58 protein-coding genes and 3 tRNA genes (2 of these 61 running past the window's edge) are annotated in these 57,671 nt (G+C 32.9%); 51 read left to right on the top strand and 10 right to left on the bottom strand.

All coding sequences use genetic code 11. From position 1 onward, the window contains the following. The 15 genes in view from ftsY to miaA are tightly spaced (at most 45 nt apart) and all read left to right on the top strand, a layout consistent with a single transcriptional unit that may run on beyond the window. Positions 1-184, top strand: the 3' portion of a protein-coding gene (ftsY, locus tag K345_RS0107625) for a signal recognition particle-docking protein FtsY (protein WP_037571587.1). It extends 701 nt beyond the left edge of the window; 184 of the gene's 885 nt are visible here — the last part of the coding sequence; its start codon lies off the left edge, out of view; the stop codon is at positions 182-184. Further along, entirely contained in the window at positions 181-1,164 is a 984-nt protein-coding gene (locus K345_RS0107620; RefSeq protein ID WP_156888343.1) for a hypothetical protein, read from the top strand. The genes ftsY and K345_RS0107620 overlap by 4 nt, the downstream gene beginning before the upstream one ends. Beyond that, positions 1,148-2,449, top strand: a complete 1,302-nt coding sequence (locus K345_RS0107615; RefSeq protein WP_028973653.1) for an ABC transporter permease — start codon at positions 1,148-1,150, stop codon at positions 2,447-2,449. Before K345_RS0107620 ends, K345_RS0107615 begins: the two co-directional genes overlap by 17 nt. Then, entirely contained in the window at positions 2,442-3,116 is a 675-nt protein-coding gene (locus K345_RS0107610; protein ID WP_028973652.1) for an ABC transporter ATP-binding protein, read from the top strand. Before K345_RS0107615 ends, K345_RS0107610 begins: the two co-directional genes overlap by 8 nt. Then, positions 3,113-4,420 (top strand): ABC transporter permease, encoded by a 1,308-nt coding sequence (locus K345_RS0107605; protein WP_028973651.1) that lies wholly within the window; start codon positions 3,113-3,115, stop codon positions 4,418-4,420. The genes K345_RS0107610 and K345_RS0107605 overlap by 4 nt, the downstream gene beginning before the upstream one ends. Before the next feature lie 11 nt (positions 4,421-4,431). After that, positions 4,432-5,367, top strand: a complete 936-nt coding sequence (locus K345_RS0107600) for a class I SAM-dependent methyltransferase (RefSeq protein WP_028973650.1) — start codon at positions 4,432-4,434, stop codon at positions 5,365-5,367. Further along, on the top strand, positions 5,367-5,828 hold the full coding sequence (locus K345_RS0107595) for a UvrB/UvrC motif-containing protein (RefSeq protein WP_028973649.1): 462 nt from the start codon (positions 5,367-5,369) through the stop codon (positions 5,826-5,828). Before K345_RS0107600 ends, K345_RS0107595 begins: the two co-directional genes overlap by 1 nt. After that, positions 5,822-6,865 (top strand): hypothetical protein, encoded by a 1,044-nt coding sequence (locus tag K345_RS0107590; RefSeq protein ID WP_028973648.1) that lies wholly within the window; start codon positions 5,822-5,824, stop codon positions 6,863-6,865. The genes K345_RS0107595 and K345_RS0107590 overlap by 7 nt, the downstream gene beginning before the upstream one ends. 8 nt (positions 6,866-6,873) lie before the next feature. Further along, the gene (locus K345_RS20190) at positions 6,874-9,366 is read left to right on the top strand and encodes an ATP-dependent Clp protease ATP-binding subunit (RefSeq protein WP_037571585.1); all 2,493 of its coding nucleotides are present in this window, start codon (positions 6,874-6,876) and stop codon (positions 9,364-9,366) included. After that, on the top strand, positions 9,363-12,185 hold the full coding sequence (locus K345_RS0107575) for a tetratricopeptide repeat protein (RefSeq protein WP_028973647.1): 2,823 nt from the start codon (positions 9,363-9,365) through the stop codon (positions 12,183-12,185). Before K345_RS20190 ends, K345_RS0107575 begins: the two co-directional genes overlap by 4 nt. Before the next feature lie 27 nt (positions 12,186-12,212). Beyond that, a complete protein-coding gene (gene murC / locus K345_RS0107570) occupies positions 12,213-13,661 on the top strand; it encodes a UDP-N-acetylmuramate--L-alanine ligase (RefSeq protein ID WP_028973646.1) in 1,449 nt (482 codons plus the stop codon). Between the two features lie 5 nt (positions 13,662-13,666). Further along, entirely contained in the window at positions 13,667-14,521 is an 855-nt protein-coding gene (locus K345_RS0107565; RefSeq protein ID WP_245584617.1) for a YicC/YloC family endoribonuclease, read from the top strand. Further along, positions 14,496-15,059 carry a (d)CMP kinase gene (gene cmk / locus K345_RS0107560; protein ID WP_028973644.1) on the top strand — a complete coding sequence of 188 codons (564 nt, stop codon included), beginning with the start codon at positions 14,496-14,498 and terminating at the stop codon, positions 15,057-15,059. The genes K345_RS0107565 and cmk overlap by 26 nt, the downstream gene beginning before the upstream one ends. Before the next feature lie 45 nt (positions 15,060-15,104). Continuing rightward, positions 15,105-15,296, top strand: coding sequence for a hypothetical protein (locus K345_RS0107555; RefSeq protein WP_028973643.1), 192 nt, complete (start codon positions 15,105-15,107; stop codon positions 15,294-15,296). After that, positions 15,274-16,239 carry a tRNA (adenosine(37)-N6)-dimethylallyltransferase MiaA gene (miaA, locus tag K345_RS20185; protein ID WP_083963683.1) on the top strand — a complete coding sequence of 322 codons (966 nt, stop codon included), beginning with the start codon at positions 15,274-15,276 and terminating at the stop codon, positions 16,237-16,239. Before K345_RS0107555 ends, miaA begins: the two co-directional genes overlap by 23 nt. Before the next feature lie 166 nt (positions 16,240-16,405). On the opposite strand, the gene K345_RS0107545 is transcribed toward miaA, so the two are convergent. Further along, positions 16,406-17,236, bottom strand: a complete 831-nt coding sequence (locus K345_RS0107545) for a PHP domain-containing protein (protein ID WP_028973642.1) — start codon at positions 17,234-17,236, stop codon at positions 16,406-16,408. A 102-nt stretch (positions 17,237-17,338) separates the two neighbouring features. Here K345_RS0107545 and K345_RS0107540 point away from each other — a divergent pair, with 102 nt between their 5' ends. From K345_RS0107540 to yfcE, 9 genes are all read left to right on the top strand, one after another. Beyond that, positions 17,339-18,337, top strand: coding sequence for a tetratricopeptide repeat protein (locus K345_RS0107540; RefSeq protein WP_028973641.1), 999 nt, complete (start codon positions 17,339-17,341; stop codon positions 18,335-18,337). Beyond that, a complete protein-coding gene (locus tag K345_RS0107535; protein ID WP_028973640.1) occupies positions 18,337-18,987 on the top strand; it encodes a Crp/Fnr family transcriptional regulator in 651 nt (216 codons plus the stop codon). Before K345_RS0107540 ends, K345_RS0107535 begins: the two co-directional genes overlap by 1 nt. Before the next feature lie 74 nt (positions 18,988-19,061). Then, positions 19,062-20,855 (top strand): DNA topoisomerase IV subunit B, encoded by a 1,794-nt coding sequence (locus K345_RS0107530; protein ID WP_028973639.1) that lies wholly within the window; start codon positions 19,062-19,064, stop codon positions 20,853-20,855. Then, a complete protein-coding gene (locus K345_RS0107525) occupies positions 20,856-22,769 on the top strand; it encodes a DNA topoisomerase IV subunit A (RefSeq protein ID WP_028973638.1) in 1,914 nt (637 codons plus the stop codon). Next, a complete protein-coding gene (locus tag K345_RS0107520; protein WP_169714781.1) occupies positions 22,769-23,974 on the top strand; it encodes a hypothetical protein in 1,206 nt (401 codons plus the stop codon). Before K345_RS0107525 ends, K345_RS0107520 begins: the two co-directional genes overlap by 1 nt. Before the next feature lie 66 nt (positions 23,975-24,040). Beyond that, a complete protein-coding gene (locus K345_RS0107515; RefSeq protein ID WP_028973636.1) occupies positions 24,041-26,488 on the top strand; it encodes a glycogen/starch/alpha-glucan phosphorylase in 2,448 nt (815 codons plus the stop codon). Positions 26,489-26,571: 83 nt separating this feature from the next. After that, complete coding sequence (locus K345_RS0107510; RefSeq protein WP_028973635.1) at positions 26,572-27,837, top strand: NRAMP family divalent metal transporter; 1,266 nt, start codon at positions 26,572-26,574, stop codon at positions 27,835-27,837. A 71-nt stretch (positions 27,838-27,908) separates the two neighbouring features. Then, positions 27,909-28,259, top strand: coding sequence for an arsenate reductase family protein (locus tag K345_RS0107505; RefSeq protein WP_028973634.1), 351 nt, complete (start codon positions 27,909-27,911; stop codon positions 28,257-28,259). Next, a complete protein-coding gene (gene yfcE / locus K345_RS0107500) occupies positions 28,256-28,810 on the top strand; it encodes a phosphodiesterase (protein WP_037571581.1) in 555 nt (184 codons plus the stop codon). Before K345_RS0107505 ends, yfcE begins: the two co-directional genes overlap by 4 nt. On the opposite strand, the gene K345_RS0107495 is transcribed toward yfcE, so the two are convergent. From K345_RS0107495 to K345_RS0107485, 3 genes are read right to left on the bottom strand one after another with little or no spacing between them, the layout of a single operon-like run. After that, positions 28,807-29,136, bottom strand: a complete 330-nt coding sequence (locus K345_RS0107495; protein ID WP_028973632.1) for a ferredoxin-thioredoxin reductase catalytic domain-containing protein — start codon at positions 29,134-29,136, stop codon at positions 28,807-28,809. The genes yfcE and K345_RS0107495 overlap by 4 nt on opposite strands. Next, on the bottom strand, positions 29,114-29,434 hold the full coding sequence (locus tag K345_RS20180; protein WP_053228136.1) for a glutaredoxin family protein: 321 nt from the start codon (positions 29,432-29,434) through the stop codon (positions 29,114-29,116). Before K345_RS20180 ends, K345_RS0107495 begins: the two co-directional genes overlap by 23 nt. 3 nt (positions 29,435-29,437) lie before the next feature. Further along, positions 29,438-29,806 (bottom strand): CoA-binding protein, encoded by a 369-nt coding sequence (locus tag K345_RS0107485; RefSeq protein WP_028973631.1) that lies wholly within the window; start codon positions 29,804-29,806, stop codon positions 29,438-29,440. Positions 29,807-29,895: 89 nt separating this feature from the next. On the opposite strand from K345_RS0107485, the gene K345_RS0107480 reads away from it, so the two are divergent. From K345_RS0107480 to udk, 10 genes are read left to right on the top strand one after another with little or no spacing between them, the layout of a single operon-like run. After that, on the top strand, positions 29,896-31,128 hold the full coding sequence (locus tag K345_RS0107480) for a methyl-accepting chemotaxis protein (RefSeq protein WP_028973630.1): 1,233 nt from the start codon (positions 29,896-29,898) through the stop codon (positions 31,126-31,128). After that, entirely contained in the window at positions 31,112-33,526 is a 2,415-nt protein-coding gene (locus tag K345_RS20175) for a chemotaxis protein CheA (protein ID WP_053228135.1), read from the top strand. Before K345_RS0107480 ends, K345_RS20175 begins: the two co-directional genes overlap by 17 nt. Then, entirely contained in the window at positions 33,526-34,377 is an 852-nt protein-coding gene (locus tag K345_RS0107470; RefSeq protein WP_053228134.1) for a CheR family methyltransferase, read from the top strand. Before K345_RS20175 ends, K345_RS0107470 begins: the two co-directional genes overlap by 1 nt. Beyond that, positions 34,378-35,427, top strand: coding sequence for a protein-glutamate methylesterase/protein-glutamine glutaminase (locus K345_RS0107465; protein ID WP_028973628.1), 1,050 nt, complete (start codon positions 34,378-34,380; stop codon positions 35,425-35,427). Continuing rightward, entirely contained in the window at positions 35,424-35,903 is a 480-nt protein-coding gene (locus K345_RS0107460) for a chemotaxis protein CheD (protein WP_028973627.1), read from the top strand. The genes K345_RS0107465 and K345_RS0107460 overlap by 4 nt, the downstream gene beginning before the upstream one ends. 18 nt (positions 35,904-35,921) lie before the next feature. Beyond that, positions 35,922-36,287, top strand: a complete 366-nt coding sequence (locus K345_RS0107455; RefSeq protein ID WP_028973626.1) for a response regulator — start codon at positions 35,922-35,924, stop codon at positions 36,285-36,287. A gap of 3 nt (positions 36,288-36,290) precedes the next feature. Further along, positions 36,291-36,734 (top strand): chemotaxis protein CheX, encoded by a 444-nt coding sequence (locus K345_RS0107450; protein WP_028973625.1) that lies wholly within the window; start codon positions 36,291-36,293, stop codon positions 36,732-36,734. After that, on the top strand, positions 36,731-37,132 hold the full coding sequence (locus K345_RS0107445; RefSeq protein WP_028973624.1) for a response regulator: 402 nt from the start codon (positions 36,731-36,733) through the stop codon (positions 37,130-37,132). Before K345_RS0107450 ends, K345_RS0107445 begins: the two co-directional genes overlap by 4 nt. A 2-nt stretch (positions 37,133-37,134) precedes the next feature. Further along, positions 37,135-37,944 carry a hypothetical protein gene (locus K345_RS0107440; protein ID WP_028973623.1) on the top strand — a complete coding sequence of 270 codons (810 nt, stop codon included), beginning with the start codon at positions 37,135-37,137 and terminating at the stop codon, positions 37,942-37,944. After that, positions 37,934-38,539, top strand: coding sequence for a uridine kinase (gene udk, locus K345_RS0107435; protein ID WP_028973622.1), 606 nt, complete (start codon positions 37,934-37,936; stop codon positions 38,537-38,539). The genes K345_RS0107440 and udk overlap by 11 nt, the downstream gene beginning before the upstream one ends. Here the strand turns inward: udk and K345_RS0107430 are convergent, their stop codons facing one another. Continuing rightward, the gene (locus tag K345_RS0107430) at positions 38,540-39,247 is read right to left on the bottom strand and encodes a ZIP family metal transporter (protein ID WP_028973621.1); all 708 of its coding nucleotides are present in this window, start codon (positions 39,245-39,247) and stop codon (positions 38,540-38,542) included. 245 nt (positions 39,248-39,492) lie between these two features. Between K345_RS0107430 and K345_RS0107425 the strand changes: the two genes are divergently transcribed. From K345_RS0107425 to K345_RS0107390, 8 genes are all read left to right on the top strand, one after another. Then, complete coding sequence (locus K345_RS0107425; protein ID WP_028973620.1) at positions 39,493-40,476, top strand: AAA family ATPase; 984 nt, start codon at positions 39,493-39,495, stop codon at positions 40,474-40,476. Then, a complete protein-coding gene (locus K345_RS0107420) occupies positions 40,473-41,309 on the top strand; it encodes a DUF58 domain-containing protein (protein WP_028973619.1) in 837 nt (278 codons plus the stop codon). Before K345_RS0107425 ends, K345_RS0107420 begins: the two co-directional genes overlap by 4 nt. Continuing rightward, positions 41,302-42,027: a hypothetical protein gene (locus K345_RS0107415; protein ID WP_028973618.1), complete on the top strand. Its 726-nt coding sequence runs from the start codon at positions 41,302-41,304 to the stop codon at positions 42,025-42,027. The genes K345_RS0107420 and K345_RS0107415 overlap by 8 nt, the downstream gene beginning before the upstream one ends. Then, positions 42,024-42,998, top strand: coding sequence for a vWA domain-containing protein (locus K345_RS0107410; RefSeq protein ID WP_028973617.1), 975 nt, complete (start codon positions 42,024-42,026; stop codon positions 42,996-42,998). Before K345_RS0107415 ends, K345_RS0107410 begins: the two co-directional genes overlap by 4 nt. A 29-nt stretch (positions 42,999-43,027) precedes the next feature. After that, positions 43,028-43,906 (top strand): vWA domain-containing protein, encoded by an 879-nt coding sequence (locus K345_RS0107405; protein WP_169714780.1) that lies wholly within the window; start codon positions 43,028-43,030, stop codon positions 43,904-43,906. After that, entirely contained in the window at positions 43,903-44,631 is a 729-nt protein-coding gene (locus K345_RS0107400; RefSeq protein WP_028973615.1) for a DUF4175 family protein, read from the top strand. The genes K345_RS0107405 and K345_RS0107400 overlap by 4 nt, the downstream gene beginning before the upstream one ends. Positions 44,632-44,813: 182 nt before the next feature. Continuing rightward, positions 44,814-46,283: a BatD family protein gene (locus K345_RS0107395; RefSeq protein WP_245584609.1), complete on the top strand. Its 1,470-nt coding sequence runs from the start codon at positions 44,814-44,816 to the stop codon at positions 46,281-46,283. 5 nt (positions 46,284-46,288) lie between these two features. Continuing rightward, entirely contained in the window at positions 46,289-46,975 is a 687-nt protein-coding gene (locus K345_RS0107390; RefSeq protein WP_028973613.1) for a hypothetical protein, read from the top strand. Here K345_RS0107390 and K345_RS0107385 read toward each other — a convergent pair whose 3' ends face one another. Together K345_RS0107385 and K345_RS0107380 are read right to left on the bottom strand one after the other, a co-directional pair. After that, entirely contained in the window at positions 46,976-47,836 is an 861-nt protein-coding gene (locus tag K345_RS0107385) for a hypothetical protein (protein WP_028973612.1), read from the bottom strand. Between the two features lies 1 nt (position 47,837). Further along, positions 47,838-48,944: a hypothetical protein gene (locus K345_RS0107380; protein ID WP_028973611.1), complete on the bottom strand. Its 1,107-nt coding sequence runs from the start codon at positions 48,942-48,944 to the stop codon at positions 47,838-47,840. Between the two features lie 113 nt (positions 48,945-49,057). Between K345_RS0107380 and K345_RS0107375 the strand changes: the two genes are divergently transcribed. From K345_RS0107375 to K345_RS0107340, 8 genes are all read left to right on the top strand, one after another. Continuing rightward, the gene (locus tag K345_RS0107375) at positions 49,058-51,460 is read left to right on the top strand and encodes a chemotaxis protein CheA (RefSeq protein ID WP_028973610.1); all 2,403 of its coding nucleotides are present in this window, start codon (positions 49,058-49,060) and stop codon (positions 51,458-51,460) included. A gap of 15 nt (positions 51,461-51,475) precedes the next feature. Then, positions 51,476-52,822, top strand: coding sequence for a CheR family methyltransferase (locus tag K345_RS0107370; protein WP_037571578.1), 1,347 nt, complete (start codon positions 51,476-51,478; stop codon positions 52,820-52,822). Positions 52,823-52,854: 32 nt separating this feature from the next. Further along, positions 52,855-53,319, top strand: coding sequence for a chemotaxis protein CheX (locus K345_RS0107365; RefSeq protein WP_028973608.1), 465 nt, complete (start codon positions 52,855-52,857; stop codon positions 53,317-53,319). 12 nt (positions 53,320-53,331) lie between these two features. Beyond that, complete coding sequence (locus K345_RS0107360; RefSeq protein ID WP_028973607.1) at positions 53,332-53,772, top strand: response regulator; 441 nt, start codon at positions 53,332-53,334, stop codon at positions 53,770-53,772. A gap of 47 nt (positions 53,773-53,819) precedes the next feature. Further along, positions 53,820-53,893, top strand: a tRNA-Val gene (locus K345_RS0107355). 7 nt (positions 53,894-53,900) lie between these two features. After that, positions 53,901-53,974 (top strand) — tRNA-Asp (locus K345_RS0107350). Between the two features lie 72 nt (positions 53,975-54,046). After that, a complete protein-coding gene (locus K345_RS20170) occupies positions 54,047-54,760 on the top strand; it encodes a M23 family metallopeptidase (RefSeq protein WP_037571576.1) in 714 nt (237 codons plus the stop codon). A 67-nt stretch (positions 54,761-54,827) separates the two neighbouring features. Then, the gene (locus tag K345_RS0107340; RefSeq protein WP_083963682.1) at positions 54,828-55,814 is read left to right on the top strand and encodes a sigma-70 family RNA polymerase sigma factor; all 987 of its coding nucleotides are present in this window, start codon (positions 54,828-54,830) and stop codon (positions 55,812-55,814) included. 216 nt (positions 55,815-56,030) lie between these two features. Here K345_RS0107340 and K345_RS0107335 read toward each other — a convergent pair whose 3' ends face one another. Further along, a complete protein-coding gene (locus K345_RS0107335; RefSeq protein ID WP_028973605.1) occupies positions 56,031-56,309 on the bottom strand; it encodes a hypothetical protein in 279 nt (92 codons plus the stop codon). A gap of 70 nt (positions 56,310-56,379) precedes the next feature. Between K345_RS0107335 and K345_RS20165 the strand changes: the two genes are divergently transcribed. Beyond that, complete coding sequence (locus K345_RS20165) at positions 56,380-56,949, top strand: 3'-5' exonuclease (RefSeq protein ID WP_053228133.1); 570 nt, start codon at positions 56,380-56,382, stop codon at positions 56,947-56,949. Positions 56,950-56,954: 5 nt separating this feature from the next. Here the strand turns inward: K345_RS20165 and K345_RS0107325 are convergent, their stop codons facing one another. Continuing rightward, positions 56,955-57,605 (bottom strand): hypothetical protein, encoded by a 651-nt coding sequence (locus K345_RS0107325; RefSeq protein ID WP_028973604.1) that lies wholly within the window; start codon positions 57,603-57,605, stop codon positions 56,955-56,957. A 56-nt stretch (positions 57,606-57,661) separates the two neighbouring features. Further along, positions 57,662-57,671: transfer RNA gene (locus K345_RS0107320), tRNA-Gly, on the bottom strand (it continues 62 nt past the right edge of the window).

Here is a 57,671-nt window from a genome sequence, read left to right as displayed (position 1 = left end):
TGAGGCCGTTGGTTTAGATGGTGTCATCTTAAGTAAGTATGATTCTACTGCAAAAGGAGGGGCAGCTGTCGGTATATCAAAAAAGCTGGGGATCCCCTTTGTTTTTATGGGTTTAGGCGAAAAATACGATGATTTTATTCCTTTTGATAAAAATAAGTTCCTATCTGGTATATTTGATAAGTGAGACTTTTTTTACAATTTTTTATTCTTTCGACAGTACTCATAGGAGTGTATAGTGGAGATTGGTATCGTTCTAATTCCTTAGGTATGGAATTAGAACTCATTTCTCAGGGGCGACTTAATGATTATGAATATACTTTAAACGTCGAGGAAGAAAAAAAGACTCTCTATTTAGACGGATCGTTATTATGGATAAAGGATGTCATTTCAAATAGTCCTCTTATCATTCAAAAGAGAGACAATGATCTTACTCTCATTGAAGAAGAAGTTTTTAGTTCAAATAATGATTTGACCGAATATAAGTACATTCAAAATGATCAGGTTATTCAGGAAAAGTATGAATATGATCACTATAAACGGATTAAAAGGATAAAATATTATAAAGACAATAAATTAATTGAAACTCGTTCTTATAGGTATGATAGTAAAGGACGTCTAGTTGCTTTGAATCGTCTATCTGATGTTGGCTTGAAAAACAGTTCAATGATTTACAGCAATACTGGGAATTTACTAGCTGATCAGGAGCACTCTAACAGAAATTATATTTTCACATTTAATAAGAACGGGATAAAAAAAATAGTCGAATCAGATGAGGATGTTGTTATTAAGGAAGAGGTCTTTTTATATAATGATTTAGGCCAGATAATAAAAAAGCATAGTGTAACCCAAGAGGGTACTTTTATTAGTGATTCCTATGATGAAAATTTATTAATTAAAAGATTAGAAGAATATAAAAATGGTGAAAAAAAAACTATAACCTATAGCTATAAGAATGGTCTTAGGACTGAGAGGTCAGAATCGTATAAGGGACAACGGGATAAATGGATATATCAATACTCTAACTCCCAACAACTTAAAGTGGAAACCTATTATAAGAATCTGGTTCTTACATGGATTAAGACATATGATGATGATACAATACATCAAGTATGGTACGAAGATGGACAGGTGATAATGGAGCGTAAATATGGTAAAGATGAATAGGTTCTTTCCTGCCTGGACTTCCTTTTTTGCGGGACGTTTTTTTAAAACAAAAAGAAAAGAAAAAGGACAAGCCTCAAGTATATTGTCTGTTTTGGGTTTGTCCATTGGTATAATGGCCTTAATATCTGTTATTGGGGTTATGAATGGTTTTCAACAAAACTTTATTGACAATATTTTGGATATCGGATCATTTCATATACAGATTAGGTCTGAGAAAATAGATGATAAACTATTGAATGAAATTCGTTCATCTAAGTTAGTCACATCAGTGATGGAAAGTGGTGATGTTGATACTTTAATTAGTAGTCCTTACTCTGATTCTCAAGGTGTAAGTATTAAGCTTGTTCCGAAGGGGTTTGATCAAATTGATACCTCTATGACTAATGCCATGGAACTTGTACAAGGTTCTCTGACTTTGGATGATAGTCATTCTATTCTTCTAGGTCAGCGACTGGCTTACTATCTAGGGGTTACTGTTGGCGATCCTGTCAATTTAGTTATCTATAAAACCAGTAGTAGGTTAAGCTTTGGCAAGGAGACTCAGGAATTCACTGTCAGGGGAACTTTTAAAACAGGCTATCTTGATTATGATGCTGGGCTTGCTTTGATATCTCTTGATGATGGTTATCAGTATTTTATTAATCCAAAACAAACCTATATTGGTGTAAAACTTATTAATTCCAATTTAGATCATACTTTTATCAGGAATAATCAATGGGATGGGGTTCAAATCAGTTCTTGGAGGGATTTTAATAAAAGTTTTTTTGGTGCTTTACGCATGGAAAAAACAATGATGCTTTTATTGGTTGGTCTCATCTTTTTAGTCGTTGGATTTAATATCTATCACAGTATGACTCGTTCCGTTCTTGAGCGATCTGAAGAAATTGCCATATTGAGGGCTATAGGGGTTGTTCCTAAATCCATTCAAGGGATTTTTTTATGGGAAGGCTTATTAATTGGTGGAATGAGTGCTTTGATCGGTACCGGTCTCGGCTTATTTATTGGAATAAATATTAATGAGATCTTTTTATTAGCTGAGAATCTGTCTGGAATTTTTACCGCATTAATAAACCCATTACTGATTGGTTTGGGGCAACAAGCTATAGAGCCATTGGATTTTTACTCTAGTGGAATTTTTTATACAAATGGTATTCCTTGTCATTTTCATTTTGGAGAAGTATTCTTCATTACTCTTTTAGGAGTTAGTGCTGCCTGGATAGCTTCATACTGTGCTGCCCGAAAAGTATCCGAATTACAAACCATGGAGATATTAAGAAATGAGTGATCAAATAACTATAGAAAAATTAACCAAAAAATTTCATACGAGCACTGAAGATATTACTTTATTTGAAAATATTGATTTGGTTGTAGATAAAGAAGAATCTCTTATTCTAACAGGGGAGAGTGGGAGTGGCAAAAGCACTTTCTTAAATATAATAAGTGGATTGGACAAACCTAACGATGGTCATATTTATTTTGGGGAAACTCAAATTGATACAATGAATGAAGAGCAGTTATCAGATTTCCGTTTAATGAATATAGGGTTAGTTTTTCAATTTCATCATTTATTGAAGGATTTTACAGCTTTAGAAAATGCGGCTATTCCAGGAATATTAAGAGGTCTATCAAAAACAGAGGCTATGACAAGAGCGGAAGATTTGGTGAGTCTCGTAGGTTTGAGTAATCGAAAAGATCATTATCCTTCCAAGCTCTCAGGTGGTGAAAAACAGCGTATTGCTATTGCAAGGGCATTATTCAATGAGCCTCAGGTTATTTTAGCTGATGAGCCAACAGGGAATTTGGATGAAAAAAATAGCCGTATGGTTGAAGAGATATTTTTTGATTTGCTTAAATCACAACAAAAGACTCTTATGCTGGTTACCCACGATTTGAGATTAATTGAATACGGAACTAGACATATACAAATCAAGGACAGACAATTTATAGGATGAAAAATATTATCAATAATCTACGACTGGGGTTTAAACCTATTGCTGATATATTAAAAGGTACAAAAAAGTCTAAGAATCTCAAATCGGCATTTTGGGGTATTGTATTAAGTGTTATACCTATAGTAGTTGTCTTATTAGTATCCGATGGTATGATCTTTGGGATCACAAAAAGGTATATCGAAACCTCATTATATCATTTTCAGATAAGGTCTTTTAGATCAAAGTCTATCGAAGATATGGAATTAGAACTTTCTCAAGCTTTTGACGGAGAAGATTGGTTTAAAAGTGGTTGGTTTGAACATCAGAGTACGGGGATGTTATTTAATGACTTAGGGAAAACTGTTGGTTTTATTCGTGGAGTTGATCCGCTTTGGTATGAAAAAGATGCTGGTTTAAGGGATTATTTACAGATTAAATCAGGATCTTTTGATTTGAGCAAAAATAATGATATTGTATTAGGGCAGGAACTAGCTAGTAAATTAAATCTAAAAGTTGGTGACTCTGTAAAATTAAGTACATTAAAGAAGATCTCAAGTCAAAGATATTTGCCCAAAATTACCAGTTTTCATGTAACAGGTATTGTATCAACTGGTTACCGTGAATTGGATAAGCTATGGTTATTCATTTCATTTGATGAATCTATTAGTATTATAGGTAAAGAACAAGGTACAGTATTATATGGACTTAAGGTTAGGAATCCTCAACAAGATTTAATGGCCTTAACTTATGAAGTGAATTCACAGCTCCCCTCTGGTTATGGTGCCTATTCTTGGTACAATTTAGGTTATAGCCAATTCAAGAATTTTGAGACTACACAAATACTTCTCTTATTTATTATGGCTGTTATTATTGCTGTTGCCGCTATTAACATAAGCTCCTCTCTTATTATGATAGTGATTGAAGATACAAAAGAAATAGCCATATTGCGGTCCCTGGGCGCTTCCCCTACTTATGTTAAAAACAAATACTTAATGACTGGTTGTGGTATTGGTTTCTTAGGAAGTTTAGTCGGATTAGCTCTTGGTTTACTGATAGGTGTTAACATTAATTTTGTTATATCTTTGTTAGAAGGATCAATAAATATTGTGTCTGCTGTTAAGCTAAGCTTAAGTCAAGGACAGCTAATATTACCTCATGTTAATTGGGGACGTGAATATTATTTGGAAAAAATACCGACTGTTATTCATATATATAAGTTATTGGGAATATTCTTTTTTGCCAATATTTTAGCGTTTATTAGTACTAGTTTTCCTGCCCAAAAGGCAGCCAATTTAAAACCTGTTGATATTCTTCATCGTCATTAGGAGCTGATAATATGGAAGCTTTTGAGAATAGAATTCGTAAACGTTACAAGCATTTTAAAAAATGGGCACGTCGTCAGAATTATGAAGCTTTTCGCTTTTATGATAATGATGTTCCCGGATTCCCGTATATTATTGAAGAATATGGTAATCACATATCTCTAACTGAATACGAAAAAGAGCATTTACCTGAAGAAGTAGTAAATGAGCGTAATGATAAGGTTCTTGCCCTCATTAAACGGACTTTTGATATAGATGATAATCATCTACATTTCCGTCAGAGGAAAAAACAAAGTGGGTCTTTACAATACAATAAAAAAGATCATGGTAAAAAGTATGTTATAAGGGAGACGGATCTTAGTTTTCATATTGATCTTGATTCGTATCTTGATACGGGACTATTTCTTGATCATAGAATATCCAGGCAAAATGTTCGTTCTCTATCTTCTGGTAAACGTGTGTTGAATTTATTCTGTTATACTGGAAGTTTTTCAGTCTATGCTGCTTCTGGTGGGGCTATTCAAGTAGATAGTGTTGATTTATCTAATACTTATCTGGACTGGGCTAGGGAAAACTTTGAATTAAACAATCTTGATATTAAAAAACATAAGTTCATTCGAGAAGATATCCTAAAATGGTTGTCTTTTTATGGTGAACCTTATTATGATATTATTGTATTGGATCCTCCAACGTTCTCAAATAGTAAAAAAATGAATCAGATCTTCGATGTTAGTAAGGATCATTTGTTTCTAATTCGAAGATGTATGGATCGACTAAAATCAGATGGTATTCTGTTATTTTCTAATAACTATAGGAAATTTACCATGGATCCTCAGATTCTTGATCAGTATCTTGTCAAGGAAACAACTCACTTAACGATTCCTAATGACTTCCAGGATAAGAAGATACATTATTCTTTTGAGATCCGACACAATACTAAGGAAGACTAATGAAATGTGAAATATGCGGTAAAAGAGTCGCACAAATTCAGTTACAACAGAAAACACAAGGCAAAGAAATTACTCATTATCTATGTATTACCTGTGCTAAGGACAAAGGTATTGAAAATGTTGATGGTAAAGTACAATTCAACCTAGGTCAAATTATGAACTCATTGAATCCTCATGAGGACAATTCCCTGGACAAATGCCCTGGCTGTCAACAATCTGTAGAAGATATTAAAAAGAATAAAGAAGTAGGTTGTCCTTTGTGTTATCTTTTTTTTCGAAATGAGATAAAGGACCTTCTCCATAAACATAATGGTCTCGTTCTCAAGTATAAAGGTATTCCAGATGTACGACAGGAAGAGATAACAAAATTGGAACATAAGTTAACTGATTTGATTGAAAAAGAAATGTATGAAGAAGCAGCCCTTATTCGTGATAAAATCCAGGAGCTTAAACATTGTTAATCAATAAGGATTTGAATTGGCTTGATAAAGATAATCCTCAGAGGGATGTCATAATTAGTACAAGAATGAGAGTGGGGAGAAATCTAAAAAACTATTCCTTTACTAAACAACTCAATGAAGAAGATTATAAGGATATAATTAATCACTTTAAGGATCAGTTAAAAGATCATAAAGATTTTGGACCTCTCCTGGATATTGATAGCCTAACTAGTGTAGAAAAAGGACTATTAAGAGAAAGGCAAATCATTGATGAAACGATAGCCTTGAATCCTCATCTGCATTTTTCTTTCATGCCTGACTTTGATGGTGCTATACACATCAATAATGTAGATCATTTTCGATTATTGTATTTTAGAGCAGGAATGCCTAAGGATGAGTTAATACAGACTTTTAAAAATATACAAGATCTTTGGAATCATGATAACCAATGGGCCTTTGACGCAGAGTTGGGGTATTTGTCACCAAATATCTATCAATCTGGTACAAATATGAAAGTCTCTACATTACTACATCTACCAGGTTTATGTGTTCGTAAAGATTTTGAACATCTATTAATGCGGTTAGAAGATCAAGGACTTCAAGTTAGAGGTTTCTATTCTGATTCAGATGATGGTAGACAAGAACTTTTTCAAATATCTAATCGTTATACATTGGGGGCTTCCGAGATTGATACCATTCAAGCAATTGAAAGGGTTTCTCAAGACCTTAGAAACTTGGAGATCATAGAACGGCAGAAATTGTATCAAAGAAATAGGGCTGCTATAGAGGATAGAATATTTAGATCATTGGGGATTTGCCAACAAGCTCGAATTATGGAAAAGTACGAAGCTGAAGGGCACATAATGAACTTAAGATTAGGAAGTACACTTAAACTTATAGATTGTGATTTAAAAAAATGCGATAGGATATTATATTTTATACAAGATAGCCATCTTGCTTATGAAGAAGAAGGGCCAAATGAGGTTGATTTTCAAAAGAATCTATCGAAAAGGGCAGAATTACTTCGCATGGCTACAAAAGAAATTCGTACACTCTAGGAGGTTGTATGTTTAAAGGTCTAACCCAAAGAGCGCAGAGAATCTTAACTGTTTTTGCACAGGAGGAAGCAAAGAGGTATCATAGTGATCAGTTGCTTCCAGAACATATAATAATAGCCTTATTAAAAGATGGGGATGGTGTGGGATATAAGGCTCTCAAATCCATTAATATTGATCCTTCTGATTTACAATTAGAATTAGAAAAGGCCATTCCTAAAAAACAAAGCGGATTTATTCTTGGAGATGTTCCTCCTTCTAAAAGAGGAAAGAAAATATTAGAAGATTCTGCTGTCGAAGCCCGCAATTTGGGACATGAATATATTGGAACAGAACATCTCTTATTAGCAGCGGCTAATGAACAGGGTAGTGTAATAAGTCACTACCTGGGGGATCATAAAATCACAGTGGAGATACTTAGGGATATTATTTCAGAACTCTCTGGTTCTTCCAATAAACGTAAGGAACCTGCAGGCAATCAGCCTGGTGGACGATGGAAGCCATCTAATAATAATCGCCGCCCCACACCAACACTGGATGAATTTAGCAGAGATCTTACCGTTATGGCTAAGGAAAGTAAATTAGATCCAGTTATTGGCAGAGATAAAGAAATAGCCCGAGTGATACAGATTTTAGCAAGAAGAAGTAAGAATAATCCTGTTTTAATCGGTGATCCTGGTGTTGGTAAGACAGCCATAGTGGAAGGTTTAGCCCAACGTATCATTGATGGAACAGCGCCTGAAGTATTATTGGGAAAAAGAGTTGTTACTTTGGATTTAGCCAGTTTGATCGCTGGAACAAAATATCGTGGGGAATTCGAAGAACGTCTTAAACGCGTAATGAAAGAGATAACCACAATTGGTAACATAATTCTTTTTATAGATGAATTACATACTATCATTGGAGCTGGTGGAGCTGAAGGTGCTATTGATGCAAGTAATATGCTCAAACCAGCTCTATCTCGTGGTGAGATCCAATGTATTGGTGCTACAACATTAAACGAGTATAAGAAATATATAGAGAAAGACCCTGCTCTTGAACGTAGATTTCAGACCGTTATGGTTTCGGAACCTTCTGTTGAAGAAACAATTGATATTCTAAAAGGAGTTAGTACTCAATACGAGGAACATCACAATGTTTCCTATACGGAAGATGCTATTGAAGAAGCAGCCCGTCTAAGTCAGAGGTATATAACTGAGCGAAGTTTACCTGATAAGGCCATTGATCTTCTGGATGAAGCAGGAGCACAAAAACGTATTGAAAAAGGTGTCCGTCCTAAAGAATTAGGCTCCCTGGAAAAACAGGTAGAGGACTTAACGGCTGAGAAGATAAATTTTGTTAATAATCAGGACTATGAAAAGGCCGCAAGCCTCAGAGATAGTGTACGTCAATTAAAAGAACAAATTGAATCTTTAAAACAAGATTGGCAGTCAAAACTTAAAACTACCCGTAATTTAGTATCTGCAGAAGATATTCAGGCTATTATTAGTGAGATAACAGGTATTCCTCTAAGTCGCATTGCTCAGGAAGAAAGCGATAAATTATTAAGAATTGAAGATGAACTCCATAAGACAGTTATCGGACAACATGATGCTATTAAGGTAATTGCTTCTGCCATTCGACGTTCAAGAACAGGTATTAGTAATCCAAGACGTCCTTTAGGTTCTTTTGTTTTCTTAGGACCAACTGGTGTAGGTAAATCTTTGTTAGCAAAAACATTAGCCGAATTCTTGTTCGGTGATCCTGATGCTTTAATACGGTTGGATATGTCAGACTTTATGGAAAAACATAATGTGAGCCGTCTTGTGGGAGCACCTCCAGGATATGTTGGATATGAAGAAGGTGGTCTCCTTACTGAAAAGATTAGGAGACGACCATATAGTGTTGTATTGCTTGATGAGATAGAAAAAGCCCATCCCGATGTATTTAACCTGTTATTGCAGGTATTGGAAGAAGGGGAGCTTCAGGACAATCTTGGTCATACTGTTTCATTCCGTAATACTGTACTTATAATGACCTCTAATGCTGGTGCTCGACAGATCAGTAAAAGTGCAGGAGTCGGTTTTCAGACAGATTCTGGTATTATGTCTTACAATGAAATTAAAAACTCGGCCCTTAATGAGTTAAAAAGATTTCTACGTCCTGAGTTTATAAATAGAATTGATGATATAGTAGTATTCCATAGTCTTAACAATAAGGAAGTTGCTAATATCTTTGAAATCATGCTAGCTGATATTAAACAACGTTTATTGAGCCAGAATCTGTTTCTTAACATTGGTAAGAAGGGTAAGGAATTCCTTATAAAAGAAGGTTATGATGAAGTATATGGAGCTAGACCTCTTAGAAGGGCCATACAACGTTATTTAGAGGATCCTTTATCTATGGAAATTCTTAAAGGTAAATTCAAAGCTGGAGACACAATTCAAGCTGATTTTAGAAAAGACTGCCTTATTTTTAAGAAAAAAAATAATACGAACAAGGAAGCTGTTACCGTAAAATCATGAAGCGACAACTTATAGTTATATCTCTTTTCTTACTGAGCCTAACCTTATTTGGTGAAGGCTCAGATGCTTTGTTCTTTAAAGGCCAACAGGCTTTTGGTCAAAAGAATTTTGATGAAGCTCTATTATATTTTGGACAATTGGTTAAAACCTATCCTAATGATACTCGTGCTGATGATGCTTATTATTATCAAGGGGTTAGTTTTTTTTATAAAAATGATTATAAAAGAGCAGCAAATCAATTTAGCTCAATGGAAAAGAGATATCCCTCAAGTCGTTTTATTAGTCGAATAAACTATTGGATTGGGGCTTCTTATTTAGGATTACAGGATTATCGTAAATCAGAAATTGCTTTTAAAAAGCAAGTAGATTATACAAATGAAGTTGCCTTATTAAGTCAAAGCCATTTTTATTTGGCCCTGAGTTATGAGAAGAACAATAAACTGAAAAAAGCTCTTAGCGAATATAAAGTAAGTTTTGATGGTGATTTAAAGGATAATTTTAAAGCTCAAGCCTTGTATCGAATGGGTACCACTAATATGTTACTTGAAAATTGGATTGATGCCCGTAATAATTTCAATCAGCTATTGATTAGTTATCCACGTTCTGAATGGTCTATAGATAGTGTGTATTTAATAGGGCAAGTTGCTTTTGAATTAAAAGATTATGAAAGTGCTGAAAGTCGTTGGGACACCTTCCTAAAGACTTCTCCTTCTTCTGAATATAGAAAAGATGCTTTATATAGATTGGCAATGCTAAAATTACAATTGGGAAAAGCTGATGAAGGCTATTCTTTATTGGATTTGCTTGTAAATGATTATAATACAGGTGATTTGTATAAGAATAGTCTTATCCTTCTAGCAGATCATGCAACAGATAATAACTTATTTACAGATGGACAAAACTATTATAAAAAATTGATTAGTTTAGCTACAGATCCGGAAGAAAAGCAGAATTACTATTATGGTTTAGGAAAAACTTATTTTAATACTGATGACCCCCTTAAAGCATTACCTTGGTTAGAATCAAGCATAGACGGGCCTGATTCAGAAATCAAAAGATTGGCGACTTACAATTGGGGTCGTATTCAAATGGAGCATGGGGATTGGCAACTTGGTGCTGAACGTTTGAAGTCTTATCTCCTGAATTATAGTCAGTATGAGGGTTCTGAACGAATTGCCCAAGTTGTTGTAACACGTCTAGAGCGTAATGAAGCTTATGATGATGAATTAGATTGGCTTAATATGTTAGATCGCTTTTATCCTGATTCTGAGTATCATAGTATCTATGTTCTGAAAAGAATAGATATTGCCTTACAACAGGGGCATACGGATATTGATACCTCATCTTTATCTGTTCTTACTGAATCAGAGGATTTAGATGTGGCAACCAAAGCCCTATATAGAATGGGTTACATTTATAGTTTACGAAAAGAATACATGCGAAGTGAAGGGTATTACTATAGAATTACCGAATTGTTGAGTACGGGAGAGCTTTATGAAAAAGCTCTTTTAGCAAGAGGTATTTGTTTTATGAATATCAATGATAATGACAAAGCATTAGGTGTATTCAATCGTTTACTTCGTGAGAAGCCTGATTCCACTTTCGCTCCTAAAACTCACTATTATAAAGGGAATATCTACAAACGTACTGCTGATTATACTCAAGCCATAAAAGAGTATTTAGCAGCGAATACTACTTTAAATGGATCTATGAGGGAAAAACTTTTATTGAATTTAGGGGAAGCTCAGTTATTAGCTGATGAAGCAGAAGACGCACTTGAAACCTACAAACAATATTATACTTTAATGACTGATCCTCTGAAACAAAAGGATGCAGGTAAGAGGGTTATACAAGCAGCTATCAGTGCCAAAAAGTATGAAGAAGCGATTAATTTTATTGGTAACAAACAAGGCAGTGATTTATTACCTTATCTTGTAGATGCCTATTTAGGGCTTGGTAATTATACCAAGGCAAGCGAATTATATTATGAAGGACTATCTAAGGGAAAAGATTTAGGAGCTATTATTGATGGGTATATTTCATTATTAGAATATCAGTATGGTAGTAACAATAACGAAGAGATTCGTAGTATTACCGATAATTCCCTACAAAAGGCTTCTCCCGACTTAGAAAAATTGATTTATCTTAATGGAGCCAAAACTGCGTTTACTTGGAATAATTATAGTGAGGCTAGAAGATTATTTATGAGGTTTCTTGAGAATTATCCAAATGACCCTAATGCCTTGGGAGCCTCTGATGCACTCGCTATTACAATAAGAACCACTAATTCAAATGAATTCAATCAAAGTGTTCTTGATTATCTTAAGACTAATAATACCAGTATCCAATTCCCTACTGATCCTTTATATGTTGCTTTGGGTAGACTATATCCAGATGATGAGTTCATTATTGACCAGCTAAAAAATATATTAAAAAATCCTGAAAGTTCTAAATATTTAGTAGAAGCTCAGTTTTTAATGGGTGAGTATTATTATGCTCAAAATAATCTAACTAATGCTTATTTACTATTCGATGTGGTTATTAATTCAGGAATCAGTCCTGATGTGTTGGAATCATACTCTAAGGAAATACAAATTGTATATACACAACAGGGGTTTGAACAAGCTGCTGAGATTGTTCAAAAAGCATTTGTTAATTTAAATAGTGAACAAGAGAAAGGAAGAATTCTTTATGAAGGTTATTTGTTAGCTTATCAAGCAAGTATGACTTCTAGTTCCTCCAGTCAATTTTTCTATAATCAGTTAGAGCAAAATTTTAGTGATACTATCTGGTATGAAAAGGCCAAATCACTTGAATAATATGGATGTCTTCAATATTATTCCTTAATGGTAGAACTTAATTATTTTCCAAAAAATAAAAGTAAAATATTTTTTGTTGGGATAAAAGGTACTGGAATGGCTGCATTGGCAGCCCTTCTAAAAACAAAGGATTATTTTGTCTATGGTTCTGATGTCGGGGAACCTTTCTTTACAGATTTAATTTTATCAAAGTACAATATAGATTTTGATGTTGATTTTTCTATTGATGCTCTTGATGATACCTATGATTTTGTTATTTATTCAGCCGCTTATGATGTAGATTCTCATCCCCAACTACTAAAAGCTAGTGAATTAAAAATCCCTATGGCTGTTTATCCCCAAGCTTTAGGATTATTATCAAAAGAGTCTTATTTTGTTGGTGTTGCTGGCATACATGGAAAGACAACCACCACAGCCTTAATTGGTACATTAATTAAAAATACTCCATTACAAGCTTCTGTATTAGCTGGTTCCATTGTAAGTCAATTTGACAATTCACCTGTCTTAACACAGGGAGAAGAGTTGTTTGTAGCTGAGACCTGTGAATATAGAAGACATTTTCTATTTTTCGATCCAAATGTAGTATTAATAACTAGTCTAGAAGAAGATCATCTTGATTATTTTAAAGATCTAGATGATATAAAAGATGCCTTTCTAAGTTATTGTCAGAAAATACCAAAGGGTGGATCTGTAATATACTATGGCGATAGTCAAAATGTTATTAGTTTTATTGAGAGTTTATCTTCTCTGAGGCCAGATTTACGATTAATTCCTTATGGCTATTCATGCAATAGTCTATATACTATAACCTCGACTGAGTTTGAATCAGGTCAATTTACATTTCAACTAGTGAATTTTAATAAACTATGGACTTTGGCTGTGCCTGGTCGACATAATATTCTCAATGCAACAGCTGCTTTAGCTGTTATTACTGAACTCTATAAGTATAAAGAGTTGAAGATAGAATCTTCTACTTTGGATTCCTGGCATAACAGCTTGATAAGTTTTAAAGGCACAAAAAGAAGATCAGAGGTGATAGGAGAAGCTTGCGGCATTTTGTTTATGGATGATTATGGCCATCATCCTACAGCTCTTAAAACCACTATAGAAGGGGTACGGGAGTTCTATCCTGATCGCAGAATCGTTGTTGATTTTATGTCTCATACTTATTCTAGGACCATTAGTCTCTTTGATGAGTTTGCACAAGCATTCTCTAGTGCTGATGTTGTCATTCTTCACAAAATATATGCCTCTGCAAGAGAAACTCAAGGAACCATTAGAGGACAGGATTTGTATCACAAAACTAAGGAATATCATAATAGTGTTTATTATGAAGAAGAACCATTAGAAAGCATTAAGTTAGTGACGGACATATTAAAATCGGGCGATCTCTTTCTAACAATGGGAGCTGGTAATAATTGGGAATTAGGACAGGCTTTATATAAATTATACTCAAGTAAGGAGTCAATAAATTGAACAGTATGACTGGCTTTGGATTTGCTGAATTAGAGGATAATAAATACCAGATAACTTTGGATATAAAAACTTATAATAATCGTTATCTTGATTTAATATTAAATATTCCCAATTATCTTAATCCTCTCGAACCTAAAATAAGAGAACTTATTGCTCAGAACTTTAAACGCGGCAGGATAGAGGTTTATCTTAGGTATAAAGAGATAAATGAAGATATTGAGGTTATTATTGATGAATGTGCTGTTATGGCCTATAACAAAGCTCTAAATAAGATATTAGATATTACCGGTATAAAAGAAGAAGTAAGCTTAAATCATATTCTGAAACAAGATGGTGTTATAAAGACTGAAAAGAATAGAAATATCGATGTTATCTGGAATCAATTACAGCATTTATTTGTTAAAGCAATCCAGGATGTACAGTATATGAGAAGCCGTGAAGGCGAATTAACAAGTCAAGACATTAAGAACAATCTTGAAAGTATTAAGTCTTTTGTGGCAAATATAGAGCTTCACAGGCCTATAGCTGAAGAGACATGGAAACAATCTCTTATTGATAAACTACAGGAAGTCACCACTCAAATTGAGGAGCAACGTGTTTTAACTGAAGTCGCCGTTCTGGCTGCAAAGTTAGATATAAATGAAGAGATACAAAGACTTTACGGTCATATTGAGGGAATGTTCGATATGATGATCTCATCAGATCCTGTTGGTAAGAAGATGGATTTTCTTAGTCAGGAAATGAACCGAGAAGTAAATACTATTGGTAGTAAAATGGGGCAAATTGAAATACAAAAAGAAGTGGTTAATATAAAAGATTGTTTGGAGAAGATACGTGAACAGTTACGAAATGTGGAATAAAGATCATATAAAGATCGCTATATCTGGAAAAAGTGGATGTGGCAATACAACTATAACAAAAATGTTAGCTCAGAAGTTAAGTCTTAGACAAATTAACTACACTTTTCGTGATATAGCAAAAGAAAAAAATATGGACTTCCATGAATTTTATGAGATTGCTGTCAAAGATCATTATTGGGACAAATATCTTGATAACAAACAAATCGAGATGGCATCTTCTGGTCGTTGTGTTCTTGGGAGCCGTCTAGCTATCTGGCTGTTTAAGGAGGCCAACTTCAGAGTATATCTCCATGCAAGTGAAGAAGTTAGGGCTAAAAGGATACATAAGAGAGAAGGTGGTACTCTTGAACAAGTCATAGAGCGTACCCAACTAAGAGATCATAATGACTGGAAAAGATACAATGAGATATATGGAATTGATATAAATAACTGGGATTTTGTTGATTTGGAAATTGATGCAGGAACCAATAGTCCTGAGGATATAGTTGATATTATACTTAATAAGCTTGAAGCATGTTCTTCCAGGTTTACAAAGTAAGTAGTTTCTTGTACTATAATAAGATAAATGTGAAGGGAGTCTTTAATGGGAATACCTCTAAATCTACTCATTAGTTATGATCAGAATTTATATGAATTAACTAATGCAATGATCAAAAGATCTAGTCAAGTTGCTCTTACCGGTGATGAGGATATCGAAAAATACAATGGTAAAGTTGTTTCAACATCGATAGGTCAGGTCTTGAGCAAGAAAGTTGAGTTCAAACGCGAAGATTAATAAGCCGGTAGTTATTTGTATATTTGGCCCTACTGGGGTCGGTAAAACAGAACTACTATTGTCATTGAATCCTGAAGTGTATGAAGTAATAAATGCTGACTCGCTTCAGGCCTATCAAAAGCTATCTATAGGAACAGCCAAACCTACTATACAAGAACAACAATATATTAAACATTGGGGTTATGATATTCTTGATCCTAGTGAAGATTATTCCGTAGGTAAATTTATAAAAATTACTACTGAATATATTGAGGATATACTTAGACGGCATAAGATTCCTGTTGTTTCAGGTGGTACTGCATTCTATTTTAAGAGTCTCATAGAAGGTGCTCCTAGTACTCCTGAAATAGACAACGATATTCGTAAGAGGGTACAGAAAGAATTAGGGACTCTAGGTAGCAATACCTTGTATGGTATTCTGAAACAAGTAGATCCCACGAGTAAAGTCAATTCTGGTGATACATATCGTATAACAAGAGCTTTAGAGATTTATTACCAAACTGGTATACCTCAAAGTTTGTATAAGGCCTCAAGAATGCCAAGACCTTATGAATATAGAATAATTGGACTTGATAGGCCAAGAGCAGATTTATATCAACGAATAAATAAACGCGTAGACATTATGTTTGATAAAGGTCTTATACAGGAGATAAAGAATATCCTTAAGGAAGGTATTTCTTACGATGCTCCTGCTTTTAAAGCCATAGGATACAAAGAAGTGCTTAATGCCATTGATCAAGGTTGTATCTGTCTTGAGATGATTAAAAATAATATTAAACAGAATAGTAGACAATATGCCAAAAGACAGTTAACCTTCTTTAGAAGTTTGACTGGCGTAAAATGGTGTCATCCTGATAATACTTTATTGATAAATGATTTAATTGGTATTGACCCTTTTAAGGGGATCAGTGATAATGATGGCTCCATAGTGGAAAATCGATAAAGGAGAAAGCTCAGTGCCCTGCGGTAGAAAACGAAAGAGAAAGAAAATCGCTACTCATAAGCGAAAGAAAAAGCTGAGAAAGAACCGACACAAGAAAAAGAAATAAGCTCGTAATATAGCATATTTAATTCTCAGATGATAAGGGACCCTTTTAGAGGGTCCTTTTTTAATGATTTAAAAATGCTTCAGCGTAATGCGCTTCAATTCTTTTACCGCCTGATGTTCTTCCTATTTGTCTATCCTTTCGACTTGGTGAATGAAAATCACTTCCCGCTGTTACGTAGAATCCTAGCTCTTGAGCAAGACTATCAAGTCGTCTGCATTGCCTCTGAACAGCTCCCGGATGGTAAGCTTCCAAACCCCATAAACCTTTCTCCTTCCAGTCTATTAGGTGTTCTTTTAGACTATTCCAACCAAGATAGAGACTAAAAGGATGGGCAATGACAGGTCGTCCTCCCGCCTTTGAAATCCAATCGAGAGCATCAACTAAGTCTATACCTTCTTTTTGAATGTAATACTTCTTCCCGGTACCAAGGTATTTATCAAAGGCTTCTTTTAGGGATTTTACATATCCTTTTTTTACTAATACAGATGCAATATGTGGACGACCGATTAGCCTGTTTCCAGCTTCTTTTAATAGGTCATCCCAAGTTATATCTATTCTGTCTTCCTGGAGTAGTTTTAAGATCTTCAAGTTCCTATGCTCTCTACGGAATTGGATGTCTTTGAGTATTTTTTGAAGTTCTCCGTCCCACTGTTTTAATCCTAAACCAAGTAGATGGAACTCGCCTCCTGTGTAGTTGATATCCAATTCTATACCAGGGATAATTTTTATGTTATATTCTTTACCTGCTAGGATAGCTTCATTTAGACCTGCTGTGGTGTCATGGTCTGTTAAGGCTAATATGGATAAATTCTTATCCTTCGCATATTTTACTAAACTATGTGGTGATAAAGTGCCATCGGATGCAGTAGAATGAGAATGTAGGTCAATCATTAAAAAAAAATCCTATACCGGAGAGTTTTAGTCAAGTCTAGTTCATAAGATTTTGTCGTAATTGTCCGATAAGTATAGTAATTATGTCTAAAAGGAGACTTTATGCCCAAGGCATTGAGCTTTAAAGCTAATTCTGTAATCTATTTTCGAGGCGATGTAGCAGATAAGATATATATTCTTAAAGACGGCCGTCTTCTTTTGACTTCTGCAGATATAGAAACAGGACAAGAAATTCGTGAATTAATACAGACCGGAGAATTCTTCGGTGTTAAATCAGCTATGGGTAAGTATCCTAGGGATGAAACAGCGATGGTGTTGACTGATAGTCAAGTAATACTATTTTCTGTACCAGAGTTTGAAAATCTAGTGTTATCTAACACTAGAATCATAATGAAAATGCTAAAGGTATTTTCCAATCAATTAAGAAGAATACATAAACAGGTTCAAAATCTCATTGGTACCAACGATGATAAAAAACCAGATGAGGGTTTATGGGAAATCGCTGAATATTACCGGAAAAATAACATGACTAGTGAAGCAATGTATACCTATCAAAGATATTTAACATATTATCCAGAGGGAGTTCACGCTGTTAATGCCACATCAATACTACAAAAGCTAGAAACCTATGTTCCTACTGTATCAGATACTTCAGGAAAGGCTGGAGTTAATGAGCTTAATATTTCCTCTGTATCCGATACGTCAGTACAAGAAGAGACAGCACGGGGATACTATGATGCTGTTAGTCTGTTTAGTCAAAATAAGTTTGTTGATGCTCTTAAGGCATTCAAAAAGATTATAGATGAAGATCAAGATCAAGAACATATAGTCAAATCTGAATATGAAATGGGACGTTGTTTTTATATGCTGGAGCAGTATGACAATTGTGTTCGTCATATGAGTGGACTAATTCAAAAATATCCTAAGCATCCTGATCTCAAAGAATGTTTATTTTACATAGGACAATCCTATCAGATGAAAGGAGATTCCCTCAAAGCAAAGAACTTTTATACTAAAATATTAAAAATGGCACAAGAAGATGAACCCGTTACGATAAAGGTAAAAAGAGTGTTACGAAAAATGGAAAGGGGTGATGAATAATGGCTCTAGATATGTCTGTTTTAGGCAGATTTGCAAAATCCTATAAAGCAGGAGAAATTATTTTTTGTGAGTATGAACCTGGTGACGCTTTTTATCTCATTCAATCCGGTAAAGTTCGAATTGTAAAAATCATGGATGATATAGAAAAGACTATTGATATTCTCCAACCAGGAGAGTTTTTTGGTGAAATGGCTCTTTTAGAAGAAGCCCCTCGTTCTGCTTCGGCAATTACCGTTGAAGATGCAAAATTACTGGAGTTTAATAAAGAAAATTTTGAAATCCTAATGAAAGGGAACCCTCAAATTGTTCTCAAGTTATTGAAACTATTCACTAAGCGTATATATGATCAAAAAAGAAGGTTTATGATTTTGACTCTACCAGAAGATTCGGTTAAAGTAGCAGATGTCTTTCTCATGTTGAATGAAACTCAACCTGATACGGATGAAGATGAACAAGAAAAAACTTTCCATAGTTCTGTAGAAGATATTGCTCATTGGGCAGGAATGAGTCCTGCTAAATGTCATAGCGTACTTAATAGCTTTGCTGCTCAGAGACGCGTTGAGATATTTCAAGACAGAATTGTAGTTAAAAATATCAATGATTTTCATAGATTTGTTAATTCTAGAAGACGTTCTCAAAAAGGTGTATAATAAGCTTTCTTGACAGGGTGTTCTACCTTTTTTACAATGCCAAGTACACATAAATGTTTATAAATTGAGGACTCATGCCAAAAAAAGAACCTGTTTACGATGAAAGTAAGATAAAAACCCTTAGCTCACTAGAACATATTAGGTTACGTTCTGGGATGTATATTGGTCGTCTAGGTGATGGCTCGAATATGGATGATGGTATTTATGTTCTAATAAAAGAAGTCATTGATAATAGTATTGATGAATTTATTATGGGCTATGGTGATAAGATTGAAGTTAAATTAGAAGATAAGACAGCTTCTATTCGTGATTATGGAAGAGGAATACCTCTTGGTAAAATTGTGGAATGTGTATCTGTAATTAATACAGGTGCTAAATATAATGATGATGTATTTCAATTTTCCGTTGGATTAAATGGTGTTGGTACAAAAGCTGTAAATGCTTTATCTAGTCATTTCCTAGTTAGAGCACACCGTAATGGTAAGTTTTCAGAGGCCTATTTTCAAAAGGGTCAGTTAATTAAGGAAGATAAAGGAAATACAAAAGAGCCTGATGGTACTTACATAGAGTTTATTCCTGATGAAGAGATATTTAAGGAATACGAGTTCAATAATGATTTTATAGATCAACGTATATGGAATTATGCTTACTTAAATACAGGATTAAGACTTTATTTTAATGGAAGTAAATATGAATCCAAAAAGGGTTTATATGACCTACTTAATTCAGAAATTGGTGATGATGCTCTTTATGATTTTGCTTATCATAAAGGTGAAAAAATAGAGTTTGCTTTCACTCACACTAATTCTTATGGTGAAAAACATTTTAGTTTTGTTAATGGACAATATACCTCTGATGGAGGGACTCATTTATCTGCATTTAGAGAAGGTATTCTAAAAGGTGTAAACGAGTTCTTTAAAAAGAATTTTGGTGGTGTTGATGTTCGAGAAGGTATTTGTGGTGCCATAAGTATTAAGCTTCAAAGTCCAGTCTTTGAAAGTCAAACTAAGAATAAGTTGGGAAACACCGAAATACGTACTTGGATTGTTAATGATACAAAGGAAGCTGTTGTTGATTATCTTCATAAACATCAAGAAGAAAACAAATTAATATATGACAAGATCATAAACAATGAAAAACTTCGTAAAGAACTTAATGCTGTTAAGAAAGAAGCCAAAGAAGCTTCTAAAAGAATTGCTTTAAAAATTCCTAATTTAAAGGACTGTAAATATCATCTCCAGGATGGAGAGAAAGGTCTTGAATCAATGATATTCTTAACAGAAGGGTTATCTGCAACAGGATCAATGGTTTCAGCTCGAAATGTTTATACACAAGCTATTTTTAGTTTGCGTGGTAAACCACAGAATGTTTTTAGTAAGAAAAGAGCGGAAATCTATAAAAATGAAGAACTTTTTAATATGATGATGTCTTTTGGAATAGAAAACGAAATGGAAAACTTAAGATATGGTCGTATCATTATTGCTACAGATGCTGATCATGATGGCTTTCATATTCGTAATCTGTTATTAACCTTTTTTCTCAATTATTTTGAAGAACTTATTGTGGCTGGTCGTGTTTATATTCTAGAGACTCCTCTATTCAGGGTTAGGAATAAAAAAGTTACCAGATATTGTTATAGTAATAAAGAAAGAGATATCGCTATGAAAGAGATATCCAATAATGAGGTAACCCGATTCAAAGGTCTTGGAGAAATATCCCCTAAAGAAATGGGTCAATTTATTGGTGATAATATGCGTCTCGTTGAGGTAAATATAAAATCCATTAAAAATATTCAAGAAACTTTATCCTTTTATATGGGAAAAAATACACCTGCAAGACGTCAATACATAATGGAGAACCTTATTTAAATGGCTTATGTTAATACTTTGTTTAATAAAAATTTTTTAGAGTATGCTTCTTACGTTATCAAAGATCGGGCTATTCCCAATATTGAAGATGGTCTTAAGCCGGTACAGCGTCGAATCCTACATAGTTTATTGGAAATGGATGATGGTAAATTTCACAAGGTAGCCAATGTTGTGGGGCATTGTATGAAATATCATCCTCATGGAGATGCTTCTATCTATAGTGCTTTGGTGGTAATCGCGAACAAAGAATTATTAATCGATAAACAGGGGAATTTCGGAAATATATTTACAGGAGATGTAGCTTCTGCCGCCAGGTATATTGAGTGTAGAGCATTACCTTTTGCTAAGGAAATTCTATATAAACCAGAAATTACTGAATATGAAGATTCATATGATGGTCGAAATAAAGAACCCGTAACCTTTCCAGCTAAAATACCTTTATTACTAATTCATGGCGCTGAGGGGATTGCTGTAGGTATGGCTACAAAAATCCTACCACATAACTTTAAAGAAGTAATGGAGGCCCTTAAATTAGCTCTAAAGGGAGAGTCTTTTCAACTTTATCCAGATTTTCCTACTGGTGGTACTTTGGATGTGAGTGATTATCAAGATGGCTTGGGGAAAGTTCTGTGTCGAGCCAAGATAGATGCTTCTGATCCAAAACGTATTGTTATTAGAGATATCCCTTTTGGCACAACAACAGAAAGTCTTATAAGCTCAATAGAAAATGCTGCTAGACGTAATAAAATAAAAATTGCTTCGATTAGTGATTTTACAACTGAAAATGTTGAGATTGAAATCAAATTACCGCGTGGCGTCTATACTGATGATCTTGTAGATGCTCTGTATGCTTTTACTGATTGTGAAGTTTCTATAAGTTGTAATTTGTTAGTTATTAAAGACAATCTTCCTACTATAGTTACTGTAACCGATGTCATTAATTTTCATGCTAAACAATTAGTTGAAATATTGACAAAGGAACTTAAATTAGAAGAACAGCAATTGAAAGATCGTCTTCATATGAGAGCTCTTGAACAAATCTTTATTGAGGAACGAATTTATAAAAGAATTGAAGATCAGAAAACCTCTGAAGCAGTAACAGCATCTGTCATTTCAGGATTTAAACCCTTTGCCAATGTAATTAAAAGGGAAGTCACTATTGAAGATGTAGAACGGTTATTGAAAATCCCGATTAGACGAATAAGTTTATACGACATCAATAAGGCTCAGAAAGAAATTCGTGAGATAAAAGGCCGGTTAAAACAAATAAGAGAACATTTGAAAAATATCATTGATTATGCAACCAGTGTAGTTGATAGACTTATCGATAAAGGTCCTAAAGATCAAAAAAGGATGACTATTCTTAAAAGCTTTGAGAAAGTTGATGTCCGTGAAGTAGCTGCTAGGGATCAGAAACTACGTTATGATGAAAATACTGGTTATATCGGATATAGTATAACTACAGGAAATGTATTATTTGATGTATCCCATTATGACCGTATTTTAGTCATACGAAAAGATTGTTCCTATAGTGTTATTAATGTTCCTGAAAAGCTTTTTATTGGAAAAGGTGTTTTACATTGCTGTCTCGCTGATAAAGAAATATTAACAGAGACTGTATTCAGTATAATCTATAAGAACGTTTCAAATAATTATTTTTATATTAAACGATGTAGGATAGAGCAATTTATTTTAGATAAAAATTATGAATTATTACCTGAAGATGGTAAATTTCATAAAATGACAACTAAGGAAGATGTTGCTTTACGTGTAAATTACAAGCAAAAACGTTTAATTCGTGTAACGGAAGAAGATAAATCTATTTCTGAATTTTTGGTTAAAGGAGTTAAGGCAGCTGGAACAAGAATATCCAATAAGGAAATTCAATCAGTCCGGTTTATAAAAGAAAAATGATGAAAAGTTGGATAGTCATATTTCTATTCCTTCTTAGTTTTAATTTGTACTCTCAACCAAAATATAGTAAAGCTTTATCTGGATATATAAATAAAGCAGAAGATTCCGGTCTTCTGCTTTATCAGAATAAGGGAGTTATTAAACTGCCTTACTTAAGTGATATAAAAGCAGGCTTCTTTGATGTAAAAGATAATTTGATAATTGTTTTGGATACTAAAAATGTACTTTATGAGGTGAAAATTGATAGTTCGACTATTATCAAGAGGGATTTGCGAGATTATAATATTAATAATCTATCTATTCTTTCTGATGAATCGATTTTGATTTCAACTCAAGATGGTCTATATCAATATATAAATAATGATAATATTCTTGTAGAAGAATCTTATATACCTTTTAATAATATTATATTCACTTCTTTAAACAACGATGACACAGTACTTGTCCTTAATAATAGAAATATCATAACAGTTGGTACAATTGATACTCTAGGTAGTTATCAGATTCAATTGAAAGTTGGATCAATACTTAAGAGAGCCTTTCAGTATGAATCCTATTTTATAGCACAAGATGAAGAAGGCTTTAGTTTTTTATTTGATGAAACCGGTCAATATCTAGAATATCCATTATGGCTATCTAAAACTCATTTAAGCCTGGGCAATGATGGAAGCTTTGTTTATGGTTATGGTGAAGATAATCAGCTATATCTTTTTGATTTAGAAAGATATTACCTAAGTGACCATATTCTGCCTGTTAAGCTTCCAGTTGTGAAACAAAATGATATTTTTTACAGTATAGACCAGAGTGGTTTGTCACCCCTTAATCAGTCACAGGACGCAATGACAGTAAAATTGGTAAATGTAGAGTATTTAACCGGAAAAAACATTTGTTCCTTTCAATACAACGATGGTGTTATTCTCTTCTTTGATTTGAATAAAAGAACCTTTATCAAACCTCCTTCAAATATAAAAGATTCTATTCCCCTTATTAATATACCAGTGAGTAATGGGGTCCCTGCCTCTTCACTCTATATTCAGAGGGATCAATATGGTCAGTTTTTTTATGATGATACAAATCGAAAGACTATACTCATAAATCTAGGTGAGTATGAATCGGTTTACCCCTTACTTCAAAAAGACATATTATTATTATTTACCCATGGAAAACGCATTCCTGTTTTGTATGATTTAAAAGTAGAAAATTAACAATATAACTTTGGTTAATTGGAATATTAATGATTATAATTAACCCTGAAATAAGGAGTAATACCAATGATCGATAAGAATGTTATGAAAGAAAAAATCTGTTTTCGTTTAAAAAGACACTTTGGTAAAGAATTATCTGAAGCTAGTGAACATGATATCTATGATGCTGTATCTTCAACGATAATGGATTACATTCTGGATCATTGGATGGATACTCGTAAAGCTTATGAACGTAAAGCTATCAAACAAGCTTATTATTTGTCTGCAGAATTCTTGATGGGACGAGCTATGGGTAATAATTTGGTTAATATGTCTATGGTTAATGAGGTACGAGATGTGCTACATGACTTGGGTTTGGATTTGAACGCTGTTGAAGATAAAGAACCGGATGCTGGATTGGGAAATGGTGGTCTTGGACGATTGGCTGCTTGTTTTTTAGACTCCTTAGCCACATTGGATCTTCCAGGACATGGTTATGGTATTCGATATAAATATGGGATGTTTGCTCAGAAAATAGAAAAGGGTTACCAAGTAGAGTACCCTGATAAATGGTTAGATAGACGTGATCCTTGGTCTGTAAAGCGTGTGGATGATGAAGTCCAAGTAAAGTTTGGTGGCCATGTAATAGTTGAACGAGAAGAAGATGGTAGAGAGAATTTTAAAAGAGTAGATGCAGAAGTCATTCGAGCTGTGCCCTATGATATGCCAATTGTTGGTTATGATACTAAAACTGTAAATACTTTAAGATTATGGGAAGCTGAAGCGGTTGATGGTTTTGATTTACAATTGTTTAACGATATGCAATATACAAGGGCCGTTGAAAAGAGCAACATGGCAGAAGACATTAGTCGTGTCCTTTATCCTAATGACTCTGGTCCTTCAGGGAAAGCTTTAAGGTTAAAACAACAATACTTTTTTGTCTCAGCCAGTCTTCAGGATATTGTTAGATCTTTTAAAAGATCACATAAAGAAAATTTTAAAGAGTTTCCTAAATATGTAGCTATTCAGTTAAACGATACTCATCCAGTAGTTGCGATTCCCGAATTGATGAGAATTCTTATGGATTGGGAAAAATTAGGTTGGGAAGATGCCTGGGCAATTTGTACACAGACATTCGCCTACACTAATCACACCATATTAGCTGAAGCTCTCGAGAAATGGCCAATAGAAATGTTTAATAATCTTCTTCCTCGTATCTATCAGATTGTAGAAGAAATAAATAGACGTTTTTTGGATAAACTACGCTTCAAATATCCCCAAGATTATGGAAAACACCATAGAATGAGTATTGTAGCTGATGGAATGGTAAAAATGGCTTGGTTGGCCATAGTTGGTTCTCACTCTGTAAATGGAGTAGCTGCTCTTCATACACAAATTCTAAAATCTAAAGAACTAAAAGATTGGTACGAAATGTACCCTGAAAAGTTCAACAATAAGACAAATGGTATAACTCAAAGACGATGGTTATTAAAAGCAAATCCTGAGCTTGCAACTTTTTTAGATAAATACGTTGGGATAAGTTGGAAAAAGGATCTGGCTGTTATTCGTTCTCTTAACAAATACGCAGATGATGAAAATGTTTTAAATGAGCTAATGGATATTAAACACCATAAAAAAGCCATTCTAGCTCAACATATAAAAAATAAATATAATATTAACATTGATCCAAACTCTATATTTGACATTCAAATTAAACGTTTGCATGAATATAAAAGACAGTTACTTAATGTCCTACACATTATGTACTTGTATAATAAGATATTAGATAATCCTGATTTTGACTTGTATCCGCGTACATTTATATTTGGGGCAAAAGCTGCATCTGGCTATCGACGGGCTAAACAGATTATTAAGCTTATAAACACAGTTGCATATAAAATTAATAATGATGAACGAGTACAGGGTAAAATCAAAGTAGTTTTTATTGAAAATTATAGGGTATCAATTGCAGAAAAGCTTTTTCCTGCTGCAGATGTATCTGAGCAGATTTCAACAGCAGGAAAGGAAGCTTCAGGTACAGGGAACATGAAATTTATGGCCAATGGAGCACTAACTATTGGGACTCTTGATGGAGCAAATATAGAAATTCTTCAAGAGGCTGGTAAGGATAATGCATTTATTTTTGGTATGACTGCAGATCAAGTTCATAAGATTCAGGATGCTGGTAACTATAATCCTTGGGATTTCTGTAGGAAGAATACATCATTAGGTAAAGTAATTAGTCAATTAGTTGATGGTATGTATAATGAAGGGCATAGAGAAATATTCCGTGAAATATATGATAGTCTTATGTATGGAATAGAAGGTAATGCACCTGATGTTTATTATATTCTAGCAGATTTTGAGTCATATGTTAAAGCCCAAGAACAAATTGATAAAAGTTATAGAGATAAAATGAAATGGGCTCGAATGTCATTAGCCAATATTGCTGGATGTGGTAAGTTCAGTTCAGACAGAACAATAAAAGAATACGCTAAAGAGATATGGGATATAGCGCCTGTTTCTGTAGAATAAATACAAATATTCTCATGATTTATTGTTGCTTAATAATTAAGTAATGCTTAATATGCTTAAATTAAATTATTGAGGATTATCTTATGGGTGAAGTAAAAGTTAATGATAGTCATCAGACTATCAAAGATAGGATTAAACTTTTAGGACCAGGTATTATGTCTGCAGCAGCAGCAGTAGGGGGCTCTCATCTCGTTTCGTCAACCAAAGCTGGAGCTATATATGGTTGGCAATTGGCTCTAGTAATAATACTTGTTAATTTATTTAAATATCCTTTTTTTAAGGCTGGTGTACAATATACAGTAGGTACAAAAGAAAGTTTAATTGAAGGCTACAGTAAAATGGGAAAGGGCTATTTATTGTTATTTACAGTACTTACCTTTACAGCCGCTGTTGTGAATACGGCAGCACTTACAGTTTTTAGTGCAAGTTTACTAAGTTACTTTCTTCCTGTGCAGTTACCTATTATGGTCTTGGATTTAATTGTTCTTGCTTCCTGTTTGGTTTTATTATTCGCAGGACATTATAAAGCTTTAGATCGTTTGGCTAAAGTAATTATGGCAGTACTAGTAGTCACAACATTAGTCGCTGTATCGATTGCAATGATTAATGGTCCTATAGCACCAAAGAGTTTCGAAACTCCTACAATATGGTCATTGTCCGCTTTTGGGTTTATTGTCATCATGATGGGATGGATGCCTGCACCGATTGAGATCTCTTCATTAACATCTATGTGGTTAAAATCACAAAGGGAGAAGGCTCAGGTAACTTCTAAATCCGCATTATTTGATTTTAATATTGGTTATATCGGAACTGCTATTTTAGCCGTAGTTTTTTTGGCTTTAGGAGCTCTTGTTCTGCATGGTAATGGTCAGGAGTTTGCTTCTACAAGTATTGGTTTTTCTAAACAACTAGTTGGAATGTATGCGTCCACCATAGGAGAATGGTCTCGTTACTTAATAGCAGCTATAGCTTTCTTTTGTATTTATGGTAGTACCATAACGGTTATTGATGGTTATTCTAGGGCTTTAGCTGAATCACAAAGATTAATTATGAATAAAACTGAAGATAATGGTCTTCATTTGAATATTTGGATTGTTGTTGTTAGTGTTTTAGCTATTGTCATTCTTGCTTTTTTTGCCTCTGCGTTAATGAGTATGCTCAATTTTGCCATGATATTATCATTTGTTACTACACCTATATTTGCATTACTAAATTATATTCTTATTAGCCAAACCAATTTAGAAGGTGATCTTAAACTTGGCTTTAAAGGGAAGCTACTTGCTCAATTGGGTTTAATTTATTTGTTTGGATTTTTAGTCATGTTTATCTGGTATCAGTGGCTAATGTAATTATTAAATTTATGTTAAAATCTTGTTCTATTTATATGATGCGTACTGATGGTGCATAAGGAGTATTATCAATGAACAAAGTATATGTCTACTCAAAATGTAATACATGCAGAAATGCATTAAAATGGTTAAAGGAAAAGGGTCTTAATGCTGAATTAATAAACATTGACAGTAATCCCCCAACTATTAATGAAATAAGAAAATACCATATTATGAGTGGGAAACCATTGAAAAGTTTTTTTAATACCTCCGGGATGGTCTATAGAGAACTAAATTTAAAAGGACGTATTGATCAATTGGATGAAGAAGAGCTCTACAAACTTTTATCTTCCAATGGTATGCTCATAAAAAGGCCCTTGTTGATATTTGATAATAAAATATTAATAGGGTTTAAAGAAAAACAATGGGAGACAATATTATGAGCCAAACAAAAAAGTTGATGTTTATTTCCGATATTCATGGGTCGGAATATTATTTTAAGAAGGCTCTGGAGATCTATAAAAAAGAGATTCCGTATAAGTTGATTGTTTTAGGAGATATTCTTTATCATGGTCCTAGGAATCCTTTACCTGAAGGGTATAATCCAAAAGAGGTAATAGAGCTAATTAATCCATTAAAGAACGATATAATCAGTGTACGTGGAAATTGTGAAGCAGAAGTTGATCAGATGGTTTTAGATTTTCCTATACTTGGAGACTACCATATTTTAGATTTTGATGACCATGAGTTTTTTCTGACACATGGTCATTTATATAATAATGAACCTAGTCCCTTGTGCAAAAAGGAGACTATTTTTTGTCAAGGCCATACTCACATACCTATGATCGATATGAAAAATACGATTGTTCATTTCAACCCTGGATCTATCACTCTTCCTAAAGATGGACACCCTAATACTTATGGAATCTACGAAAACAATACAATTACTATAAAAAAACTTGATGGTCATGAATATATGGTTAAAAAGCTTTAGAGATAGAGGGAGTCATCTCTCCTGTCTGGGATGCTTTGTGGTTCTTGTGAGAAATCTTCTGAATTTGGATGCAGAAATAATCCACAATAACATTGTTGATATTCAATTATATCATCTTTTGCATAATGACAAGGACACAAAATATCATGGTCCGTACCCTTTTGTTCATGAGATTCTCTACAAGGACATAACAAGCAATTGTAACGGCTATAATTCACAAACAAACCATCTATAATAGTACTTGTGAACTCACTATTCCAATTAATGATCCAATTGTTAAGATTAGCTTGTTTTTGTAGGTAATTATGAAGTTGTTCTTTTGTCATTTGCTATAAATTTGTTATCCCATGAGGCTCTAATAAAGCCTGTTAAATAATCTTCATCATCAATAACAAGAGTTGGGAACGATAATCTTTTATGAAAATGTTTCATAAACTCGTCTTTTACTTGTTGCTTTATTTTTGGATCAACCCTGTCTACAAAAATATATTTGAACTGGAAGTTTTTATCATTTAAGTATTGAATTGCTTTTTTACAAAAACCACATGTAGATAGGGCTAGGAGCTTGAGTTCATGTCCATTGTAATCCCCATTTTCTTCATTAAAGGGTAAATAGCTGAACAATTGCTAGTCCTCAAATTGATTTGTTTTAAGCATTACTAATGTACATGCTTCCAAGTAATTTATATTAGCCTTATTCAGTGCTTGTTTCAATTCTTCTGATTCTGTTCCTGGATTTAAAATAATTCTGTGTGGATTCAGGTCTATAATATCATCTATAAGAGGAGAAATGTTGTTAGGACCAACATAAACTGTCAGAGTATGTATGCCCATTTTCTTTAAATCACTTGGTTTTTTTACTGTCTTTAAATTCTCAATACTCTCATGTATAGGGTTGATGGGGAATACAGTATGACCTTTATCCACTAATAATTTGATAGCTTTATTACTATATCTTTCTGTCTTTGGACTTGCTCCTAATACAGCTACATTCATTCCGTTCTCCTTCTTTAAGTATAACAGAAATAAATTATCCCGGAAAGAAAAAAGTTGAAGACCAACTGGTTCTAAATAATAATTAGATTATGATTCTTATTATTAAGCTAATTATATTAGTATTTATTACTGTTATATCTGTATTTGTACCCCATTATTTAAGTGTTCCTTTTTATTTCCTGTTTGGATGTTTTCTTCTCCTATCAGATTATTATAGAAAGAACAACCTTGAAGAATCATTAGAATTTGAAGATGAGGATAATCAGGAAGTAAATAACTTACCAATTTCTGATACTCAAAAAGACAATACCCAATGGGAAGAACAGATTACAGAATACAATAGAATTATCACTAAAAATACAGATTTAATAAACAAAATAAATGAAGTCTCTGAGATATTAATTAATATAGTTATAAATAAAACAAACAACGCTATATTATCGGTAACTAATCATATTTTTGATTTAACAAAGAATAGCAAGGAAAATATTGCAGGTATAAGGAAAACATTAGAACCTTTGATTAATGTAGAAGGTGATATCAATAAAGATGTAGAAGTTCTTAATCATAAAATCGATGATATTGATCATATTTATCAAACTATTAATGATATTTCCTCCAATTTAGAAGTAGATAAAAGACTAATAAATGAAGCTGTACAAGGTATAAATCAATTCAGTTTGGATATTACGGATTTAGCTGATCAGACTAATCTTTTGGCCATCAATGCGTCTATTGAAGCAGCACGTGTTGGTAGTCTTGGGAAAGGTTTTGCTGTTATAGCTACTAATGTTCAGACTTTATCCAAAAAATCAAAGGATATTGCGGAAAAAATTGTCGTAATTATTGATACTGTAAACAATACTATTGATGAGAGCTTTGAATCTTTGCATAAAAAAGTAAAAGATACTTCATTATTGCTGGGTGAATTTAAGAATGACATCAATCATATTGTGGGCGATTTGGTGCCTCAAATTAACAATCTTAAAACATCTTATGGTCATAATGAAGTCATCATGTCTAGCATCTCACAAGACATATCAACTATTACTGTCGATTTACAGTTTCAGGATAGTATTAGACAAATACTAGAACATGTGATCTCCATACATAAAGACTTTCAAAGAGAATGTGTCAACATAGACAAAAGTTTCGAACAACAGAAAGATATTCAGAGAGAAGTTGATAAGATAATAATGGAGATGGCAACCCAGCATTTTACTATTGAAGAAGAATGGAATGCTGTTGCCTCAATAGGTGATAAGCCTATTAAAACAAGTTCAGGCAACAAGGAGTTTGCTGGAAATGTTGAATTATTCTAATCTCATAGATCACCTGAATACATTAGATCCTGATGATTTATTGGATATTGCTAATCTTATAGAGGAAATTGAAGAATCAGGTGAAACTTTAAATAGTGCAGATAGTTTGGGACTTGTTTTAAAATACCTCAAGGAAATGCCCCATACAGAAAATATAGATAGGAAGGATGAACTCCTGGTACAAATAAAGCAAGTCATCCCTAATCTAAAAAAAAAATCAGGAATTTACATAGAAGATATGGAGGTCTTACATTCTTTTATTACAGAAGCTATCGATCATTTAGATAACATAGAAAGTAGAATTATAAAACTTGAAAAAGGTTTTGATGAAGACCAAGTTGATAGTTTATTCAGATCTATGCATACGATTAAAGGTGTCGCTTCTTTTCTAGGCTTAGATGCTATACAGAATTTAGGGCATAATTTGGAGAATCTACTTGATAAGATTAGAGCACAAATGGTGGAAGTGGATTCTCATGTTATTGATATTCTACTGGCAGGAACAGATTTAATGAATAATCTTATTAGTCAAATTAGTTATGCTGCAAAAGAAGCACCAATGGAAGGGCACTTTCATTTGGATATTAATAATACGATGCCTGATGAGTTATTAGAACAAATACAGAATATTATTACTAGTGGTCATCTTAAAAAAGAATTAGCAAATAGTGATGATTCTTTTGATATGGAAAGTTTAATTACTACGGAAATGAAGACAAAGTTTGCAGAAGAAACCGCTGACATGATAGATCTCGTTGAAAGAACTTTACTTGAATTGGAAGATAGCTCTGATCCTATTGAACTAGTAGCAGATGCTTTTCGTTCTGTTCACACTGTAAAAGGGAATGCTGGTTTTTTTGGCTATGAAATTATAGAAAAATTGTCCATGGATATAGAAGAGATTCTTGATGGAATAAGAAAAGAAAAAAGACATGTAGATAAGAATGTCATTAATGTACTTTTATCAGGTATTGATGGAATTAGGAAGAACTTATCTAGTATACAATCAGGTAGTGGTGAACTTAATAATTTAGATGTCTATAAACCATTAGGAGAAATTCTAGTAGAAATGGGTGCTGCTTCTTCAGAAGATCTCCAAAATGCACTTGATAAACAAAATAGAAGACTAGGTGACATATTAGTTGATTCAGGCTCAGTAAAAAAAGAAGATATAGACGCGGCTTTATCCCAGCAGAGTATAAATAAGGCATCAGATATTGTGTCTCATAATATTAAACGCAAAGATATCAGAGTGGATACTGATAAATTGGATAAATTATTTGATCTAATTGGAGAATTAATAACAGCGGAAGCTATGGTTCTAGATAATGAAGAAGTAAAAAGATTTGGATCCGATTCTTTTAATAAAGCCGCCACATATATAGCTAAAATCACTAGAGAACTTCAAGAAGTCACAATGTCTATTAGAATGATTCCTTTGGAAGGAATGTTTAATAGAATGAAACGACTAGTTCGGGATTTGTCTCATAAGTTCAAAAAAGATATTGATTTTAAGATAAGTGGACAAGATACAGAAATGGATAGAAATATTATTGAAGAAATTTCTGACCCTATGGTGCATCTCATTAGGAATGCTATTGATCATGGAATTGAAGACCAAGATGTCAGATTAGGACAAGGTAAAGCGAAACAAGGCTGTGTGACCCTTGATGCAAAGTATGAAGGCAATGAAATTTGGATCACTCTTTCAGATGACGGAAAAGGATTGGATAGGGATAAAATTTTAATAAAAGCTAAAGAAAAAGGTATTATAAATGATGACAAAATATTGGAGGACAAAGAAGTATGGGATCTGATTTTTGAACCGGGTTTTTCAACAGCTGATAAAGTCTCTGAAATTTCTGGACGAGGTGTGGGTATGGATGTTGTTAAAAAAAATATTGAAAAGCTTCGTGGACAAATATCTATTGAATCCATGCTTGGAAGAGGAACTTCTTTTATATTAAAAATACCCCTTACTTTAGCCATTATAGATGGTGTTAATCTTCAAGTAGGCAAACGTTTATTTAGCATTCCTGTAACTGATGTTTTAGAATTCCAAAGTGTGCATAAGTCACAAATTACTGAAACTGATATTCATGGTGAAGTCTTAAATTTAAGAAGTGAGCTGATTCCTATTATTCGATTGTATGATTTCTATCGAATCAGTGATGCCGTGCATTCCATAGAAGATGGAGTCATTATTGTGGTTACAAGTAATGGCAAGAAAGCCGCAATTTTATCTGATCATGTTTTAGGATATAAGCAAATTGTTCTTAAAGCTTTGCCTGAGTATATGGGAGATATTATTGGATTAAGTGGGTGCTCAATAATGGGTAATGGGGATGTGAGTCTTATTCTTGATGTGGGAACGTTATACAAAGAGGTATTGAACTAATGAGTGATATAAATAATGGGATAATTGATATTACTGATGATGAATTCAAAAAAATATCACAGTTAGTATACTCCCAATTCGGTATTAATCTAACAGATAAGAAAAAAGCTCTGGTTCGCGGCCGACTTAATAAAGTTATCAAAGAAAAAGGTTTTGATAGTTTCTCTGTATATTATAAACATATTCTGGAAGATAACACGGGCAAAGAGTTAACCCAATTGGTGGATAAAATTTCTACAAACCACACCTATTTCTTTCGAGAAAATGATCATTTTGATTTCTTTACCAAAAATGAAATGCCTACTATTAATAATTATCTAAAAGATAATCATATTAATGAATATAGGCTTTGGTGTGCAGGATGTGCTTCAGGAGAAGAGGCCTATACTATAGCTATGTTAATAGATGACTATTGTAATAAAAATAAAGTTTCCTGGCGACCAAGAATTTTAGCAACAGATATCTCAATAACCGCATTGGAAAAAGCTGCCAATGGCCTCTATCCTACAGAGAGGATGGAAGGAATTCCTATAGAGTTTAAGAATAAATACTTTAAGAAAGTGGAAAATGAAAATTGGCAAGTATCTGACAAATTACGGAATATGATATTATTTAAAAAGCTCAATTTTATGAGATCTGATTTTCCCTTCAAGAACAAATTTCATACTATATTTTGTCGTAATGTGATGATTTACTTTGATAAACCTACTAAAGAAGATCTTATTCGTAAATTTGGTCAATATCTAAGACCTGGAGGACGCTTTTTTATAGGTCATTCAGAAACTCTTGGTAGAGACAATAATGAGTTTTCTTATGTACGACCTGCTTTATACCAAAAGAATGAGGTATAGATGAGATCGCCGATAAAAGTCCTTATTATTGATGATAGTGCTCTTGTACGACAACTTGTAAGTTCAGGATTAGAAAAGGATTCTTCAATTGAGGTTGTGGGTACTGCTTCAAATGTTTATGAAGGAAGAGATAAAATTGTATACTTAAAGCCTGATGTCGTAACTTTGGATATAGAAATGCCTAAAATGGATGGAATCACATTTTTAAAAAAATTGATGCCTCAGTATCCTTTACCAGTAATAATCCTCAGTTCTTTAACACAGAAGAACTCACAGCTTACATACGATGCGTTAGAGTATGGGGCAATTGATGTTGTTTTAAAACCTTCCAAGCATAGAGGGGTTTCTTTGAATGAGATTATGTTAGATCTAATTGAAAAGGTTAAGGCTGCCTGTACTGCAGATGTATCTCATTGGGCACAAAAGAAAGGTATACAGCAACCAATAAAAAAAGTGGAATATTTATCACAAACAACGGATAAAGTGATAGCAATTGGAGCTTCCACAGGAGGTACAGTAGCTTTAAAGCATCTAATAAATGATTTTCCTCCTGACTTTCCTGGAACTGTTGTTGTACAGCATATGCCTCCTGGGTTTACTCGTATTTTTAGTGATAAATTAAATTTGACGGCAAAGGTAGAAGTTAAAGAAGCTGAAGACGGTGATCGTATAAGAAGGGGGATAGCTTTGATTGCCCCTGGTGGTAAACAAATGGAAGTTATTCGTTCTGGTGGACAATACCGTGTCCATATCTATGACAGTGAAAAAGTTAGTGGGCATTGTCCCAGTGTTGATGTTCTATTTTCATCTATGGCCAAGGTTGTCGGACCTAATGGTTATGGTATTATCCTTACCGGAATGGGGTCTGATGGTGCAAATGGAATGAAGGCTATGGCAGTAGAAGGTGCTTATAATATAGCCCAAGATGAAGCTACTTCAGTTGTTTATGGTATGCCAAAAGCTGCTTTTGAATTAGGGGCTGTAAAAAAAGTTGTACCTTTAGGCAATATTCTACGGGAATTAACATTAAGATTAAATGGTAGCCTATGAAAAGAATAGATATTGGCATTGGAGATTTAAACATATCCAAAGATTCTGACACTGTATTAAAAACATATGCCTTAGGTTCCTGTGTTGCTATTGTTATTTATGAACCAATACATCGTATTGCTGGTATGGTGCATGTTGCTCTTCCAGATTCAGGCATCAACAAAGCAAAGTCAGAATCAAAACCAGGCTATTTTGTAGATACAGGTGTTCCTCTTCTTCTGGATATGATGTCAAAGAGTGGTGCACTTAAAAATAAACTTATTATTAAACTTATAGGCGGCGCAAGTGTACTGGATGATAAAGGTACTTTTGATATAGGAAAGCGGAATTATTTAGCTGCCAAAAAGATATTATGGAAATATGGCTTAGGAGCCATCGCTGAAGATGTAGGTGGTTCTATTAGCCGAACAGTTGCCATTACAACAGATGATGGTGAATTAACTATATCCAATGCACGAAAAACCTGGAGAATTTGATGGGGGGTTATATAGGGTATGAGCTATAATAAAATCTTAATTGTGGATGATTCAAGCACTTCAAGGATGATAATCAAACGATGCTTATATATCGCTGGATATTCGGAATCAACATATATCGAAGCGGAAGATGGATTAGACGCTCTTGATCGCTTGGTGAAAGAAGATATTGATTTGATAGTATCTGATTTGAATATGCCTAAGATGGATGGTATCACCTTTATTCAAAAAGTTAGATTAAAAGAAAAATATAACAAACTGCCTATTATTGTTATATCAAGTATTTATAATGATGAAACTTCAGATAAATTAACTTCATATAATGTAACAGGAATTATCAAAAAACCAATATCACCAAATAAAATTCAAAGTATATTAGGATAGTATATGAGAAATGAAATAGACTTGGCTTTAGATCAGGCTACAATACAAACAATGGCAGATATGGCATTTCTTGATGTTATGCCTAGTACTCAAGATAGCATTGAATATACCAATATATTTGCTATTGACTTCTTAGCTCCCTATAATGGAAGTATGTTTTTTCTTCTTAGCGTTGCATCTAAAAGACAACTGGTTGAAAATATTTTTGGAGATGATTGGGATTCTTTAGAAGATCAAAAAATTGACGACTGCCTACTGGAGATATTAAATATACTAGCAGGTAACTTTATGTCCGTTCTTTTAAAACATAGTCAAAAATACAAGATGTCAGTGCCCTCTATTTTGTTTGAAGAACGAGAATTATTAAAAGATTGTTTTACAAGAACATATGATTGTGAAGGTCAAAATATACAAGTTGCTGTGAAATTAAAGGAAGTAGAACCGTGAAAATATTGATAGTAGAAGATGATTTTACTAGTAGAACCATGGTATATCGTCTTTTAAAGGATGCTGCAGAATGTGATACAGCAGTTGATGGAGAAGAAGCTCTTCATTTCTTTTCTACTTCTATAAAAGACAAAACTCCTTACGACTTAATCTTATTAGATATTATGTTACCTAATAAGGATGGACAGACTGTTCTTAAAGACATAAGGGATATGGAATCCACTGCAGGAATTAAAGGTCTAGAACGCTGTAGCATATTAATGATGACTGCTCTGGATGACTCTCAAAATATTATTGAAGCCTTTAGATCACAATGTGAAGGTTATCTTCCTAAACCAATTAGCAAAGAAAAGCTAATTAAGGCTATTCACAAATTAGGAATTGAATTAAAAATATAAGAATGAATCAACAGACAATCAAAAACCTCTTATTGAAGCTTAAAAGTGATGTACCTGACTTTACAGTTACGTTCACAGGGAAGGAAAGTAAAAAAGTTGATGGGCTGTATAAAACAGAAAGTCGTGAAATACTAATACATAACAAAAATCATAAGACTGATAATGCTATAAAATATACAGCTATTCATGAATTTGCTCACCATGTACATTTTTGTTCAGATAAAGCTCCTAAAAGTGCAAAATCTCATACAGGTGAGTTTTGGAGTATATTTCATAACCTATTATATAAAGCTGAAGACCTGAATCTATATGACAGAGAGTATGATAAAATCCCTGAACTTGTTGAATTAACTAAAGAACTTAAACAAAGCTATATCTCTCAAAATGGTCAATTAATGGTAGAGATGGGAAAGAAATTGTTAAATGCATTTAATATTTGTCAGGAATATCACTTGAGTTTTGAAGATTATCTTGATAGACAATTAGGCATTCAAAAAACTAATGCAAAAAGTATTATGAAGATTTCAACTTTAAATTTAGATCCAAAAATTGGATTTGATAATATGAAAACTTTAGCTGGTATCCGTAACCCTGAACAACGACAGTTAGCTCAAAACCAAATGAAACAGGGCAAAACTGCTGTAATGATAACTTCTGATTTAAAAACAGAAAAGACTGCTATGGATCCATTGGAAGAAAATGAAAAAAACAAAAAAAGATTACTAAAAAAAATACAAGCTTTAAAAATGGAACTTGTGAATGTAGAAATGGAGATCGAACGTTTGAAGGAAGAGCAATTACATGGAAACTAAGATTGTAGGTATATGTGGAGGATCAGGATCTGGTAAAACAACTATTGTCAGAAGGATATCAGAAGTATTACCTGATTTCGTTGTCCTCCCTCAGGATAATTACTATAAAACGGCTAAACACATTAGTAATGAAAATATTACTGATTTTAACTTTGATCATCCCAATGCTTTTGACTCTGATCTATTGGAAGAGCATCTTAGTGCCCTCAAGAGGGGAGAGTCCATTGAAATGCCTCAATATGATTTTGTTAAGCATGCTAGAAAAGAAGAAACCATAACAATTAAACCATCAACAGTTATTATATTTGAAGGGATAATGATTTTTTTTGATAAAAAAGTTAGAGACCTTATAGATTTAAAGCTCTATGTTGATACTCCTGATGATATTCGTTTCATTAGACGACTTCAAAGAGATATGAAGGAACGTGGTCGTACTGTTGATTCGGTTATATCTCAGTATCAGAGTGTGGTTCGGCCTGGATATTATGAGTTTATTGAACCGACAAGGATGTATGCAGACCTCATTATACCAGAAGGTGGTTTTAATGAGATTGCCATTGAAGTGCTGACATCCTTTTTACAAAGATACGTTTAATCATTTGATAAGTTGTTCTCCAAGTAAACCTAGTAGGAACCCTAAACTCGCACCTGTTGCCGGAAATCCTTTTCTTTTCTGCTTGGATTGGGGAGCAATATCTTGAAAAATCAAATATAAAATTCCTCCAGCTGCGACAGACATTATTGAAGCAATGATTTTCGCTTTGTTTACCAGAAACGCATTCCCCAATAAAGCAGCACTAATATCCATAAAAGTCATTGTGAACAATACAAATAGCGTTTTTGATTTACTTAATTGTTTATTCAATTCGTTATAGGAATTGAAACCTTCTGGAAAGTTTTGTAATCCAATAAAAAGGGCTAATAATATTCCAAGTGTATGATCATGAGCAAAGGAAGCTCCTAAGGCTATGGCTTCTGGTATAGAATCCATCATCATAGATAATACTTGTGAATAGGATTTGCCACTATTGCTTAATAACTGGTCAATAATCATAAAACTTATTGTTCCCAGTAGAAAAAAAGAAGTCATCTCTATTAATTTTAAGGATTCAAGTGCCCTTGGTATAAGCGCAAAAGATATAGCTGACAACAGGGCCCCTCCACCGAGAGCGACCAACCAATGATTTAGCTCATTTTTTATTGGAATCTTTCTATGTTGAATGAACGCAGAAAGAAGCCCCCCAATAAAGATAGGAAAACCTCCAGCTGAAGCGAAGAGAATAATAGATGATATTGATGTCATAAACCTATTTTATACTATGCTTTGGTGGTCTGCCAACCTTTGGATGAAGATAGTGGAATTAACCTTTGTAGAAGAGTTGCACGTTGTAGCAATAATCGTTCTTTCTTTTCTAAGTATCTGTTTCATATTCTCTTTTTAGTAGGTGATACTTGAATCTTTTCCCTCACAAATTGTCTTGCTCTGTATATCATAAAGTGTTTAGTATAGTATCTGACTACTACATTCTATACCAGAGGAGCTTTGCATTGTTACAAGAGGAACTCGAAGTAAAAGTTGAAAGGTCTGTTGAGATTTTAGATAATATTATTCGAGAAATGTCTGATAGAATAATTGGTCAGGAAAAATTAATAAAGAATTTAATGATCGTACTTATCTGTGGTCAGCATGTATTAATAGAGGGCGTTCCTGGTGTAGCAAAAACATTAACTGTAAAGACTTTATCGAGTCTTGTTGGTGGTGGATATGGCCGTATTCAATTTACTCCTGATTTATTGCCAGCTGATATTATTGGGACACAGATTTATAGTCCTCAACATGAAGATTTCTTTCCTAAAAAAGGTCCTATCTTTACAAATATAATTTTAGCAGATGAGATCAACCGATCTCCTGCAAAAGTTCAATCAGCTTTGTTGGAAGCAATGGAAGAAAGACAAGTAACAATTGGAGAAGATACCTTTGATCTTGATTTACCATTTATGGTTATGGCTACACAGAATCCAATAGATCAGGATGGAACCTATCCTTTACCAGAAGCTCAAGTAGATAGATTTATGATGAAATTAATAGTAAACTATCCCCAAAAAGATCATGAACTTCAAATATTAAGAAGGCGGGGTAAGAAGAATATTGATGATTCTATTAAGCCTGTTGCTAGCTTTGATGATATTCTACAAATATCAAAACTCATTGATGAGATATATATAGATGTGAGTTTAGAAGAATATATAGTTGATATCGTTCAATGTACACGACACTCTGATTTTTATGATTCAAAAATGAAAGACTACATAGATTATGGAGTTTCTCCCCGAGCAACTATTAATTTAGTTCTTGCATCAAAAGCTAATGCATTAATGAGTGGACGAACCTATGTTATTCCCAATGATGTTATTGAAGTATCTAAACCAATATTAAGACATAGATTAGTCTTGTCTTATGAAGCACTTGCCAAAGAAATAAATAGTGATGAGATAATTGATAGTATTATTAAGATTATACCAATACCATGAATGAAAAAGAATTATTCCAAAAAGCTAAAAAATTAGAAATGCTCATAAAAAAAAGGGTTAGTACTCTTCTTCTTGGTAGTTATGATAGTGCTTTTCATGGGCATGGTTTGGAATTTATGGAGGTAAGAGAGTACACTCCAGGCGATGATGTAAGACATATTGATTGGAATGTAACAGCAAGAGCAGGTATTCCTTATATAAAGACTTTTAAAGAAGAAAGAGAATTACAAATCCATATAGTGATTGACGTATCTGAGAGCTGTTATGTAGAATTTAATGGTAAACCCAAAATAGAAACGATGGCTGAGTTAGCTTCTCTTATTACTATAGTTGCTCAGTTAAATAATGATCGTGTTGGATTATTACTGTTTTCTGATAGAATAGAAAATTATATTCCCCCAAAAAAAGGTAGAACTCATTGTCAAAAGATATTAAAAGAGATTCTGGGGGTATCACCAATGTCTTTAATGACAGATATAAAAATGGCTCTTGATACATTGAGTAAATTCATTAACAGGGGTGATATAATTTTTGTATTAAGTGATTTCTATGATAGTAAATATGAGAACTCTTTGAAGAAATTAGGTAGTAATAATGATCTGATAGCCATAAGATTAATATCACCTATAGAAAAACAATTACCGTCTGGATTTATATTACCTCTTGTTGAGAGTGAGACTGGTAAATATAGAGAAATATACACAACTGAAACTAAAGAGAATATATCGAATGGTTACAAGGATATTAATGAGATTATTATAAATGAATATGACGATTACTTTGATTCTTTATATGTTTTTTTTAATCAGAGAAACAAGATAAACTATGGATAAGACCTTCATACTTTTTTCTATAATATTTTTGTTCCTTTTTATGGGATGTTTTCAGCATAAAAAGGTTCTTACGTCTTCCTTTACTGTTATAAAAGATGATAATGAAGTTATTGTTAAATGGCATCCAGATACGCTAAGTACTTCTGATGTTTTGACAGTCACTTGGTTATTCAACAATAAATCTAATATCCAGTTTGCTAATCTGGAAAATTGGAATATTGTATCTATTGACGAGCAAACAAATAATTCAGTGATATTAAGAGTTATTCCCGAACAAAAAGGTGTATATGAAATACCAGTACCATTTGGTAAAAGCATGAAAAAAATAAATGTGAGAAAATCAAATATTATTGGTAGTACTAATGAGTATTCTCCTATAAGAACTGTTAGAAAAGATAAAAGCTGGTTTGTTTTAATTATTGTTTTTTTGTTAACTTTGGTTCTGTGGTTAAGCTATAAAGTATATTGTTCAATTAAAAAAAAGACTTTAATAAATAAAGATGAAAGACTTTCAATAGCGTTTGATAATGGATTGGATAAGTACAGATATCTTCGTCAGTGCTATCATGGACTCTCTAAAGAAATTAAAAATATTCCAGATATTAGAGATTTCGAAAGAAGATCCTCGATTTATATATTTAAAGGTACTTCTTTTGAGGATAAGCAATTACAAAAAGACTGGAGCTTAATTATTAGGTATAAGGAACGGGAAACATGATCACTTTTGCTGATCCAATATTTTTGATTTTGATTATACCATCGTTCATTTTTTTATTACCCTCAAAGAAAAATATAAAAGTCCCATCTTTTAAATCCCATACAATAGAAAGAAGTACCCCTTTTTTATTGAGTAAACTAAGTCAAATATTAATATCTATCGTATATATTCTTCTTGTAGTTTCATTAGCTGGACCTCTTTGGGGGATTAAGAAAAAGTATCCTGATAATAAAGGAATAGCAATAGAGATGATATTGGATAGATCAGGAAGTATGGGAGTTTTTACTGATCCGTATTCAGGTGTTCGACGTATTGATTTAGCTAAATCTTCTTATATTGATTTTATAGATAAACGTCCAAATGATTTAATTGGCTTAATTAGCTTCTCAAAATATGTAGAAACCTTATGTCCCTTAACCATGTCACATGAGGTATTGAAGGATTTTACAGATAATATAGATATTGTTAAGACAAAGGAAGAAGATGGAACAAGTTTAGGTGATGCTTTATTACTAGGGGCTTCTCGTCTAAAAGAATTGGATATTAAAAGTAAAATTATTGTTTTGTTAACAGATGGTAATAGTAATTCTGGTCAATATACCACTAATGAAGCTTTAAACTTAATAGAAAATTGGGGAATTAAGGTTTACACTATCGGTTTTAATATGGAAGGATATGTAATTCAAAATACATTGTTTGGACAACAAACAATCCCTGTTCAATCATCGGTAGATCAAAAAATATTAAAGTCAATTGCTTCTTCTACAGGGGGGCAATTTATTCTAGCGGGAAACAACAAAGAATTAAAAAACGCAATCGAAGCTATTAATAATCTAGAATTAGATGAGATGAAATATAATCAAGAAGATTTTAAGAAAAATCATTACAGACTATTTCTTTATTTGAGTTATATTTTGTTACTGGTTTTTGTATTTATTGACACCTTTATAGTAAAAAGGTTGGATTTATGATTTTTTTACTCTTTCCTGTATTTTTTTTTATGTTATTACATAGAGAATATAACAAGAAAAAAGTTTATAGAGCTTTAAACCTTTCTTATTCTATTGTATCCAGTATTTTACTATTATTAACAATTTTTATGATGACATTATCGTTTTATCCTTTTACAAAGAAAACTGTATCTCATCGTACTAGTTCAAATTTTTCCATAATACTGGCTGTAGATGTAAGTCAATCTATGCTAACTCAGGATGTATACCCTAATCGTCTTGAAAAAATTAAGAATGATATATCAGATTCTTTAGATAGTATAAAAGGTGTAAAAATGGGGGTTGTCGCTTTTGCAGGGTCCTCAGTTCTAAAGTCTCCAGTTACATCTGATTTAACATTTGTTAAAGAGGCTATTAATCAACTTTCAACCAAAAGTGTGTCCCGTGGTGGCAGTTTAATTGGTGATGCTTTTCGTTTTATTGATAACTATATGGTTTCTAGTGATCAGGATGTAATAATTATTTTAATATCCGATGGTGGTGATCAGGATAGTTATCTTATGGAAATTGTAAAAGAGATTAACCAAAAAGAAATTCCTATTATAACAATAGGTGTAGGTAATGCTGATTCTTATTCTCTTGTACTAAATGGGGAAGGTGAACCTCTACAATATTTGGGTCAACCTGTTGTTAGTAGATTGGAAGAAGCGACACTCAAATCAATAGGAGAAAGTAGTTCTTTGAATACATATATTCCTATGGGCACAAATAATTTAGATTTTATTAAATTGTTTAATAACTTAAAAACGAATGGTTTAGACATAAGTACCAGAAACAAACAGAATAATGAAGTTATTTATCAACTAAACCTAGGGATAACGGTGTTTTTCTTGTTTGCATTTGGTATATATAGACTAGTACGAAAATGAAAGCTGTATACTGTTTTATTTTTATTTGCATAGTCATTATAAACTCTTTTGGTAATGATACCAAACAAATATTAGATCAAATAAAGAATACCAGAGAAGATATTATTCTGGAAAATAATAAATCTGATAAAGCAATCTTATATTATAATTTAGGTACTCTATATGCTATATTAGGTGATAAAACCTCAAATGACTCCTATATGGCAGAACAGTACTATAACAAAAGTAAAAGTGCTTTATTGCGAAGCCTAGCATATCATATTAATGATGATGCACTTCGTAATTTGGAAATTGTTAAAAGTAAAATACTTGAAAAGCAATCAAATAATCATAATTCTCAAGGCACTGCTGATCATAATAATTTGTCAGATCAAATAAAGGATTTATACAAACAACAAAAAGAACTAATGTTTAGCCAGAACAATGTCTCGTCTAGTCAACATGATCTGTTAAAAAAATTAGAAATGATAAATGATGGTAAAAACGGAGCTCTTAATATTGCCGTTAACCAAATGAAAGATGCTATTAGTGAGTTAGAAAAAGGAAATTTGGATAAGGCAAAAATAAATCAACAAAATGCTATTGATTATCTCAAACGTGCGAATCAACTAAATGAAGAGGATACATTCAAAAATAATACAGATACAACACAAAAGTATATAAAACAACTAGAACATGGATTTAACAAAAGTGAGACGTGGGAGGAAGTTGACAAAAATTGGTAAAAAAGCTGTTTTTATTTTTTATTTTTAATGTTTTTTTTACTCTATGGGCTGATGATCAAATTGGAATTGATGCGTTTATTGATAACGACACAATAACTATTGGAGAGAATGTTACTTTTTCAATTCAGATTAAAGGAGTTTCCAAGTGGGATAAACCCAACATTATTTTTCCTCCGGGTATTTTGAGTAAATATATTGGGGGGACATATATTTCATCCAATATATTTAGTCAAAACTGGATCCTAAGTTTTGATGAGACTGGTAATTATATTATTCCCCCTTATTCTATAACTCTGAATGGCAGAGAATATTATACTAAGCCAATTTCTGTATGTGTTCATAAATTAATTGTTTATTCCGACTACAAACTTCAGTATAAGACTGAGAAAGAAAAATATTATGTTGGAGAGCTTATCCCAATTATGGTTAAGTTTTTATTTAGAAAAGAAGCGAGAGAATTAGAATTTGATATTCCTCTATTAGATTCCGAACAGAAATATATTCCCTATGATGAACCAGATTCCTCTAATGATGATACTTATGTAATACTGTATCATGGAAAAAAGATATTAGCTAAGCATAGTGCTGAAATTCTAAACGGCAAACAATTTTCTTCATTAAGTTTTTCCTTTCTATATAACGGTTCTCATGATCTATCATCAACTTCACATATAAGTCTTAACTTAAAAGGGGTAACTTCTGAAAGAGTAACAAAAGATATCTGGGGCAGATCCCATCGAGAACCTGTTTATAGCGATATATCCCTACAATCTCAGGATTTATCATTTATTATAGATGATCTTCCTAAGAAAAACCGACCTCCATTATACAATGGTTTAATTGGCACCATAAAAGCTCACAATGATGTAATAAATACGAATTTCAAAGTTGGTGATCCTGTCAAAATGTCAATAGAAATAAGTGGTGTATCTTTGTCTATGAATAAGAATATTCCGCAATTCGAGTCAAACCTGAACTGGTCTGATTTTAAAGTTGAAAAATTATCTTCACATCTAATTTCACCAGATACATTAAGAGTGGAATACAGAATTCGGCCCAAAGATAGTAGTATCGATGAAATACCTCCTATTGAAATTCCGTATTTTGATCCTGAAGTATCTAAATATGAAGTTTTTAAAATACCCCCAATAAAAGTGAAGGTATCCAATGTAGAGAATGTTGGTTTTGATTTATCTTTAAGTCCTAATGATAGATCAAAGGAAATTGTTGTAACACCAGGATTTCAAAGCATAAGAAATAATAGTGTACTTGATTATCTATTTATGTTTATAAATGTTTTTGTATTTCCCTTGTTTATAATCACTGTTATTTTAGTAATTTTCTCAATATATATACATGATTATAGATTAATCTATATTTTCAGATATTTATATAAGTATCATTTGATTAAGAAAGCGTCAAAAATAGAAAAAGATTGTGATATACAAAAATGGTTGCAATTGTGGGATGAGGTATGCTTATTTGTTCACAATAGTAACTATACTAATTTAGAGCAACTTAAGAAGAAAAGTATGGAGGACAAAGAGATTTTAAAGTTCATAAATGATTGGGAAATGATTCTATATTCACCAACAAAGATCGAGATAAAGTATATTCCTGCTAGAAAAATAATTAGATCGATATTGAGGTAGATAAAATGAAGCATTTTTTTTACATATTATTGTTGTTACAACCTCAATTTTCTAATGCTATTGATTGGGAAAGTATGAGACCAAAAATTATGGAGAACACAAATTTTATATCAGAAAACAAACTAACAGAGTTAAAAGATAAAATAATAAAGAGTCCATTCTCTTCGGCCAGAGATTACTATAATTTAGCTCAGATATTCTATCTGAAGAATAACAAGAATTCGGCTAAACTTGTTATTAACAGGGGAAGAAAGTTGTTTCCTTCGAGTTTATTGTTGAAAGAGGGAGAAAGGTTTATAGGACCAATTACCCCACCCTTAAACATACCTATTGTTTTTGGTTTTTACAGTAATTTTATTATTCGAGTTCTTTTATGGTTAATGATAATTTGTGGTATGTTTATTTTATTTTATAAGCAATCCATAAAATGGAAGATAGGTTTTATCATTGTATCTATTTGTATTATATTTTGTATCATGAATATAAGCATTTTTCATACTCCGAGCATAGGTTTAGCAACCAAAGATATTATAACTTATTGGGGGGACAGTACGGTGTTTGAGAAAGGTCCTCTATTAAATAAGGGTAATTCTTTTGTTATATTGAAGATTGATGGAGGCTGGATAAGAATAATGACTGAGAATAATAATAGACTTTGGATTCCTCCCCAATCAGCATTTACAAAACTTTGATTACTCCATTTTTATCTTAATACCAAGTAAGGCATCATAAATAAATTTATTTGTATCTATCTTGGTTGTAGATGTTCCATTAAGAGGGAAGTTATATACACTTGTATCAACACTTCCAATTATATTGAGTTTATTATTAACTTGAAACTCAAGACGGCTTCCTAATATTATGGAGCCAATTTTTATTTCTACTTGGTCAGAATATTGATAAATAGTGGTCAAATCTTGATAAGCCATTGTTATTAGTATTCTATAAGGCACATTTTTTTTATAAATATCAGTTAAAAACGCATACCTTGTTCTACTGTTTTTGATCATACCTTTACTTGCTTCTGATAAATACTCTTTTGTTTCCAGTTGAAATGAACATATAGCATTTTTTACATAGAAACCAAGACGCAAGTCACTTAGAGATTGAGAATAATCACCTTCATCAACAAAATTTGATCCAATAGAAGTGTCTGAGGACAAACTGGCAAAAACATAACCTGGTAGATCAACTCTGAAACCTGTATGTAAGCCAGGCTTTAAGGGGTAATTTAAACTATTAAAACTTCCCATATAGGGACCAAAGGAAAATTTAAGGAAATTCTTTTGGTATTCAAAAATAGTCTTGACTGCATAACGTAGTATAGGATCATAAAATAGACCACCAGTAAAAGTTACATCATCATAAACTGGGAGAATAGCATAGGCACTACCGCCATAGAATAACTTAGATCCATCAAATTGCGTATTTGAAGTAGTTGACTGATTACCAAGTGTAAGGTTTCCTATTTGACTTATAAAACCTAGTTCATAACTGTATATGTTTGCTGATACGACCATTATAAATGTAAAAAATGCAAAAAATATTTTCATTTTAGAACTCCGCTCTGACACCTAAGAAAACTTCAAAAAAATCTTTCTGATCAAAAGGTACTGCCTTGAAATTAAACTTTATATCCCAAAATGTACCAGAACCTAACAGTTTAAGATAAGGGGATACCACTACCTTTAGTTCGGGGTCATCTACTGTAATTGCACGAAGATTAGTCTCTAGCCCTCCTGTTACTGGATTTTTTTGTGGTGTGCCTAAAAGAAAGTTAAAATTAATATCCATAGTACCTTCTTCATTTGTAGCTTTCTGTAAATAGTATTTAGGATGATGAAACAATGTTGTAATAATTGATAATATTCCAAACTTTAAGCGTGGTTCAAAGAGTAAATAAAACATATCTGTACTAAAGTTTTTATCAATATAAGGATCCCAATAAGGAATTCCAACTTGAGCTAAGAATGAGCCATTCTCACCTGCATTAGCCCAAAAGAAAATACCACCACGATAAACATTATACTTAGATTTAGGAACACTAGTACCAACTGTTAATTCTATTTTAACCTCTTGATAATTTAAGAGGCCACGGGTATCTAGGCTGTAATAACCATCACCTAAAAATCCATCTTGATATAGATAAGTGGATCCAATAAAATGATTTGAGAGGGCTCTTGTGGTAGAAAAAGAAACTCCTGTTCCCTTGGGTTGATAATACCCGTTATATAAGACTCCATCAGAAAAATAAAAGTATCCCTTATAGTATGTTGTTATGTCATCAGATGCAAAAATATCTGTAAATTCATTACCAGTTAAAAAGGGTTTTTGTTCTCCTATGAAATAACTAAGTTCTAAAGGAAACCCAAATATATCTCTAACTTCAACATTTGCATGATTAAAAAGCATGGCTTGATCACTAGTATCATTGTCATCTGCATAGATGTTTTCGATGTCGTTATTTTCGAAGCTCAGTCCTAATTCTCCTCCGTATTTATAGCCACCTTGAATCAATATATTTGTATCTATTCGACTATCTAATACAAAATTACCATTCTCAATATCGCCTTTAGTAATCATCTCTAATTGATCTATTTCAATATCTGCTGCAAATGTGTTGACAAAGAGATATAAAAAAAGTAGTAGTCCGCAAATCATCCTCATATTTCTATTATACGGCATTATACACTTATAAACTCAAATGAAAATTAGACTTATGACATAAAATCTAGCTTGACTTAATACCTCTTTTATATAAAAGTTAAATTGATATGAGTGACTATTTAGACCCAAACAATGAAGAACTTTTAAAAGATTTTTTCGTAGAAGCCCAAATGCAGGTTGAAACCCTTGAGCAGAACATCCTTGTTTTAGAGAATGATCCTAATAATAAAGATGCCGTAGACGAGATTTTTCGTGCTGCTCACACTTTAAAAGGGGGTGCTGCAACTGTTCAGATGACAGAGCTAAGTGAGTTTACTCACATAGTCGAAGATGTTTTAGATGAGATCAGATCTGGCAAGGTTAGTATTTCTGGAGATACTACTGATATCTTGTTAGATTCTATTGATATTATTAAAGCTATGATGGAAGCACGGGCTGGTGGTAGTGTGTATGATGAGGATACAAGCACCACTGAAGAAAAATTGAAAGCCCATTTAAGTGGGAATGTTAAACCAATTGAAAGTAATAAACCGCCAGAAAAGAATCTAGTCACTAAATCAACCCCAAGATTAAATGAAACGAAAACTGTTGGAGTAAAACTTTCAGAACATGAATTTGTTGAATTAAAAGAAGCTGCAGGTGATGATTCTGAAATATATAAAGCTGTTGTAAGCTTTGATCCCGACAATCCGATGAATACTGTTGGAGGAATACAAGCTTTCGCAATATTGAAGGAAAAAGGGAAGGTTCTTAGAACAGTCCCCGATTTTGAAAGTTTGTATGAAGATAATTTCTTCCCTCAAGTTGAATATTATTTTACGACTGAGATTTCTATTGAATCTCTACAAAAAAGTCTAAAAATATCAGATGTTACTACTGATGTAGTTATCGATACTGTTAGTTCTGATGTAAATGATGATATTACTGGTGAAGTCGAATCTAATGTGGAAGCAACGAGCACAAATTTAGATCAAAAAGATTCAGCGGAAATTATTGATAAGTCTGAAGAATTGAATGATCAATTGGCTGTTGCTCATTCTGAAAGTAAAGAAGGTGTTACTAACAATAGTATAGCGCCTAAGAAAGGGATTAAATCCCCTGATGCTAAGAAAATCAACACGATGGGATCCATTCTTCGTGTTGATAGCAAAAGAATCGATAACTTACTTAATCTTGTTTCAGAGACAGTTATCAATAAAGCTACTTTCAATCAAATCAGTAATCAATTTAGTGAGAATTTAAGCAATCTACAAGCTTCAGAATTAGAATATAAAGACAAGCTCAAGTCACTGTTTGAGGAAATACCTTATTTGTTAGAAACTTTACAAAATGGTACCTCTGTAAAGGATATAAAGAAACAAATCAATGAAAAATATGGTAATTTATTTAGTATATTTGATAAGTTTGAAGGGAATTTAAAAGGCACTGTAGGAACTTTTAGAGGTACAGCTCAGAACCTAGGACGTATCATCAGCGATCTTCATGAATCCGTTTTAAGAATACGAATGGTTCCCATAAGTCAAATATTTTCTCGGTTTCCACGGTTAGTTAGAGATTTGTCTAAGACATTGAACAAAAAAATTGAACTACATATTGAAGGTGAAGATACAGAACTTGATAAATCAGTAATTGAGGACCTACTAGATCCTTTAATTCATTGTGTTCGAAACTCTATGGATCATGGTGTCGAACATAATGATGAACGTAAGAAAAAGGGCAAGTCTTCTGATGGTAATATTTGGTTAAGAGCTAGTAATGAAGGTAATATGATCATCATTGAAATAGAAGATGATGGAAAAGGAATAGATGTAAATATGGTAAAACAAAAAGCCATAGAGAGAGGTCTGATTCATCCTAGTAAAAATTTATCTGATGTTGAAGCTTTTAACTTGATTTTCGAACCCGGCTTTAGTACAGCAAAAAAAGTCTCTAATATCTCAGGTCGGGGTGTAGGTCTGGACGTTGTAAGAAAACAGATAGAAAAATTGAATGGTAATGTAAACGTTTGGTCTGTATTAGATAAAGGATCTAAGTTCACTATAAAATTACCTTTAACTCTTGCTATAATTCAGGGTTTATTAGTTCGAGTAAATCAAGAAATATACGCAATTCCCATTACTTCCGTTATTGATAGTCATCGTATCAGACCTACTGAAATAAAACTTATAGATGGTTATGAAGTCTTCAACGTTAGAGATGATGTTATATCCTTAATCCGATTAAACAGATTATTTGGTATGCCTGAAGAAGAAAAGCGTGATTATCATTTTGTTGTTGTCGTAGGTTCAGGCGATAAAAAAATGGGCCTTGTCGTCGATTCTCTTATTGGTGAGGAAGATGTTGTAATTAAACCTTTGAAAGATAAATACACAAATTCGCCAGGAATTGCTGGAGCAACTATTCTAGGTGATGGGAAAGTGTCTTTAATCATCGATGTTAGTCAAATTTTGGAATTGGGACTCAAAAGAGAAAGACAGATGAGACAACAAAGAGAACATGGTATTAAATAAGCTAACGGGGTGAGTATGAGTAACAATCAAACAAAACAAAAAGATGCTGTAAATGAATCAGTTGAAAAAGAACAGATTAATGTAATAGACACTAAAATGGTTACTTTTACTTTAGCTGGTAAGGATTATGGCATTGATATCATGAAAGTAAAAGAAATCAGGAAAGCTGGTAACTTTACTTTTGTGCCTAATACTCCTCCTTTTGTTCGAGGAGTGGATAATCTAAGAGGTGAGATAATATCTATAATTGATCTTAGAATCATGTTTAATCTACCTGCACCTCAAAATGACCCTACAGAACTAGAAAACATATTGATACTTAGATTAGAGAATAATGTAATTGGAGTAGTGGTTGATAGTATAGATAAAGTTGTAGGTATAGCCTCTACTCAAATTCAGCCTCCTCATCCTCTATTTGGGGATATAAATATAAAGTATATTAGTGGTGTTGTAGAAAATGAAGAACGTTTATATATAATTCTTGATGCTGAAGCTGTATTCGATGAAAAAGAAGAAGAGGCAGAGGTTATAGTTCAAAGGCCCACACTTGACCAAAATGATGAAGAACTTACTCCTACAAAGAGTTTAAGCGAAGCAATAGTTCCTGAAAAGGAAGACATCGGTCTAAAGTTTATTAAAGAAACTCTTTCAACATTCAAGAAATACTATGTCACTTCATTGAATAATAATTGGGTAGAGAATCGTTATGCTGAATGGAAGGAACATCGAGAAACTAATGGAAAAGATGTCCAGTTATCTGATGCTATGGATGCAGAAGAATTTCTAACTCCTTTTTATAGCCCTTATACAAATAAGTTATGGGATGCGTCTTATGGTGAGCAAATTGCTAGCCTCGTACAAGACCATTCTGGTAAAATGATTAGAGTATGGAATATTGGTTGTGGTAAAGGTGCTGAATCTTATTCCCTTGCTGTATCTCTAAAAAAACGTTTTACTGATAAACAAGTAAAGATTTGGGCAAATGATAGTGACCTGTTGAGTATTAGTTCAGCTCCCACCATGTTGATTCCTCAAGAACAACTAAGTGATGAATATCTTCCTTATGTGATTGATGTTAAGGGTGGTAAACAATTTAGTAAAAACTTAAAGGATTCTATTACTTTTGAATATCATGATGTGACAAATGTGAATCCTTTTGAAGATTTAGATATGATTATAGCACGTGATGTATTATCCTTTTTAAAAAAAGGAGATCAACATCGTGTTTTAGAGTCATTTATGGATAAATTAAAACCTGGTGGTCTATTGATACTGGGACAAAATGAATCACCACTAGAATATGGTGGTTGGATTTCTATTGAAAAAGGTACTGTAGTTGGATTTACTAAAAAATCCGATTAACTATAATTAATTTACTAGTTCGAGGAGAAAACATGAGGGTAGAATATATTAATCCGTTTGTGGAGTCTGCTTATAATGTGTTATCAGAAGTTATCGGACCTGATATACAAAGAGGTGATTTATACCTTAAATCCACTACTCAACCTGTAATGGGTGTAGCTGCTCTAGTTGGGCTTGCTGGTGACGTAGAAGGGAGAGTTCTTTTTGATATGTCTATGAAGACAGCAATTAGCGTAGCATCAAAAATGAACGGAGAAGAATTGGCTTCACTTGATGAGTTAGGAAAGGCAACTATAACTGAGTTAGCCAATATGATTACTGCTCAAGCAGTGACGAAGTTACATGAATTAGGTTTTCAGTTTGATTTAACTCCACCAGCTATTATAACAGGGGAAAATATGGAGGTTTCAGACGCGGATGTTGAAGCTTTGATAGTACCCATGGAATTAAGTAGCGGCAAAATTGAGATTAATGTGGCTATAAGAGAAAGGGCATAGGGGGCTTATTTGATGAAGACCAAAATGGACTTTCCAAACATCAATGAAAGACAACCAGAGGGAATTTCAGATGAGGGTAAATCATTCCGTGTTTTAATTGTGGATGATTCTATGTTTGTAACCAAGCAGATAGGCCAAATACTTACTTCAGAAGGGTTTGAAATAGTTGCAACTGCTAGTGATGGTCAAGAAGGACTTGAAACATACAAAGAGTTGTATCCCGATATAGATCTAGTTACAATGGATATTACAATGCCTAGAATGGATGGGGTTACAGCACTTGAAAAAATTATAGAATTTGATAAAAACGCAAAGGTTATAATGATATCTGCTTTGGGAAAGCAAGATTTAGTTAAGAAATCACTTCTCATCGGAGCAAAGAATTATATAGTAAAACCGCTAGATAGAAAGAAGGTATTAGAACGAGTAATAGGAACATTAAAAACTGATTAATGGCCTATTGACCTTAACCAAATACATATGATATCTTGCGTGAGCGAGGGCAGATAGCTCAGTTGGTTAGAGTACTTGTATGACACGCAAGGGGTCGGCGGTTCGAATCCGCCTCCGCCCAAAGCCATGGGGGTGTGGCGAAGTTGGTTATCGCACCGGCCTGTCAAGCCGGGGATCGCGGGTTCAAGTCCCGTCACTCCCGTATAAAAGCTTTCCCAAAAGGAAAGCTTTTTTTGTATCCTTTGTAGGACTATAAGCCGATATTATAGGTAATATGAGACAATATTTATTTGTATTTTTTTTACTAGCAACAATTAATAGCTATTCGTTACCTCAAGAATATTCAGTAAAAAAAGGTGATACGTTATATTCAATAGCGAAAGAATTTGATATTAATGTTGAGCAACTGCGATTTATGAATAATCTGAAGTCTAATGTATTAGTTGTTGGACAGTCTTTGTTGATTCCTGATACCTACATAGTTAAAAAGGGTGATACTTTATACAGCATTTCAAGAAAACTAAACATATCAATAACTGAATTATATAAAACTAATCCTCATATTCAGAATACAATTATCAAACCCGGCCAAACCATTTTGATTAGTAGTTCACCGAATAAAGCTACTGTCACACAGAAAGATATTGTAATTTCCAATAATACTTTGCCATATAACGGTCCCATTTCTTTGAATAGTAGTTCTAGAGATGGTTGGATTGTTAGTTTAAATAATACAAAAGAAGTTTATTCATCTATAACAGGAAAAGTTGTTTGGGTTGGTGAGTATAGGGGGTTTGATAAAGTATGTATAATTGAAGGCAATAATGGTTACGTAATAACTTATGCTGGGCTTGAAACAATTAGAGTTAGTTTGGGTACTAGGATAAAAGCAGGAGAAAATATAGGCCAAATACCATCAAATAAAGATAAATTGTATTTTTTTAGTTTCAAAGATGGAAAGCCCATAGATCCTAGTCATATTTTTTAATGTTTATTCATGTCTGACTTGACCGCTGACATTTTACTACTTAAGCTGTTTAAGTGGGGAAGTATTTATGAAAGAACAAATTGTGGATGAAAAAGTGGATCAATATAAAGTTAGTCAGATTATCGCAGATGAAAGTAATCAAATTTATGGAACCGAAACGGATCCTTTAGCCTTATACTTAAAGCAAATATCGAGATATCCTCTTTTGTCTGTTAAAGATGAACAAGAAATTGGTCAAAACATAATGACCCTTAGAAATGAAATTAATGAATACCGTGAGTCAGGAAAAAACTATGAGGATAAAGTACATTTTAGTGAATTAGAAGAGGCAATAAAGGAAGAAAAAAATAAGATGATTAACTCAAATTTACGTCTTGTTGTTTCTATTGCTAAAAAGTATCAACATCGCGGATTAGGACTGTTAGATTTAATAGATGAGGGAAATATTGGATTGATAGAAGCAGTTGATCGTTTTGATTATACAAAGGGTTGTCGTTTCTCTACATATGGTACTTGGTGGATTAGACAGGCTATAATTAAGTCCTTGGCTGATAAGGGACGTGTCATCCGTATTCCAATACATATGCTTAACACAATAAAAAAGTGCTATTATGTGACTAAACATCTTACCCAAGAATTAGGTCGCGACCCAAACACAGAAGAATTAGCTGAGTATATGAACTTACCTGAGGATAAGGTAAAAGAAATTATTAAGCTTTCACAAGAAACTGCCAGTCTAGATACGACAGTGGATGATGATAATGTTACTAGACTATCTGATCTCATCAAAGATGATAACTCACAGGAACCATTTGAAACTGTTTTTACCATGGCTTTACAGGATACCTTAGACAATGTTCTAGACCAATTATCTGATAGAGAAAAGCGTATAATCCAGTTAAGATTTGGTATTGGTGGTGAAGGTCCTTTAACATTAGAAGAAACTGGAAAAATGTTAGGGATAACAAGGGAACGAGTTCGACAAATCCAGGAAAAAGCCATTAGTAAGTTAAGAAACTTTAAAGCAATAAGAGATCTAAAGGATTATGTCTAGGCTTATATTGCTCTATAGCTTTATATAGGATTGTGTTTAGTTGTTCATGTAACAATCATTACCTTGTCAAAAGAAAGATCTGAATTTGTAATACTTATAAGTCTATTGTGAGCTATGCCATTGACACAAGTTAATCTTTTTGTGCATAGAGATTATATAAATTGAAGCTATAGAATCTTAACATAAACTGGTGCTCACAATCTCCCTTTAAGGGTCCTATCTTCTTTTGCTTTTTAATTGCAATATTTCTTGGAAAATATCTCTTATATAACTTTCATCTAGATATCCTTTCTGATAATCCTCTTCAAGTTCTACTTGAAACTTGTCAACCATATCATATAAGTCAATTTCCAAACGTCCTTTTGATATGTATTCAACAAGTAGATAGGGATCAGATGTAATGTATTCCTTTATTTTGGTCATCATGTTATGTGAAAGGTACCACCTTATATCATCTATCGTTATTTCAAATTCTTCTATCAATTCACGAATCATTATTATACCTTGCATGAAATTTTGTTTAGCATTATAGTTTGGTTTCTTAACTTATTAAAGAGGGTGTAATATGACTCAGATTATTAAATATGATTCACTAATAAATCCAGACAAAATATTTGTCTGCTTTGACACTGAAACAACAGGTCTCAATCCTCTCTATGATAGAATTATTGAGATTGCTGCTGTTAAAATAAAAAATGGCAAAGTCATTGGTGAGTTTGAAGAACTAGTAAATCCTAATATGCCTATACCGGAAGAATCTACTAAGGTTCATGGAATAACAGATAATGATGTTGTTGGTAAAGAGAGCATTGAAAAGGTTCTACCAAGATTTTTATCTTTTATTGAAAATACAATATTAATTGCTCATAACGCTCAATTTGATATTGATTTTGTCAATAATAGTGCAAAAAAAAGTAATATATCGTTAATGAATAATGATTATATTGACACGCTACCCATGTCTAGAAAAGCTTTTCCAGGGCGAAAGAGTTATTCTCTTCAAAATATGGCAAAAGATTTCAATATAAAAGTTACTGCTGCACATAGAGCTTTAGATGATACAAGAGTTTGTTACCGCTTATTTGAATTGTGCCATGATAAACTAAATCCAGCAAAACAAGCTTCTTTATTTTAACCGGCTTAATCGCCGGCTTTTTTATTTCTGTAGGAGGTTAAAGCTTCTTGAATAATTAACTTTTCCGTTTCATTTTTTACCCCTAAAAGTAAGGGAATTTCACCAATATTTAAAATATTTTCGATGTCCTTAAAATTTAATATGGTTTCATCTTTACTATTTATTAATCCTGAATTAGTTATAATAAATGATTGATCATTATGAGATGACTCAATTGGTTTTTTTACCCAATCCATAAACTTTCTTAATGACATTATCTGAATATTCTCTAAAACTTCTTCAACGGAAAATCGCTGTAAAGCTTCATCCAAAAATCGGAGTTTATTGAAATTTCCAACTGGGTTAAAATTTATAGATTGTAGTTCTTTTCTATATTGAAAATAAGCGCGACCTATTTTCCTATAGGAGCTTAATGTTTGCTTAGGTAGATTAAGATTATTACTCTTATTGAAATATTCACTCGAGCTTTTGTATCCTTTTTGTTCATATAGTTTTTCTCTTTCGATTCTATCTAAAGCAACGGCGATAGCTAAATTGACTGTATCAATACCTCTGACAGAAGTATTAATACCATTCTCTATGTTTTCTAATGAAGGAGAAAAAACAAAATCTACATTTAATTGAATAGGATAGGCTTTCGATTGTATAGGATTCATTGTGCTATAATATCAAAACAAAAGATAATATAAAAGCTATTATCAATTATTAACATAGCGTCTGAT

The sequence above is a fragment of the Spirochaeta cellobiosiphila DSM 17781 genome (assembly GCF_000426705.1).
GTDB classification, from domain to species: Bacteria; Spirochaetota; Spirochaetia; order DSM-17781; family DSM-17781; genus Spirochaeta_E; species Spirochaeta_E cellobiosiphila.
This window is presented reverse-complemented; position numbering and strand designations above follow the sequence as displayed.

Bases quoted from the DNA above. Each gene is read 5' to 3' on its own strand.
- K345_RS0107615 (WP_028973653.1), top strand. From the start codon at position 1,148: ATGGTAAAGATGAATAGGTTCTTTCCTGCCTGGACTTCCTTTTTTGCG.
- K345_RS0107610 (WP_028973652.1), top strand. From the start codon at position 2,442: ATGAGTGATCAAATAACTATAGAAAAATTAACCAAAAAATTTCATACG.
- K345_RS0107605 (WP_028973651.1), top strand. From the start codon at position 3,113: ATGAAAAATATTATCAATAATCTACGACTGGGGTTTAAACCTATTGCT.
- K345_RS0107600 (WP_028973650.1), top strand. From the start codon at position 4,432: ATGGAAGCTTTTGAGAATAGAATTCGTAAACGTTACAAGCATTTTAAA.
- K345_RS0107595 (WP_028973649.1), top strand. From the start codon at position 5,367: ATGAAATGTGAAATATGCGGTAAAAGAGTCGCACAAATTCAGTTACAA.
- K345_RS20190 (WP_037571585.1), top strand. From the start codon at position 6,874: ATGTTTAAAGGTCTAACCCAAAGAGCGCAGAGAATCTTAACTGTTTTT.
- K345_RS0107575 (WP_028973647.1), top strand. From the start codon at position 9,363: ATGAAGCGACAACTTATAGTTATATCTCTTTTCTTACTGAGCCTAACC.
- murC (WP_028973646.1), top strand. From the start codon at position 12,213: ATGGTAGAACTTAATTATTTTCCAAAAAATAAAAGTAAAATATTTTTT.
- K345_RS0107565 (WP_245584617.1), top strand. From the start codon at position 13,667: ATGACTGGCTTTGGATTTGCTGAATTAGAGGATAATAAATACCAGATA.
- K345_RS0107555 (WP_028973643.1), top strand. From the start codon at position 15,105: ATGGGAATACCTCTAAATCTACTCATTAGTTATGATCAGAATTTATAT.
- K345_RS0107545 (WP_028973642.1), bottom strand. From the start codon at position 17,236: ATGATTGACCTACATTCTCATTCTACTGCATCCGATGGCACTTTATCA.
- K345_RS0107540 (WP_028973641.1), top strand. From the start codon at position 17,339: ATGCCCAAGGCATTGAGCTTTAAAGCTAATTCTGTAATCTATTTTCGA.
- K345_RS0107535 (WP_028973640.1), top strand. From the start codon at position 18,337: ATGGCTCTAGATATGTCTGTTTTAGGCAGATTTGCAAAATCCTATAAA.
- K345_RS0107530 (WP_028973639.1), top strand. From the start codon at position 19,062: ATGCCAAAAAAAGAACCTGTTTACGATGAAAGTAAGATAAAAACCCTT.
- K345_RS0107525 (WP_028973638.1), top strand. From the start codon at position 20,856: ATGGCTTATGTTAATACTTTGTTTAATAAAAATTTTTTAGAGTATGCT.
- K345_RS0107520 (WP_169714781.1), top strand. From the start codon at position 22,769: ATGAAAAGTTGGATAGTCATATTTCTATTCCTTCTTAGTTTTAATTTG.
- K345_RS0107515 (WP_028973636.1), top strand. From the start codon at position 24,041: ATGATCGATAAGAATGTTATGAAAGAAAAAATCTGTTTTCGTTTAAAA.
- K345_RS0107510 (WP_028973635.1), top strand. From the start codon at position 26,572: ATGGGTGAAGTAAAAGTTAATGATAGTCATCAGACTATCAAAGATAGG.
- K345_RS0107505 (WP_028973634.1), top strand. From the start codon at position 27,909: ATGAACAAAGTATATGTCTACTCAAAATGTAATACATGCAGAAATGCA.
- yfcE (WP_037571581.1), top strand. From the start codon at position 28,256: ATGAGCCAAACAAAAAAGTTGATGTTTATTTCCGATATTCATGGGTCG.
- K345_RS0107495 (WP_028973632.1), bottom strand. From the start codon at position 29,136: ATGACAAAAGAACAACTTCATAATTACCTACAAAAACAAGCTAATCTT.
- K345_RS0107485 (WP_028973631.1), bottom strand. From the start codon at position 29,806: ATGAATGTAGCTGTATTAGGAGCAAGTCCAAAGACAGAAAGATATAGT.
- K345_RS0107480 (WP_028973630.1), top strand. From the start codon at position 29,896: ATGATTCTTATTATTAAGCTAATTATATTAGTATTTATTACTGTTATA.
- K345_RS20175 (WP_053228135.1), top strand. From the start codon at position 31,112: ATGTTGAATTATTCTAATCTCATAGATCACCTGAATACATTAGATCCT.
- K345_RS0107470 (WP_053228134.1), top strand. From the start codon at position 33,526: ATGAGTGATATAAATAATGGGATAATTGATATTACTGATGATGAATTC.
- K345_RS0107465 (WP_028973628.1), top strand. From the start codon at position 34,378: ATGAGATCGCCGATAAAAGTCCTTATTATTGATGATAGTGCTCTTGTA.
- K345_RS0107460 (WP_028973627.1), top strand. From the start codon at position 35,424: ATGAAAAGAATAGATATTGGCATTGGAGATTTAAACATATCCAAAGAT.
- K345_RS0107455 (WP_028973626.1), top strand. From the start codon at position 35,922: ATGAGCTATAATAAAATCTTAATTGTGGATGATTCAAGCACTTCAAGG.
- K345_RS0107450 (WP_028973625.1), top strand. From the start codon at position 36,291: ATGAGAAATGAAATAGACTTGGCTTTAGATCAGGCTACAATACAAACA.
- K345_RS0107440 (WP_028973623.1), top strand. From the start codon at position 37,135: ATGAATCAACAGACAATCAAAAACCTCTTATTGAAGCTTAAAAGTGAT.
- udk (WP_028973622.1), top strand. From the start codon at position 37,934: ATGGAAACTAAGATTGTAGGTATATGTGGAGGATCAGGATCTGGTAAA.
- K345_RS0107430 (WP_028973621.1), bottom strand. From the start codon at position 39,247: ATGACATCAATATCATCTATTATTCTCTTCGCTTCAGCTGGAGGTTTT.
- K345_RS0107420 (WP_028973619.1), top strand. From the start codon at position 40,473: ATGAATGAAAAAGAATTATTCCAAAAAGCTAAAAAATTAGAAATGCTC.
- K345_RS0107415 (WP_028973618.1), top strand. From the start codon at position 41,302: ATGGATAAGACCTTCATACTTTTTTCTATAATATTTTTGTTCCTTTTT.
- K345_RS0107410 (WP_028973617.1), top strand. From the start codon at position 42,024: ATGATCACTTTTGCTGATCCAATATTTTTGATTTTGATTATACCATCG.
- K345_RS0107405 (WP_169714780.1), top strand. From the start codon at position 43,028: ATGTTATTACATAGAGAATATAACAAGAAAAAAGTTTATAGAGCTTTA.
- K345_RS0107400 (WP_028973615.1), top strand. From the start codon at position 43,903: ATGAAAGCTGTATACTGTTTTATTTTTATTTGCATAGTCATTATAAAC.
- K345_RS0107390 (WP_028973613.1), top strand. From the start codon at position 46,289: ATGAAGCATTTTTTTTACATATTATTGTTGTTACAACCTCAATTTTCT.
- K345_RS0107385 (WP_028973612.1), bottom strand. From the start codon at position 47,836: ATGAAAATATTTTTTGCATTTTTTACATTTATAATGGTCGTATCAGCA.
- K345_RS0107380 (WP_028973611.1), bottom strand. From the start codon at position 48,944: ATGATTTGCGGACTACTACTTTTTTTATATCTCTTTGTCAACACATTT.
- K345_RS0107375 (WP_028973610.1), top strand. From the start codon at position 49,058: ATGAGTGACTATTTAGACCCAAACAATGAAGAACTTTTAAAAGATTTT.
- K345_RS0107370 (WP_037571578.1), top strand. From the start codon at position 51,476: ATGAGTAACAATCAAACAAAACAAAAAGATGCTGTAAATGAATCAGTT.
- K345_RS0107365 (WP_028973608.1), top strand. From the start codon at position 52,855: ATGAGGGTAGAATATATTAATCCGTTTGTGGAGTCTGCTTATAATGTG.
- K345_RS0107360 (WP_028973607.1), top strand. From the start codon at position 53,332: ATGAAGACCAAAATGGACTTTCCAAACATCAATGAAAGACAACCAGAG.
- K345_RS20170 (WP_037571576.1), top strand. From the start codon at position 54,047: ATGAGACAATATTTATTTGTATTTTTTTTACTAGCAACAATTAATAGC.
- K345_RS0107340 (WP_083963682.1), top strand. From the start codon at position 54,828: ATGAAAGAACAAATTGTGGATGAAAAAGTGGATCAATATAAAGTTAGT.
- K345_RS0107335 (WP_028973605.1), bottom strand. From the start codon at position 56,309: ATGATTCGTGAATTGATAGAAGAATTTGAAATAACGATAGATGATATA.
- K345_RS20165 (WP_053228133.1), top strand. From the start codon at position 56,380: ATGACTCAGATTATTAAATATGATTCACTAATAAATCCAGACAAAATA.
- K345_RS0107325 (WP_028973604.1), bottom strand. From the start codon at position 57,605: ATGAATCCTATACAATCGAAAGCCTATCCTATTCAATTAAATGTAGAT.